The 56748-nt window shown below is 73.2% G+C and carries 51 protein-coding genes (2 of these 51 running past the window's edge); 32 read left to right on the top strand and 19 right to left on the bottom strand.

Annotated elements, in window-relative coordinates:
• The 8 genes from ACIBMZ_RS01615 to ACIBMZ_RS01650 all read left to right on the top strand — a co-directional run.
• Positions 1–484 carry the 3' end of a hypothetical protein gene (locus tag ACIBMZ_RS01615; protein WP_396690080.1) on the top strand. The gene continues 896 nt to the left of window position 1, outside the view, so 484 of the gene's 1380 nt are visible here — the last part of the coding sequence; its start codon lies off the left edge, out of view; the stop codon is at positions 482–484.
• A 49-nt stretch (positions 485–533) separates the two neighbouring features.
• Positions 534–1919, top strand: a complete 1386-nt coding sequence (locus tag ACIBMZ_RS01620; protein ID WP_396690082.1) for an efflux RND transporter periplasmic adaptor subunit — start codon at positions 534–536, stop codon at positions 1917–1919.
• Entirely contained in the window at positions 1916–2680 is a 765-nt protein-coding gene (locus ACIBMZ_RS01625) for an ABC transporter ATP-binding protein (protein WP_396690084.1), read from the top strand. The genes ACIBMZ_RS01620 and ACIBMZ_RS01625 overlap by 4 nt, the downstream gene beginning before the upstream one ends.
• The gene (locus tag ACIBMZ_RS01630) at positions 2677–3861 is read left to right on the top strand and encodes an ABC transporter permease (RefSeq protein ID WP_396690086.1); all 1185 of its coding nucleotides are present in this window, start codon (positions 2677–2679) and stop codon (positions 3859–3861) included. Before ACIBMZ_RS01625 ends, ACIBMZ_RS01630 begins: the two co-directional genes overlap by 4 nt.
• Positions 3862–4084: 223 nt before the next feature.
• Positions 4085–4294: a helix-turn-helix domain-containing protein gene (locus tag ACIBMZ_RS01635; RefSeq protein WP_091079691.1), complete on the top strand. Its 210-nt coding sequence runs from the start codon at positions 4085–4087 to the stop codon at positions 4292–4294.
• A 225-nt stretch (positions 4295–4519) separates the two neighbouring features.
• Positions 4520–4621 carry a 30S ribosomal protein bS22 gene (locus ACIBMZ_RS01640; RefSeq protein ID WP_007465623.1) on the top strand — a complete coding sequence of 34 codons (102 nt, stop codon included), beginning with the start codon at positions 4520–4522 and terminating at the stop codon, positions 4619–4621.
• Between the two features lie 118 nt (positions 4622–4739).
• Entirely contained in the window at positions 4740–5813 is a 1074-nt protein-coding gene (locus ACIBMZ_RS01645) for an NAD-dependent epimerase/dehydratase family protein (protein ID WP_396690088.1), read from the top strand.
• A 119-nt stretch (positions 5814–5932) separates the two neighbouring features.
• Complete coding sequence (locus ACIBMZ_RS01650) at positions 5933–6790, top strand: lysophospholipid acyltransferase family protein (protein WP_396690958.1); 858 nt, start codon at positions 5933–5935, stop codon at positions 6788–6790.
• 28 nt (positions 6791–6818) lie between these two features.
• Here the strand turns inward: ACIBMZ_RS01650 and ACIBMZ_RS01655 are convergent, their stop codons facing one another.
• From ACIBMZ_RS01655 to ACIBMZ_RS01670, 4 genes are all read right to left on the bottom strand, one after another.
• A complete protein-coding gene (locus ACIBMZ_RS01655) occupies positions 6819–7727 on the bottom strand; it encodes an HAD family hydrolase (protein WP_396690090.1) in 909 nt (302 codons plus the stop codon).
• Between the two features lie 104 nt (positions 7728–7831).
• Complete coding sequence (locus ACIBMZ_RS01660) at positions 7832–8689, bottom strand: DUF5667 domain-containing protein (RefSeq protein WP_396690091.1); 858 nt, start codon at positions 8687–8689, stop codon at positions 7832–7834.
• A gap of 211 nt (positions 8690–8900) precedes the next feature.
• Positions 8901–9845: an ECF subfamily RNA polymerase sigma factor, BldN family gene (locus tag ACIBMZ_RS01665; RefSeq protein WP_396690093.1), complete on the bottom strand. Its 945-nt coding sequence runs from the start codon at positions 9843–9845 to the stop codon at positions 8901–8903.
• On the bottom strand, positions 9845–9985 hold the full coding sequence (locus tag ACIBMZ_RS01670; protein ID WP_396690095.1) for a hypothetical protein: 141 nt from the start codon (positions 9983–9985) through the stop codon (positions 9845–9847). The genes ACIBMZ_RS01665 and ACIBMZ_RS01670 overlap by 1 nt, the downstream gene beginning before the upstream one ends.
• Positions 9986–10467: 482 nt before the next feature.
• On the opposite strand from ACIBMZ_RS01670, the gene ACIBMZ_RS01675 reads away from it, so the two are divergent.
• The 8 genes from ACIBMZ_RS01675 to hemB all read left to right on the top strand — a co-directional run bounded on the left by ACIBMZ_RS01675 (position 10468) and on the right by hemB (position 19132).
• The gene (locus tag ACIBMZ_RS01675; RefSeq protein ID WP_396690096.1) at positions 10468–12126 is read left to right on the top strand and encodes an AMP-binding protein; all 1659 of its coding nucleotides are present in this window, start codon (positions 10468–10470) and stop codon (positions 12124–12126) included.
• Positions 12119–12370: a glutaredoxin family protein gene (locus tag ACIBMZ_RS01680; RefSeq protein ID WP_131051867.1), complete on the top strand. Its 252-nt coding sequence runs from the start codon at positions 12119–12121 to the stop codon at positions 12368–12370. Before ACIBMZ_RS01675 ends, ACIBMZ_RS01680 begins: the two co-directional genes overlap by 8 nt.
• Positions 12371–12391: 21 nt before the next feature.
• Complete coding sequence (locus ACIBMZ_RS01685; RefSeq protein WP_396690098.1) at positions 12392–13069, top strand: HAD family hydrolase; 678 nt, start codon at positions 12392–12394, stop codon at positions 13067–13069.
• A gap of 332 nt (positions 13070–13401) precedes the next feature.
• The gene (locus ACIBMZ_RS01690) at positions 13402–14172 is read left to right on the top strand and encodes a redox-sensing transcriptional repressor Rex (protein ID WP_396690100.1); all 771 of its coding nucleotides are present in this window, start codon (positions 13402–13404) and stop codon (positions 14170–14172) included.
• On the top strand, positions 14169–15494 hold the full coding sequence (locus ACIBMZ_RS01695) for a glutamyl-tRNA reductase (protein ID WP_396690101.1): 1326 nt from the start codon (positions 14169–14171) through the stop codon (positions 15492–15494). The genes ACIBMZ_RS01690 and ACIBMZ_RS01695 overlap by 4 nt, the downstream gene beginning before the upstream one ends.
• A 76-nt stretch (positions 15495–15570) precedes the next feature.
• The gene (gene hemC, locus ACIBMZ_RS01700) at positions 15571–16554 is read left to right on the top strand and encodes a hydroxymethylbilane synthase (RefSeq protein WP_396690102.1); all 984 of its coding nucleotides are present in this window, start codon (positions 15571–15573) and stop codon (positions 16552–16554) included.
• Positions 16551–18131, top strand: a complete 1581-nt coding sequence (locus tag ACIBMZ_RS01705; protein ID WP_396690104.1) for a uroporphyrinogen-III synthase — start codon at positions 16551–16553, stop codon at positions 18129–18131. The genes hemC and ACIBMZ_RS01705 overlap by 4 nt, the downstream gene beginning before the upstream one ends.
• A 17-nt stretch (positions 18132–18148) precedes the next feature.
• On the top strand, positions 18149–19132 hold the full coding sequence (gene hemB, locus ACIBMZ_RS01710) for a porphobilinogen synthase (protein WP_396690106.1): 984 nt from the start codon (positions 18149–18151) through the stop codon (positions 19130–19132).
• 49 nt (positions 19133–19181) lie between these two features.
• On the opposite strand, the gene ACIBMZ_RS01715 is transcribed toward hemB, so the two are convergent.
• Positions 19182–20198 carry a GNAT family N-acetyltransferase gene (locus tag ACIBMZ_RS01715; protein ID WP_396690959.1) on the bottom strand — a complete coding sequence of 339 codons (1017 nt, stop codon included), beginning with the start codon at positions 20196–20198 and terminating at the stop codon, positions 19182–19184.
• A 72-nt stretch (positions 20199–20270) separates the two neighbouring features.
• Positions 20271–21776, bottom strand: a complete 1506-nt coding sequence (locus tag ACIBMZ_RS01720; RefSeq protein ID WP_396690108.1) for a lytic murein transglycosylase — start codon at positions 21774–21776, stop codon at positions 20271–20273.
• Positions 21777–21814: 38 nt separating this feature from the next.
• On the opposite strand from ACIBMZ_RS01720, the gene ACIBMZ_RS01725 reads away from it, so the two are divergent.
• Together ACIBMZ_RS01725 and ACIBMZ_RS01730 are read left to right on the top strand one after the other, a co-directional pair.
• Positions 21815–22033 carry a zinc ribbon domain-containing protein gene (locus ACIBMZ_RS01725; protein WP_396690110.1) on the top strand — a complete coding sequence of 73 codons (219 nt, stop codon included), beginning with the start codon at positions 21815–21817 and terminating at the stop codon, positions 22031–22033.
• A gap of 202 nt (positions 22034–22235) precedes the next feature.
• Complete coding sequence (locus tag ACIBMZ_RS01730; protein ID WP_396690112.1) at positions 22236–25067, top strand: ATP-binding protein; 2832 nt, start codon at positions 22236–22238, stop codon at positions 25065–25067.
• A gap of 41 nt (positions 25068–25108) precedes the next feature.
• Here the strand turns inward: ACIBMZ_RS01730 and ACIBMZ_RS01735 are convergent, their stop codons facing one another.
• From ACIBMZ_RS01735 to ACIBMZ_RS01750, 4 genes are all read right to left on the bottom strand, one after another.
• Positions 25109–25645 carry a phospholipase gene (locus ACIBMZ_RS01735; protein WP_396690114.1) on the bottom strand — a complete coding sequence of 179 codons (537 nt, stop codon included), beginning with the start codon at positions 25643–25645 and terminating at the stop codon, positions 25109–25111.
• Positions 25646–25867: 222 nt separating this feature from the next.
• Positions 25868–26593 carry a methyltransferase domain-containing protein gene (locus ACIBMZ_RS01740; RefSeq protein ID WP_396690116.1) on the bottom strand — a complete coding sequence of 242 codons (726 nt, stop codon included), beginning with the start codon at positions 26591–26593 and terminating at the stop codon, positions 25868–25870.
• A 110-nt stretch (positions 26594–26703) separates the two neighbouring features.
• Positions 26704–27015, bottom strand: coding sequence for a hypothetical protein (locus tag ACIBMZ_RS01745; protein WP_350692997.1), 312 nt, complete (start codon positions 27013–27015; stop codon positions 26704–26706).
• 38 nt (positions 27016–27053) lie between these two features.
• Entirely contained in the window at positions 27054–28691 is a 1638-nt protein-coding gene (locus ACIBMZ_RS01750; protein WP_396690118.1) for an ABC-F family ATP-binding cassette domain-containing protein, read from the bottom strand.
• A gap of 79 nt (positions 28692–28770) precedes the next feature.
• Between ACIBMZ_RS01750 and ACIBMZ_RS01755 the strand changes: the two genes are divergently transcribed.
• The 3 genes from ACIBMZ_RS01755 (at position 28771) to ACIBMZ_RS01765 (ending at position 30575) form a co-directional block, all read left to right on the top strand.
• Positions 28771–29523 carry an ROK family protein gene (locus ACIBMZ_RS01755; protein WP_396690120.1) on the top strand — a complete coding sequence of 251 codons (753 nt, stop codon included), beginning with the start codon at positions 28771–28773 and terminating at the stop codon, positions 29521–29523.
• A 306-nt stretch (positions 29524–29829) separates the two neighbouring features.
• Positions 29830–30198, top strand: a complete 369-nt coding sequence (locus ACIBMZ_RS01760; protein ID WP_396690122.1) for a tetratricopeptide repeat protein — start codon at positions 29830–29832, stop codon at positions 30196–30198.
• A gap of 122 nt (positions 30199–30320) precedes the next feature.
• The gene (locus ACIBMZ_RS01765) at positions 30321–30575 is read left to right on the top strand and encodes a Smr/MutS family protein (protein ID WP_013736060.1); all 255 of its coding nucleotides are present in this window, start codon (positions 30321–30323) and stop codon (positions 30573–30575) included.
• Between the two features lie 49 nt (positions 30576–30624).
• Here the strand turns inward: ACIBMZ_RS01765 and ACIBMZ_RS01770 are convergent, their stop codons facing one another.
• Positions 30625–33003 carry a M28 family peptidase gene (locus ACIBMZ_RS01770; RefSeq protein WP_396690123.1) on the bottom strand — a complete coding sequence of 793 codons (2379 nt, stop codon included), beginning with the start codon at positions 33001–33003 and terminating at the stop codon, positions 30625–30627.
• 157 nt (positions 33004–33160) lie between these two features.
• On the opposite strand from ACIBMZ_RS01770, the gene ACIBMZ_RS01775 reads away from it, so the two are divergent.
• The 7 genes from ACIBMZ_RS01775 (at position 33161) to ACIBMZ_RS01805 (ending at position 42144) form a co-directional block, all read left to right on the top strand.
• Positions 33161–34411, top strand: a complete 1251-nt coding sequence (locus tag ACIBMZ_RS01775) for a PP2C family protein-serine/threonine phosphatase (RefSeq protein WP_396690125.1) — start codon at positions 33161–33163, stop codon at positions 34409–34411.
• On the top strand, positions 34408–36291 hold the full coding sequence (locus tag ACIBMZ_RS01780; RefSeq protein ID WP_396690127.1) for a CHASE3 domain-containing protein: 1884 nt from the start codon (positions 34408–34410) through the stop codon (positions 36289–36291). The genes ACIBMZ_RS01775 and ACIBMZ_RS01780 overlap by 4 nt, the downstream gene beginning before the upstream one ends.
• Positions 36288–36740: a response regulator gene (locus tag ACIBMZ_RS01785; protein WP_396690128.1), complete on the top strand. Its 453-nt coding sequence runs from the start codon at positions 36288–36290 to the stop codon at positions 36738–36740. The genes ACIBMZ_RS01780 and ACIBMZ_RS01785 overlap by 4 nt, the downstream gene beginning before the upstream one ends.
• The gene (locus tag ACIBMZ_RS01790; protein ID WP_396690130.1) at positions 36733–37542 is read left to right on the top strand and encodes an inositol monophosphatase family protein; all 810 of its coding nucleotides are present in this window, start codon (positions 36733–36735) and stop codon (positions 37540–37542) included. The genes ACIBMZ_RS01785 and ACIBMZ_RS01790 overlap by 8 nt, the downstream gene beginning before the upstream one ends.
• A gap of 251 nt (positions 37543–37793) precedes the next feature.
• Positions 37794–38810: a coiled-coil domain-containing protein gene (locus tag ACIBMZ_RS01795; protein ID WP_396690132.1), complete on the top strand. Its 1017-nt coding sequence runs from the start codon at positions 37794–37796 to the stop codon at positions 38808–38810.
• A 36-nt stretch (positions 38811–38846) separates the two neighbouring features.
• Positions 38847–40400: a fused MFS/spermidine synthase gene (locus tag ACIBMZ_RS01800; RefSeq protein ID WP_396690134.1), complete on the top strand. Its 1554-nt coding sequence runs from the start codon at positions 38847–38849 to the stop codon at positions 40398–40400.
• 70 nt (positions 40401–40470) lie between these two features.
• The gene (locus ACIBMZ_RS01805) at positions 40471–42144 is read left to right on the top strand and encodes a protein kinase (RefSeq protein WP_396690135.1); all 1674 of its coding nucleotides are present in this window, start codon (positions 40471–40473) and stop codon (positions 42142–42144) included.
• A gap of 2 nt (positions 42145–42146) precedes the next feature.
• Here ACIBMZ_RS01805 and ACIBMZ_RS01810 read toward each other — a convergent pair whose 3' ends face one another.
• The 3 genes from ACIBMZ_RS01810 to ACIBMZ_RS01820 all read right to left on the bottom strand — a co-directional run bounded on the left by ACIBMZ_RS01810 (position 42147) and on the right by ACIBMZ_RS01820 (position 45011).
• A complete protein-coding gene (locus tag ACIBMZ_RS01810) occupies positions 42147–42818 on the bottom strand; it encodes a potassium channel family protein (RefSeq protein WP_396690137.1) in 672 nt (223 codons plus the stop codon).
• Complete coding sequence (locus ACIBMZ_RS01815) at positions 42808–44142, bottom strand: TrkH family potassium uptake protein (RefSeq protein WP_396690139.1); 1335 nt, start codon at positions 44140–44142, stop codon at positions 42808–42810. The genes ACIBMZ_RS01810 and ACIBMZ_RS01815 overlap by 11 nt, the downstream gene beginning before the upstream one ends.
• A gap of 80 nt (positions 44143–44222) precedes the next feature.
• Positions 44223–45011, bottom strand: coding sequence for a hypothetical protein (locus tag ACIBMZ_RS01820; protein ID WP_396690141.1), 789 nt, complete (start codon positions 45009–45011; stop codon positions 44223–44225).
• Positions 45012–45220: 209 nt separating this feature from the next.
• Between ACIBMZ_RS01820 and ACIBMZ_RS01825 the strand changes: the two genes are divergently transcribed.
• Both ACIBMZ_RS01825 and ACIBMZ_RS01830 read left to right on the top strand, forming a co-directional pair.
• Positions 45221–47380 (top strand): DEAD/DEAH box helicase, encoded by a 2160-nt coding sequence (locus ACIBMZ_RS01825; protein WP_396690142.1) that lies wholly within the window; start codon positions 45221–45223, stop codon positions 47378–47380.
• Between the two features lie 132 nt (positions 47381–47512).
• Complete coding sequence (locus tag ACIBMZ_RS01830) at positions 47513–48514, top strand: hypothetical protein (protein WP_396690144.1); 1002 nt, start codon at positions 47513–47515, stop codon at positions 48512–48514.
• Between the two features lies 1 nt (position 48515).
• Here ACIBMZ_RS01830 and ACIBMZ_RS01835 read toward each other — a convergent pair whose 3' ends face one another.
• The 3 genes from ACIBMZ_RS01835 to ACIBMZ_RS01845 all read right to left on the bottom strand — a co-directional run bounded on the left by ACIBMZ_RS01835 (position 48516) and on the right by ACIBMZ_RS01845 (position 52180).
• Entirely contained in the window at positions 48516–48932 is a 417-nt protein-coding gene (locus ACIBMZ_RS01835; protein ID WP_396690146.1) for a helix-turn-helix domain-containing protein, read from the bottom strand.
• Between the two features lie 118 nt (positions 48933–49050).
• On the bottom strand, positions 49051–50205 hold the full coding sequence (locus ACIBMZ_RS01840) for a class I SAM-dependent methyltransferase (RefSeq protein ID WP_396690148.1): 1155 nt from the start codon (positions 50203–50205) through the stop codon (positions 49051–49053).
• A gap of 250 nt (positions 50206–50455) precedes the next feature.
• Entirely contained in the window at positions 50456–52180 is a 1725-nt protein-coding gene (locus tag ACIBMZ_RS01845) for a DEAD/DEAH box helicase (RefSeq protein ID WP_396690150.1), read from the bottom strand.
• A 357-nt stretch (positions 52181–52537) separates the two neighbouring features.
• On the opposite strand from ACIBMZ_RS01845, the gene ACIBMZ_RS01850 reads away from it, so the two are divergent.
• Entirely contained in the window at positions 52538–53191 is a 654-nt protein-coding gene (locus ACIBMZ_RS01850) for a ferritin-like fold-containing protein (protein WP_396690152.1), read from the top strand.
• 3 nt (positions 53192–53194) lie between these two features.
• Here ACIBMZ_RS01850 and ACIBMZ_RS01855 read toward each other — a convergent pair whose 3' ends face one another.
• Together ACIBMZ_RS01855 and ACIBMZ_RS01860 are read right to left on the bottom strand one after the other, a co-directional pair.
• Positions 53195–53425: a DUF3107 domain-containing protein gene (locus ACIBMZ_RS01855; protein ID WP_131056703.1), complete on the bottom strand. Its 231-nt coding sequence runs from the start codon at positions 53423–53425 to the stop codon at positions 53195–53197.
• A gap of 63 nt (positions 53426–53488) precedes the next feature.
• Positions 53489–54127, bottom strand: a complete 639-nt coding sequence (locus ACIBMZ_RS01860) for a TetR/AcrR family transcriptional regulator (protein WP_350692955.1) — start codon at positions 54125–54127, stop codon at positions 53489–53491.
• 145 nt (positions 54128–54272) lie between these two features.
• Between ACIBMZ_RS01860 and ACIBMZ_RS01865 the strand changes: the two genes are divergently transcribed.
• Positions 54273–56748, top strand: the 5' portion of a protein-coding gene (locus tag ACIBMZ_RS01865; RefSeq protein WP_396690154.1) for a hypothetical protein. It continues 401 nt past the right edge of the window; 2476 of the gene's 2877 nt are visible here — the first part of the coding sequence; its start codon is at positions 54273–54275; the stop codon falls past the right edge of the window.

Genomic DNA, 56748 nt, shown 5'->3' on the forward strand with positions numbered 1-56748 from the left:
TGGCCACTACGAGATCGTGCTCGGCCCGGAGAGCTTCGAGTACGGCCCCTACCTGGACGAACTGCTACGGCACGAGCTGGCCCACGCCGCCTCGCTGCCGGAGAAGGACTACGCGGACGAGTCGACGTGGTGGCTGAGCGAGGGGTTGGCCGAGCAGGCGGGCGTCGACGGTCAGCCGGTCGGCCGGTACGAGGGGCTGGACTCGGTCCGTCGGCTGGTCGAGGGCGACTGGGACGGGAAGCTGGAGAGCCTGATCCCCGACGCCGACACCCCGCAGGAACAGGTGAACGGCAGCTACGGTGCCGCCTTCCTGGCGGTCCGCTACTTCGTCGACCGGTTCGGCGAGGAGCGGGTGCGCGCCTTCGTCAAGGCCGTGCTGCACGACCTGCGCGTGCCGGCGCAGGTGAGCGAGGAGATCTTCGAGGAGGAGTGGAGCACCCTGCACAAGGAGTGCGTCGCGTACATCCGCGCCACGGTGCGCTGACCAGGCGGCGTTCCGCAGCAGCGTCGGGGGCGGCTCGTAGCATGGGCGGGTGCGCCGCACCGACTCGCCGCGGCTGCCCGCAGTCACGCGGCCCCGCCTGCTCACCGCCCTGACCGCCGTCGTCGTCCTGACCCTCACCGGTGCCGCCTCCTGCGGCGGCGACCCGCCGTCGATCTCGCTCGCCGCCGCCACGCTCGCCCCGGTGGCCGAGGAGATCGACGCCCCGGCGACCGTCACCGCCCGGGCGGCGGCCACCCTCACCGCCCCCGCCGACGGCACCCTCGCCAGCCTCCGCGTGGAGCCGGGCGAACGCGTCCGGCGTGGCCAGGTGCTCGCCGTGGTCGAGTCGCCGACGGCCCGGGAGCGGCTCCGGCAGGCGCGTACCGCGCTCAACGCCGCCAAGCGGGCCGGTGCCGGTGGTGGCGGCGGCGACCTCGCCGGCAGCCTGCGCGGCACCGACCGCGCGGCCGACGAGGCACACGAGGCGGCCCGCACCGCCGCCCGCAAGATCAGTGACCCGGAGCTGCGCAAGGCCCTGTTGGCCCAGGTCAAGGCCGCACAGAAGCGCTACGACGCCGCCGCCCGCACTGCCGAGGCGGCGGTACGCGAGGTGCAGCGCGGCGTCCGCAACCTGAACTCCGCCGTCGGCGCGCTCGCCACCGCCCAGCGCCTCCAGGCCCAGCAGGCGTACGACCTGGCCAAGGCGACCGTCGACGCGTTGACCTTGCGCGCGCCGATCGCCGGGGTCGTGCAGCCGGGCGGCGTCGGTGCCGGTGCCGACCCGTCGGGTGCGCTGGCCGGTCTGCTCGGATCGGGCGGGCTGCCGCCCGGGCTGGACCCGGCCGCACTCGGTGCCGCCCCGGCGGGACCGCCGCCCGGCGTGGACTCCGCCGTTCCGGAGGGCGGCCGGGTCACCGCCGGCACTCCGGTGCTGACCGTGGTCGACACCGGCGAGCTGGGCCTGCTGGCCGAGGTCGACGAGACCGACGTGCTGCTGGTCCGGACCGGGCTCACCGGCACGGTGGAACTGGACGCGGTGACCGGCGCGGTGTACGAGGCCACCGTGAAGTCGATCGACGTGCTGCCCAGCACCTCGGCCCGGGGCGGGGTCAGCTACCGCGTCCGGCTCGCGCTCGGGCCGGGCCGGTTCGGTGAGGCGGAACCGGCACCGGCGCCCCGCCCCGGCATGAACGCGGTGCTGCGGCTGCGGGTCCGGGAGGCGGCCGACGCGGTGACCGTACCCGCCTCGGCGGTCTTCTCGGTCGACGGTCGGGACACGGTCTGGCTGATCCGCGACGGTCGGGCCGGGCAGGCGGCGGTCACCGTCGGCGTGCAGGGCCAGGACCTGGTGCAGATCGTCGACGGGGTGCAGGCCGGGGACCGGATCGTGGTGCGCGGCACCGACCAGGTCCGCAACGGCCAGGAGGTCGGGTGAGCCGGGCTCCGGCGATCGAGGCGGTCGACGTCTCCCGGACGTACCAGCTCGACGGGATCTCGGTACCCGCCCTGCGCGGGGTCACGCTGACCGTGGCGGCCGGTGACTACGTGGCGCTGATCGGGCCGTCCGGCTCGGGCAAGTCCACGCTGATGCACCTGCTCGGCGGCCTGGACCGGCCGACCGGCGGTCGGCTGGCGATCGGCGGACGGCAGGTCGGCACGCTCTCCGCACCCGAGTTGGCCCGGCTGCGCAACGAGACCATCGGTTTCGTCTTCCAGGCGTTCCACCTGCTGGCGCGTACCTCGGCAGTGGACAACGTGGCGTTGCCCCTGGTCTATCGCGGGGTGGGCGCGCGCGAACGCCGGACCCGGGCCGCCGCGATGCTCGGCCGGGTCGGTCTCGGGCACCGCCTGGACCACCGGCCCAACCAGCTCTCCGGGGGTGAACAGCAGCGGGTGGCGATCGCCCGGGCGCTGGTCACCGATCCGACGGTGCTGCTCGCCGACGAGCCGACCGGAAACCTGGACAGCAGCACCGGAGCGGCCGTCCTGGAGCTGCTGGAACAGCTCAACGCGGAGTCCGGCGTGGCGCTGGTGATGGTCACCCACGACGCGGAGGTCGCGGCCCGGGCCCGCCGTCGGATCACCATGCGCGACGGGGTGATGGTCGCGGACAGTGCGGCCGGTACGCCGGACCAGGTCGGCGGTGGCCCATCCGGTGGCCCGGCCGACCGGGGCGGCGACGGGGGACAGGCGTGAGGCTCGCGGAGGCGTGGCGGGTGGCCTGGGACGCGCTGCGCGCGAACCGGATGCGCAGCGCGCTGACCATGCTCGGGGTGATCATCGGAGTCGCCTCTGTGGTGCTGCTGGTGGCCATCGGCACCGGCACCAAACAGACGGTGGAACAGCAGGTCGAGGGGCTCGGCTCCAACCTGCTGCTGGTCGTGCCGGGGCGGCTCGACGTCGGGTCCGCCCCGGCGGTCTCCCCGCTGACCCTCAAGGACGTGGACGCGGTCGGTCGGGTGGTCGGGGACCCCAGCCGGGTGGCCGTGACGGTCGCCTCCGGCGCCACCGTCCGCGCCGGCACCCGGCAGGACTTCACCACCGTGCAGGGGGTGTTGGAGACCACCCCGGAGGTCTTCGCCCGGGATCTGGGCCGGGGCCGCTATCTGACCCGTTCCGACGTGGACACCGGCCGCCGGGTCGCGGTGCTCGGCGACTCGGTCGCCCGGGCGCTGTTCCCCGACCGGGAGGCGGTCGGTCAGCAGGTCAACGTGGCCGGCGTCCGGTTCCGGGTGATCGGGGTCTTCACGCCGCTGGGGCAGAGCCTCGGCGTGGACCGGGACGACGAGGTGCACATCCCGGTGACTGCGGCCCAACGGTTGTACGGCACCCAGCGGGTCGACGCCATCGCGGTCAAGGCACCGGACCGGGAGCGCATCGACGAACTGGGCGCGCGGATCGTGGCCGAGTTGAACGGCCGGCATCCGGGCACCGAGTTCAGCGCGGTCACCCAGGAGCAGATCCTCGGCGTACTGGGCGACATCCTCGGCATCCTGACCGGCGTACTCGCCGCCATCGCCGGGATCTCGCTGCTGGTCGGCGGCGTCGGCGTCTCCAACATCATGCTCGTCTCGGTGCGCGAGCGCACCCGGGAGATCGGGTTGCGCAAGGCGGTGGGGGCGCGTCCGCGCGACATCGGCGTGCAGTTCCTGCTGGAGGCGGTGCTGCTGACCTCGGTCGGCGGGGTCACCGGGATGGCCCTCGGGGTGGGCGGCGCGTTGCTGGTGGCCGCCCTGTCGCCGATCCCGGCGGCGGTGACCTGGTGGTCGCTGGCGCTGGCCTTCGGCGTCTCGGCGGCGGTCGGGATCGTCTTCGGGGTGCTGCCCGCGCAGCGGGCCGGTCGACTCGACCCGGTGGTGGCGCTGCGCGCCGAGTGACGGTTTCCGCCAGGTGGCCGAGGATGATCGGTTGCCGAATCCGCCAGCATCCACCCGACCAGGGGTTTTTCGCCCCGGTGTGCCGGTCGAATCATGATCAGTTGCAGGAAGGGATCGCGCCGGTCACAGCCGTCCCGCTACCGTACTGATAACACGCGCGTCGCCGGCCGCGCGGGAGGACCCGTGTGGCGGCCGCGCCGGGCATGGGATGGGTCGGTGAGCCATGGCCGGGTCGCAATCCGACGGTCGACTGTCGGATGTCAAGTTCCTGACCGTCGCCGAGGTGGCAACGGTCATGCGGGTCTCCAAGATGACGGTCTACCGTCTCGTGCACAGCGGTGAGCTGACCGCGGTACGGGTGGGCAGGTCGTTCCGGGTGCCCGAGCACGCGGTGCACGAATATCTCCGTGGCGCCTTCCAGGAGACCGCCTGACCCGCGAGCCTGACCCGGTCGCGGCGGGCCCGGTGAACGGGCATCGACCGGGGGCGCGTTGGTCCTGCTGACGCATCCCCGCTACGCTGGACTGGCGATCGTGACCGCTGGTGCGCTCTGCCGCCCACTCCGCCGGTCCGGTCCGTTGTCCGCAAGCGGTCGCCGACGCCACGGATCCGTGGTGTCTTACCGGTCGCGCCGCACGTTGCATCGAAAGGCTTTTTTATGGGCTCGGTGGTCAAGAAGCGCCGCAAGCGCATGGCTAAGAAGAAGCACCGCAAGCTGCTGCGCAAGACCCGCGTCCAGCGTCGCCGTCTCGGCAAGTGACCGTGTGCCGGGCCGTGGCCCGGCATTCGTCGCTTGCCAACTGTCGACCCTCGGAGGCTCAGGTGATCAGGCCGTGGCTGTCCCGGCTCGGTCCCTCCGGCCGGGGTAGGTGCGAGACATGACCCCCGGTGGCTCATCGAGCCTTCCGGGGGTTGTCGTCGTGACCGGGGTCAGCCGTTACCTCGGCGCACACGTCGCCGCCCGCCTTGCCGCCGATCCCCGGATCGCCCGCGTCATCGGCGTCGACCTGCCCGAGCCCGGCCCCGAGGTGGCCGAGCTGTTGGCGCAGGTGGAACGGGTCCGGGTGGACGCCGGGTCGATCGGTGGCCTGCTCGCCGACCTCGACGTCGACACCGTGGTGCACCTGGCCCTGGTCAGCGCCCCGGATTCGCAGCACGGCGGCCGTGCGGCGATGAAGGAACAGAACGTCATCGGCACCATGCAACTCCTCGCCGCCTGTCAGCGGGCGCCGCAGTTGCGCAAGATCGTGGTCCGGTCCTCCACCGCGGCGTACGGCGCCTCGTTCCGGGACCCGGCCGTCTTCACCGAGGAGACCGAACCCCGTGAGGTGCCGCGCGGCGGTTTCGGCCGCGACATCCTCGACATCGAGGGGTACGTCCGTGGTTTCCGTCGCCGACGCTCCGACGTCACCGCCACGGTGCTGCGCTTCGCCCCGTTCATCGGCTCGACGGCCGACACCACGCTGACCAGGTACTTCTCCCAGCCGGTGGTGCCGACCATCTTCGGCCGCGACGCCCGGTTGCAGTTCCTGCACTTCGACGACGCCCTTGAGGTGGTGCACCGGTCGGTCGTCGAGGACCATCCGGGCACCTACAACGTCGCCGGCCGCGGTGTGCTGTCGCTGTCGCAGGCGATCCGGCGGGCCGGTCGGATCTCGGTGCCGGTGCTGGAGCCCGGTGTCGCCGGTGCCATCGCGCTGGCCCGGACGATGGGCTTCGGGCGGTACGGGCTCGACCAGGTCGACCTCTTCGTGCACGGCCGGGTGGTGGACACCTCCCGCCTGGAGCGCGAGTACGGGTTCACCCCCCGCTCGACCGCCGCCGCCTTCGACGACTTCATCAACGCCCACCACGGCCGGGCCGTGGTGACCCGGGAGCAGTTGGCCGCCGCCGAGCAGATGGTGCTCGACAGCATCCGCCAGGCCCGGGCCGCCGTACGGGAGCGCTCGTGACCGGGCCGGAGGAACAGCGCGACGAGGCGTACCTGGACGACCGGTACGCCGTACCGCCTCCGGTGTCGGAGGACCTCGACCCCGTCCGGCGCAACGGACACCGTCCCGCCGAGGCGGCGGTGCCGGACCGGACCGGTGACGTCTGGGACCGGCGGGTCGCCGGTGGGCTCGCGTTCCTGCGTCGGCGGCTGTCCGGCGACTACGAGGTGGACGAGTTCGGCTTCGATCCGGAGCTGACCGAGGCGGTCTTCCACCCGCTGCTGCGCCGCCTCTACCGCGACTGGTTCCGGACCGAGGTCACCGGGTTGGCGAACGTACCCGCCGACGGGGCGGGGCTGGTGGTGGGCAACCACTCCGGCACCGTGGCGCTGGACGCGCTGATCCTCTCCACGGCGCTGCACCACGAGCACCCGGCCAACCGGTATCTTCGCCTGCTCGGCGCCGACCTGGTCTTCCGGATGCCGGTGGTCTCCGAGATCGCCCGCAAGACCGGTGGCACGGTGGCCTGCAACCCGGACGCCGAACGGCTGCTGCGCGGCGGCGAACTGGTCGGTGTCTTCCCGGAGGGCTTCAAGGGCATCGGCAAGCTGTACGCGGACCGCTACAAGCTGCAACGCTTCGGGCGGGGTGGCTTCGTGTCGGCGGCACTGCGCACCGGCACCCCGATCATCCCGGTCGCCATCGTCGGTGGCGAGGAGATCTATCCGATGCTCGCCGACCTCAAGCCCCTCGCCCGACTGCTCAAGCTTCCGTATTTCCCGGTGACGCCGACCTTCCCCTGGCTCGGGCCGCTGGGCATGGTGCCGCTGCCGAGCAAGTGGCTGATCGAGTTCTGCCCGCCGATCCCGACGGCGCATCTGGTCGACTCGGCGGACGATCCGCTGGTCGTGTTCAACCTCGCCGACCAGGTCCGGGAGACCATCCAGCAGACCGTGCACCAGCTTCTCGAACGCCGCCCGGACCCGTTCGGCCCGTAGTCGTCTCCGGTGTGGACGGGGGCGGGTCCTACGGTCCGGCGTTGCGTCGGGTGCGTCCGGAGGCGGCGTCGGCCGCGCGGCGGCGGCGCTGCAAGGCGACTCCGGCGGTGACCGCTCCGGCCACCAGTCCCGCCGCGGCGGTGGACGGGAGAGCGATCTTGACCGCCCGTCGTCCGGTGCGGAAGTCGCGTACCTCCCAGCCGCGCTGCCGGGCCTGACGCAGCAGTGTGCCGTCCGGGTTGACCGCCACCGCGCGTCCCACCAGCGACAGCATCGGCAGGTCGTTGGCGGAGTCGCTGTAGGCGGCGCACCGGCTCAGGTCGAGACCCTCCACTGTGGCGAGTTGGGTGACCGCCTCCGCCTTGAGCGGGCCGTGCATCAGGTCCCCGACCAGCCGACCGGTGTACGCCCCGTCCACGATCTCGGCGACCGTACCGATCGCGCCGGTCAACCCGAGCCGGGTGGCGATCACCCGGCCGATCTCCACCGGGGCGGCGCTGACCAGCCACACCCGCTCACCGGCGTCCAGGTGCCCCTGCGCCAGCCGCCGGGTCCCGGCCCAGATCCTCGGGGCCATCAACTCGTCGAAGATCTCCTCGGCCAGCAGCTCGACGTCCTGGACCCGCCAACCCTCGACGAAGGCGAGCGCGGCCTCCTTGGCCTGGGACATGTCCCCGGCGTGCTCGCGGGCGAGCAGCCGGAACCGCAACTGCTGCCAGGCGAACCGGGCCAGGTCCCCGGTGGTGAAGTAGTTGCGGGCGGCGAGCCCACGGGCGAACCAGTAGATCGAGGCACCCTGCATCATCGTGTTGTCCACGTCGAAGAAGGCGGCGGCGCGGGGGTCGGGCGTGGCCGGGGGAGCGGGCTCGGTCTGCGCCCAACCGGCGGTGTGCCCGTGCACGTCGGTGCTGACGGTCACCTTGCGGCTGCGCGCCACCTGCGCCCCCTCACTGTCGCTCGCCCTGCCCCGCTGCCCTCAGCGAGGGTATCCGGAGCAGCGGAAACCGCTGCCGGACGCGGGAACGACGGACGCCGGTCGGGTCAGGAGCAGACGCCGGGGGTGGGGCCGAGGTCGTCGCTGACGGTGCCGGCCGACTGGCCGCAGGCGATGGCGGTGCGCAGGGCCTCGGTGCGTTCGGTGACCAGGTCCAGCAGCTTCAGCGACCTGGCGGTCCGCTCCTGGTCGGCGCGGGAGCCCCGGTCGGCCAGCGCGTCGAGCGTGCGGCGCTGCCCGGTGACGAAGGCGTCGACCGTGTTCAGTGCCGCCGGGTCCGCACGCCGCACGGCGGCACCGTTGAGCTGGCGTACGCCCTGACGGATGTCCGCGTCCATGTCGTCGAGCACGGCGCGGTAACCGGCCCGGTTGCCGCTGAGCGAGGACGCCTCGGCCAGCCGGGTCCGGGCGAAGTCGAGGAAGAGCTGGCCACGGCTGATCTCGGAGCTGGCGAGCGCCAACTGGGCCCGCTCGGTGCTGCGCTTCATGCCGTACAGCGCGTCACCGGGCACCGCGTTCTCGCTCGCGGCGGAGATGCCGGAGACGGCGATGGCGCCGGCCGCGATGCCGACCAGGATCGCGCCCCGGGCGCGGGCCCGGCGGGCGGTGACGGCCGGTAGCAGCGATCCGCGACCGGTGGTGGCCTTCTCGGCCGGGGCGGCGACGGTGGACCCGATGCCCTCCCGGTCGGCGGTGGCCAGCAGCATCGCCCGCAGGCCGGTCCGGAACTCCGGGTCGACCTCGGGACTCGGCGGATTGACGCCGAGTTGTCGGCCGAGCGCGACGAGCGGTGCGAGCCGGTCGTCGGCGCTGGACCGGACGTGATGACGTAGGCCACCGTTGGCTTCGTCGAGAAGCTGCGCGAAGCGCTCGGTGCGCCGACGGGAGAAGAGGGCGTTGTCCACCGCGGCACCTCCTCTCGCTGGTCGCGGCCGGTCGGCCGCGTTCACCACCAGCGACCGACCACCGCATGACACCGGGACGGAAGCCCTCGTCGGCACCGCCGCCGGTCCACCTCGGAGGTTTCCGGCCGGTCATCGGTCGCACCCGGAGAAACGCGCCGTGCCGGGGCCGGGTTACGGGCCGACCGGCGGCGAAATCACGCAAAGTGATCGGCTACGGCTGGAAGCCGTCCGGGAGGAGGCGAGCCAGCGCCCGCACCGCGCGGTACTGCAACGCCTTGATCGCACCCTCGTTCTTGCCCATCGCGCGGGCGGTCTCGGCAACCGAGAAGCCCTGGAGGAACCGCAGCACGATGCACTCCTGCTGCTCCGGGTTGAGCCGCTTGACGGCTGTCAACAAGGCGACGTTCGTGATGTGCTCCACCACCGCCGCCTCCGGGCTGCCCTCGGGGCCGCGGTCCTCGCGGTCGGCGTCGAGGACGTCGCCGGTGGTGACCTCCAGCCGGTACCGACCGGACTTGAAGTGGTCGGCGACCAGGTTGCGGGCGATCGTCACCAGCCAGGCACCGAGGTCGCGGCCCTGCCAGGTGAAGCTGCCGATCCGTTTGAGGGCCCGCAGGAAGGTGTCCGAGGTGAGGTCCTCGGCGAGTTGCCGGTTGCCGACCCGGAAGTAGACGAAGCGGAAGACGGTGTCCACGTAGCGGTCGTAGATCAGTCCGAACGCCTCGGACTCACCGGCCTGGGCGCGTTCGACCAGGCCCCAGACCTCGGTGGCCGGGTCGGAGGGGTCGGGTCGGCTCGGGAACCCGGTGGAGGTACCGGCCGAGGAGACCGCGGGCAACACCGCCGTCTCCGAGGTGGACACCTCGGTGACCGGGGTGTCCCCACTGCGGCGGGCCTGGGCCGGCATGGTCGGTCGGCTCGGCGAGGCGACCCGGCCACCGGAGGGTTTCGCGTTTGCGCCGGGCGTCGATGGTCGGTGCGGCGGATCGTTCTGATGTGGTCTGCTGCCCACCCGGTTGGCGGCGCCCTCGCCGCGTGCGGGCACGTTGCCCGTGTTGTCCTGCTGGCCGTGCGCGTTGCCGCGCTCGTTGACCGGTGTACGTGCCTGCGGGCCGGGCAGGCCGACCGGGCGGGATACGAAGCCGAAGGCGGTCATCAGGCCACCTCCGTCGCACCGGTCGCCGTGCCGACGGTGCCCGGTCGATCGATCGGGCCTCCGGCGGGCAGGGCGACTCCGGGGTGTGCCGACGGGCGGCAGTTCCCCTTGAGGTGCTGGTCCAATGCGCTCACGGGCACGGGGGCCTCCTCGGGCTGAGGGGTGTCGACTCACGGCAAAATGGGGTGAGCCGACCCGAGTGATGATAGGGCCAACGTCACCCGCGCGTGGCAAGTCCGTTACACAGGGCCAAAGTATTTCTCGGCGGGTCGCACCCCTGGCGGACCGGTTGTCCGTCGGGGGTCGTTGACAACTGGCCGGCGGGCTGTTCCGGCACGTATTGCCAGTTCAGGGTCGTGGCAGGACGGTGCGTACGGCGGCTTGCGCGACCCGTGCGGCACCGCACGTGGCCGGCTGCGGCGGCGATTCGCCGGGGCTGTCGCACACCGACGGTGACCTTGCTTGAGTTCCGTGCACGGGACCGGGCGGGTCCTCGGTGGCCGGTGCGGTGTGCCCCGGACGGGAGCGCACCGGGATCGACGTACCGGTATCTCCGGATCGGTGTCGGTCATCGCCCGTCGGGCATGGCCGGGCGGCCCCGGCTGTGCCAGACTCAGCCACCGTGCAGGACCGAGACGCAGCCGTCGGGCCGGGGGCGCACCCCGCCGCCGACGCGGACGCAGGCACTGCCGGTCGGCCGCAGGCGGCCGACGGCGCCGGGCCGAATCTCGCCGAACGGCTGACCTGGGCGGCCCGGAGCAGTCCGGGCAAGCCGGCGCTGTACCACTCCGGCCGGACGATCACCTGGTCCGCACTGGACGAGGTGGTGACCGGAGTCGCCCGGGCGCTGGCCCGGACGGCCCCGGACGCGGCGGGCGGACCGGCCCGGGTCGCGGTGGCCCTGCCCAACTCACCGGATTTCGTGGTCGGGCTGCTCGGTGCGCTGCGGGCCGGACTGACGGCGGTACCGGTCAACCCCGCGCTGACGGCCCGCGAGCTGTGCCAGGTGCTGGCCGACTCGGCCGCGTCGGTGCTGATCGGCACCGAACACGTCCGTGACCTGGTGGCCGACGTCGAGTTGCCCGCACTGCGGGCCGTGCACACCAGACCTCCGGTCGTGGACGGCGCAACGCCGACCTTCCCGGCGCGGGCCGCCGACGACCTGGCGGTGCTGCTCTACACCTCGGGCACCGAGGGCCGGCCGAAGGGCGCGATGCTCTCGCACGGTGCGCTGGCCGCCAACCACGAGCAGGTCGGCCGGATCGCACCGCCGGTGGTCGGGTCGGACGACGTGGTGCTGCTGGCGTTGCCGCTGTTCCACGCGTACGGGCTGAACGCCGGACTGGGCGCGGTGCTGCACCACGCGGCGACCGGCGTACTCGTCGACGACCCGGGTGCCGACGCGGCGCTGACCGAGATCGCCCGGCACCGGGCCACCGTGCTGATCGGCGTGCCGTCGATGGTGCAGTCCTGGTCGCGGGCGGATCCCGACGTGCTGGCCGAGGCGATGACCGCGGTACGCGTCGTGGTCTGCGGCGCGGCGCCACTCGATCCGGCGGACGCGGCGCGCTTCACCGAGGCCACCGGTCGGCCGGTGCAGATCGGCTACGGCCTGACCGAGACCGCGCCGGTGCTCACCTCGACGCTGGTCGGCGGGGAGCCGAAGCCGGGCTCGATCGGCCGCCCGCTGCCCGGCGTCGAGCTGCGGCTGGTCGGGGCGGACGGGACCGAACTGTGGCGCGACGGCCTGGCCGCGCCCGACGACGACGCCGAGGAATGGGACCTGTCCGACCCGATGGCGGGCACCGATCCCGGTCAGATCGTGGTGCGCGGGGCGAACCTCTTCGCCGGGTACTGGCCGGACGGTGCGGGTGGGCCCGACCCGGACGGCTGGTGGGCCACCGGCGACGTCGCGTACGCGGACGCCGACGGTGATCTCTTCCTGGTCGACCGGCTCGGGGAGCTGATCCTGGTCAACGGCTTCAACGTGTACCCGCACGAGGTCGAGTCGGTGCTCTCGGCCCATCCGGCGGTGGCGGAGTCGGCGGTAGTGGGCGTGCCGCACCCCCGGACCGGGGAGACTGTCCGGGCGTACGTGGTGCCGAGGGTGGGGCATCGGGCGACCGGTGCCGAGCTGATCGCGCACTGCGCGCGTAATCTGGCCAGATTCAAGTGCCCCACCGACGTCGAGTTCGTCGACCTGCTGCCGCGCTCGGTGATCGGGAAGGTACGCAAGACCCTGCTCCGACCCACCGGCACCACGGAGGAGACCGATGCGTGAGCCCCGCCTGACCCTGATCACCCGACCCGGCTGCCACCTCTGTGAGGACGCCAAGGCGGCCCTCGACCGGGTCGTCGCGGTCACCGGCGACCGGTGGATCGAGCAGGACGTGAGCGGCGACGCCGAGATGGAACGCGAGTACGGCGACCGGCTGCCGGTGGTGCTGCTCGACGGCAAGGAGCACGGCTACTGGCGGGTCGAGGAGCAGCGGCTGCTCAAGGATCTGACCACCCCGCAGCTCTGAGGCCGCCGGTAGGGTGCGGTGATGACCCCTGCGCGCACCCATCTGGTGTGGGACTGGAACGGCACCCTGCTCAACGATCTCGATCTGGTGGTGGCCTGCACGAACGCCGCCTTCAGCAGTGCGGGCGGGCCGTCGGTGACGGTGGCGGAGCACCGGGTGCGGTTCCGTCGGCCGATCGCCGACTACTACGCGGACGTACTCGGTCGGGCCGTGGACGCGCAGGACTTCGGCCGCCTCGACAAGATCTTCCACGACGCGTACCGGCTGGGGTTGACCGGCTGTGAGCTGGCCCACGACGCGGTCGACGCGATGGCGGCCTGGCCGGGCAGCCAGTCGCTGTTGTCCATGTGGTTCCACGACGAGTTGGTGCCGGCGGTCCGGACGTACGGGCTGACCGGCCGGTTCGTCCGGGTCGACGGATGGCGGGACCGGGTCGGCGGTGATCGCAAGGCGGAGTCGCTGGCCCGCCACCTGGCCGAGATCGGCGTGGACGGCCGGTCGGTGGTGGTGATCGGTGACTCGATCGACGACGCCGACGCGGCGTACGCCGTCGGCGGGCGGGCCGTCCTCTACAGCGGCGGCTTCACCGACCGGGCCCGGCTGGAGGGCTCCGGTCACCCGGTTGCCGACAGTCTGGTGGAGGCCGTGACTCTCGCCACCGCGCTGGCCGACGTCCCGACGGTGGAATCGCCCACCTGAGCGGAAACGGGTGTCACCGTGCGTGGTCGCGGTCTCCCGATCGCTGTATTCGATCAATGATTGGCGTGTGTGATTGGTCAGAGAAGTCGGGATTGAGCAATAATCGCGCCGGTAGTCGTGGTGGAGGGGTCTCCGGTCGATCTTGCGGGACGGAGGGGCTGGTGGAGGCGCGGCACGTGCCGACAAGATCGCGATTTGTGCACGTCTTCACAAGCGCCTACTCTGTAATTCCGACGCGCCCTGCTAGCACAGCCGGCAATTTCGGTCGCCAGCGGGAGTCCCGAAACGACCGGCCGGTGGAGTTGGTCGAGGATCGCACCGCACGGAGTCTCATGAGTCAGCACCGTCACCCAGGCGCGCCCGGCCGCGCCGGTGCCGTACCGGCGCTCCCGGACCTGCCCGAGGCAACGGTCGCCCGGCTCCCCGAGTACCTCCGTGCCCTGCACAACCTCGCCGAAACCGGTCACGAGACGATTTCCAGCGAGGGCCTGGCCAACGCCGCCGGGGTGAACTCGGCGAAGCTCCGCAAGGACCTGTCCCACCTCGGCTCGTACGGCACCCGGGGCGTCGGCTACGACGTGGCCCTGCTGGTCGAGCAGATCGAGTACGTCCTCGGGCTCACCCAACGTCGGGCGGTCGCCCTGGTGGGCGTCGGAAACCTCGGTCACGCGCTGGCCGGTTACGACGGGTTCGCCGGGCGCGGATTCCGGATCGCCGCCCTCTTCGACGCCGACCCCCGCCGTGTCGGCGAGGAGATCAACGGGCTCGTCGTGCGGCACATCGACGAGTTGCCCGAGGTCGCCGCCGCGGAGGCCGTCGCGATCGGCGTCATCGCCACCCCGGCCGCCGCCGCGCAGCGGGTCGCCGACCAGTTGGTCGCCGTCGGCGTGACGAGCATCCTGAACTTCGCACCGTGCGTACTCTCGGTTCCGGAGGGGGTCGACGTGCGCAAGGTCGACCTCGCCATCGAACTGCAGATCCTGTCGTTCCACGAGCACCGCAAGGCAGCACTGACCGCGCTCCCCGCCGCCGGTGGGTCCGCTCTCACCGCCCTGCCGGGCGGTTTCGCGGTCACCGAGAGCCAGGAGGCGATCGGCACGTGAAACTCATCGTCGTCGGCGCCTCCTACCGCACCGCGCCGGTCGCCACCCTGGAACGGCTCGCGGTGCCGCCGGCCGAACTGGGCGCCACCCTGGACCGGCTGTTGGCGCAGCCGTACGTCAGCGAGGTCGTCCTGGTCTCCACCTGCAACCGGGTGGAGGTCTACGCGGCCGTCTCCGGCTTCCACGGCGGTCTCGGTGACATCTGCGCCGTCCTCGCCGAGCAGGCCGGCTGCCCGCCCACCGCGCTGGCCAACAACCTCTACGTGCACTTCGACTCCGCCGCGGTCGAGCACGTCTTCCGGGTCGCCGCCGGGCTGGACTCCATGGTCATCGGCGAGGCGCAGATCCTCGGGCAGCTCCGGGACGCCTACCACTGGGCCGGTGAGACCGACGCCGCCGGCCGGCTGCTGCACGAGCTGATGCAGCAGGCGCTGCGGGTCGGCAAGCGGGCCCACTCCGAGACCGGCATCGACCGGGCCGGGCAGAGCGTGGTCACCGCCGCGCTGGGGCTGGCCGCCGGTCATCTCGGCAACGACCTCGTCGGCCGTCCCGCGCTGGTGGTCGGTGCCGGGGCGATGGGCTCGCTGGGCGTGGCGACGCTGTCCCGGCTCGGTGCCGGGCCGCTGACCGTGACCAACCGCAGCACCGACCGCGCGGTCCGACTGGCCGAGTCGTACGGTGCCGCCGCGCGGGAGATGACCGAGCTGGCCGACACGCTGTCCACGGTGGACATCGTAGTGGCCGCCACCGCGTCCACCGAGCCGGTCCTCACCCGTCCGGTCGTCGCCGAGGCGGTGGCCGCCCGCGAGCCGGAGCGCGGCCCGTTGGTCCTGCTCGACCTGGCCGTACCCCGCGACGTCGGGCCCGGTGTGGCCGAGCTGCCCGGCGTCGAGGTGATCGACATCGACCGGATGGCGGCGCTGCTCGCCGACGGGCCGGTCGCCGCCGACGCCGCCGCCGTCGAGCGGATCGTGGCCGCCGAGGTCGAGTCCTTCCTCACCTGGCTGCGTGGTGCCGACGTGGCGCCGACCGTGGCCGCCCTGCGCGGCCGGGCCGACGACGTGGTCACCGCCGAGCTGCGCAGACTCGCGCAGCGCCGCCCCGACCTCACCGACGACCAACGCGCCGAGGTGGCCCGCACCGTGCACCGGGTGGTCCAGCGGCTGCTGCACCAGCCGACCGTACGGGTCCGGCAGCTCGCCGCCGAACCCGGCGGCGACCAGTACGCCGCCCTGCTGCGCGAGCTGTTCGACCTCCAGGTCCCGCAGACCTCGCCGGTGGACACCGTCCCCGACATCACCCCACCCGGAGGTGAGCAATGAGCGAGCGTCAGCGAGCGAATCGTCGGCTCAGTGCGAAGGTGCCTCATGGCGGCACGCAGCGGAGCGGAGGGCCGGCATGAGCGAGCGCAGTACCGCCGCGCCACTGCGTCTCGGTACCCGGGGCAGCACGTTGGCGATGGCCCAGTCCGGGCAGGTCGCCGACGCCCTGACCGCCCGCACCGGACGCCCCGTCGAACTGGTCGAGGTGGTCACCGCCGGTGACCGCTCCAGCGCGCCGGTGCACCGGCTCGGGGTCGGCGTGTTCGTCTCCGCGCTGCGGGACGCGCTGGTCGCCGGCACCATCGACTTCGCCGTCCACTCGTACAAGGACCTGCCCACCGCCACCGCGGCCGGGCTGCACATCGCCGCGGTGCCGCCGCGGCAGGACCCGCGCGACGCGCTCGTCGCCCGCGACGGGAAGACGTTGGCCGAGCTCGCCCCCGGAGCGAACATCGGCACCGGCGCGCTGCGCCGGATCGCCCAGCTACACGCGCTGGGTCTGCAACTGTCGGTCACCCCCATCCGGGGCAACATCGACACCCGGCTGAACCGGGTGCTCGGTCCGGAGGCCGACCTGGACGCCGTCGTCCTGGCGCGAGCGGGCCTGGCCCGCATCGACCGGGTCGACGTCGTCACCGAGACGCTCGACCCGATGCTGATGCTGCCCGCCCCCGCGCAGGGAGCGCTGGCGGTGGAGTGCCGGGTCGACGACCCGGACCTGGTCGAACTGCTCGCCACGCTCGACGACGCACCGTCGCGCGCCGCGGTCGTCGCGGAGCGGGCGGTGCTGGCCACCCTGGAGGCCGGATGCTCCGCTCCGGTCGCCGCCTACGCCGAACTCGCCGAGGGCGAGACCGGTGAGGAGATCTACCTGCGCGGGGCGGTGATCAGCCCGGACGGCACCCGTGACATCCGGCTGTCCCGCACCGGTACGCCCGCCGAGGCGGCGGAGATCGGCAAGGCACTCGCCGCCGAACTCCTCGATCTCGGCGCCGACTCGATCCTCGGCCCGCAAGGACACGACGGCCCGGGGACCCAGCAATTTGGGAGCACAGAATGACCCGCACCCGTAAGCCCGTAGGCCGGATCGCATTCGTCGGGGCCGGTCCCGGCGACCCGGGCCTGCTGACCCGCCGGGCGCACGACGCCCTGGTCGACGCCGACCAGGTGGTGTACGACCGGGGAGTCCCCGAGTCGTTGCTCGACGTCGTCCGGGCCGAGGCCAGGGAAGACGCCCAGTTCACTCCGGCCGAGGGCGCGCCGGGCGACGTGGCGAAGGTACTGATCTCGGCTGCCCGCTCCGGGCAGAACGCGGTGCACCTGGTGGCCGGCGACCCGTTCGGTCACGACTCGGTCGTCAAGGAGGTGCAGGCGGTGGCACGTACCGCTGCGCACTTCGAGGTGGTGCCCGGCGTCGGCCAGGCCGAGGGCGTGGCCGCGTACGCGGGGGTGCCGCTGCCCGGCGTACGCACCGCCGCCGACGTGGAGGACGTCGGCACGCTCGACTTCGAGGCGCTGGCCGGAGCGGTGCAGCGTGGCTCGCTGGCGCTCGCGGTGGACGCCGGTGACCTGGCCGCGATCCGTGACGGGCTGCTCGCCGCCGGGGTCGACGGCACCACCGACGTCGGGGTGACCGGTGACGGCACCGGCGAGACGCAGTACACCACCACGTCGACCGTGGACTCCTTCGTCGCGGCGGCACTCGGCTTCACCGGCCGGGTCGTGCTGACCGTCGGCGAGGGCGTCGGCCAGCGCGACAAGCTGAGCTGGTGGGAGAACCGCCCGCTGTACGGCTGGAAGGTGCTGGTGCCCCGCACCAAGGAGCAGGCCGGCGCGATGAGTGCCCGACTGCGGGCGTACGGGGCCATCCCGTGCGAGGTGCCGACGATCGCGGTGGAGCCGCCGCGTACCCCGGCGCAGATGGAGCGTGCGGTCAAGGGCCTGGTCGACGGCCGGTACGCCTGGGTCATCTTCACCTCGGTCAACGCGGTGCGCGCGGTCTGGGAGAAGTTCGCCGAGCACGGCCTGGACGCCCGGCACTTCGGTGGCGTCAAGATCGCCTGCATCGGTGAGGCCACCGCCGACGCGGTCCGCGCCTTCGGCATCCAGCCGGAGCTGGTCCCCTCCGGGGAGCAGTCGTCCGAGGGGCTGCTGGCCGAGTTCTCCCCGCACGACGAGGTGCTCGACCCGGTCGGCCGGGTGTTGCTGCCGCGCGCCGACATCGCCACCGAGACGCTCGCCGCCGGGCTCACCGAGCGCGGCTGGGAGGTCGACGACGTGACCGCGTACCGGACGGTCCGGGCGGCCCCGCCGCCCGCCGAGATCCGTGACGCGATCAAGTCGGGTGGGTTCGACGCGGTGCTGTTCACCTCGTCGTCCACGGTCCGGAACCTGGTCGGCATCGCCGGCAAGCCGCATGCGCGTACCGTGGTAGCCGTCATCGGGCCCAAGACCGCGGAGACCGCGACGGAGTTCGGCCTGCGGGTCGACGTCCAGCCGCCGCACGCCTCGGTGCCGGACCTGGTGGAGGCGCTCGCCGGCTACGCCGTCGAGCTGCGGGAGAAGCTCGCCGCGATGCCGGCGAAGCAGCGCCGTGGCTCGAAGGTCCAGGGGCCGACCGCGCTCAGGTTCCGGTAGTCGTCAGGGAGGGCACCGTGCCGTACCCCGAGAACCGCCCCCGCCGGCTGCGGCGTACCGCAGCCGTGCGGCGGCTGGTCTCCGAGACCCGTCTCGACCCGGCCGAGCTGATCGTGCCGATGTTCGTCAAGGAGGGGCTGACCGAGCCCCGGGCCATCGGCTCGCTGCCCGGGGTGCTCCAGCACTCCCGCGACTCGCTGCGCAAGGCGGCCGTCGAGGCGGTACGCGCCGGGGTCGGCGGGATCATGCTGTTCGGGGTGCCGACGTCGCGCGACGAGCGTGGCTCCGGCGGCCTCGACCCGAACGGGATCCTCAACGTCGCCATCCGGGACGTGGTCTCCGAGGTGGGTGACGCCACCGTCGTGATGAGCGACCTCTGCCTGGACGAGTTCACCTCGCACGGGCACTGCGGCCTGCTCCGGCCGGACGGTTCGGTGGACAACGACGCCACCCTGGCGGCGTACGCCGAGATGGCGGTGGCACAGGCCGACGCCGGAGTCGGCATGGTCGGCCCGTCCGGGATGATGGACGGCCAGGTCGCAGTGGTACGCCGGGCGCTCGACGCGGCCGGTCACACCGACGTCGCCGTGCTGGCCTACACCGCCAAGTACGCGTCGGCGTTCTACGGTCCGTTCCGCGACGCGGTCGAGTCGGCGCTCGACGGCGACCGCCGGACCTACCAGCAGGACCCGGCGAACCTGCGCGAGTCCCTGCGCGAGGTCGAGCTGGACGTGGCCGAGGGCGCCGACATCGTGATGGTCAAGCCGGCCCTGCCCTACCTCGACGTGGTCGCCGCGGTCCGGGCCGCGGTCGACGTGCCGGTCGCCGCCTACCAGGTCTCCGGCGAGTACGCCATGGTCGAGGCCGCCGCCGCCAACGGCTGGATCGACCGCGAGCGGGTGATGCTGGAGACGCTCACCTCGATCCGCCGCGCCGGAGCGCAGATCATCCTCACCTACTGGGCTGTGGAGGCCGCCGGCCTGCTCCGCGACCGCTACTGATCTCCACCCCGGTCCTGACCGACCACGACCCGGCGGCGCGACCCGAGCCCTAGCGGGCGGCGTCGAGGCGGTGCACCAACTCGGCCACGTCGACGCTGTATTCGCACCACTCCCGGTCGGGCCGGTAGCCCAGCTCCGCGTTGACCTTGAGCATGGCCTCGTTGGCCTGGGCGTTCCACGTCTGGACCTCGGTGAGCTGCGGCTCGGCCGAGCGCAACTCCAACAACATGCGGGCCTTGATCGCGCGGTCGATCCCGTAGCCACGGTGATCCTGCACCACGATCGTGTCGTACTGGTCCGCGCGGGTCGGGTGCTGCGCCGGCACGACCACCTCGGTCAGGCCGGCCACCTCGCCCGTCTGCTCGTGCAGGGCGAGCACGATGTACGGCTTCATCCCCCGACGGTGCAGGCAGTCGAGACTGTCGCGCAGCCGTTGCGGGTCGTACGAGCTGGGCCGTAGCTCGCCGTCCTCGACGTCCCGGATCTCGGCCTTGGCCCGGGCGTACGCCTCGATCAGCTCGTCCGGCGGCCCGCCGGGGTGGAACTGCACGTGGTAGCCGGCGCCGACACCGGTCGACATCTCGGCCAGCTCGGTCCAGTCGACACCGGCGAGGTCGAGCACGCTGCGGGTCTCGACGTACTCCCGGCTGAAGCCCAGCGACTCGTAGAAGCCGACGGCCGGGGTGTCACCCACCACCTCGACGCCGATCGACTCGAATCCCTCCTGGTAGACCCGGCGGGAGGCACGCAGGACGAGGTCACGGCCGAGGCCCCGGCGTCGGTGGTCGGGATGCACCAGCACCTCCAGCACACCGATGCTGCCGAGCAGCAGCACGTGCACCTGACCCAGGATCGGGCCGGGTGTCCCGTCGGCGGCCGGCTCGGCCTGGGCCACCCAGGCGATCCGTCGTTCGCCGGGCATCACCTCGGTGAGGTACTCCCGCACGGAACTCTCCCGCCACGGCGGATCCTGCGGAAGATCGACCGCCAGGACCGCGTTCAGCGTGTCCAACAGCGACGCGATCTCGGCGGACGACGCGGTCCTGGGGTCCCACTCGCGCACCATCACGCGTCTAGCTTGCCGTTAACCGCTGCCGGGGGGAAGTGTCCAGTCCTCCAATGTGCGCGGACGATCACTTCAGGTGCGACTGGCCTGTCCGTACCGGTTGGCCGTTTCGAAGACGGCCTGGGCGTACCGGCCGACGTTGTTGTACGACAGGATGGCGTTCCACCAGTCACCCGGAACGGTGAGGTTGCGGCCCCCCTTGCACAGGTACATTCCGGCGGCCAGCGCGGCGTCGTGGATGTTGTGCGGGTCCTTGACCCCGTCGCCGTCCGCGTCGGCGCCGTTCTCCTGCCAGGTGGTCGGGATGAACTGCATCGGTCCGACCGCCCGGTCGTAGGTGGTGTCCCGGTCCAGCTCGCCCCGGTCGGTGTCGGCGATCCGCATCCGGCCGCCCTGCCCGTCCAGCGGCAGTCCGATGATCTCCGGAGTGGCCCGGCCGTCCGGTCCGAGCCGCGCGTTGTTGGCCTGCCCGTGCCGGGACTCGACGAAGCCGATCGCGGCCAGCGTGGTCCAGCTCAGGCCGCAGGCCCGGTTGGTCTCGGCGAGCACCAGCTCGGCGTAGCCGTACGCCTGCACCGCGATCGGGTCGATGCCGGTCTTGGCGCCGACCTCGCGGGCCCAGCCGGCGAGCGCGTCGGAGGGGCGGGCGCCCACCGGCGCCGTACCACCCGTCGCGCCCGGGAACGGCGTGGTCCCCGGTGGCAGCGTCCCGGTGGTCGGCGGGACGGCCCCGACCGGCGGAGCCTCGGTCAGCGGCGCGGTGCCGTCGGTCGCCTCCGGCCCGCCGGTCGCCCCGGCCGCCACCGGACGCGGCGCACCGACGGTCGCCGGCACCAGCGTCGCGCCGGCCGTCGCGGTCGCGATGACCAGCGCGAGCAGGAACACCCCGGGCAGGGTGAGTCGTCCCCCGGGCCGCCGCGACCAGTCGCGGGTCGCGCGGGCGGCGGCCCGAGGACCCGGCATGCGTACGGCGTGCGCGAAGCGCACCCGGCGTCGCCGGGCCCGCCGGGGCCGGGTCGCCGTCCCACCCGCCGCCTCGCCGTCGGTCTTGGTGGCGGCGTCGGCCTCTTCGCTCTCCTCGACCTTGCCGGGGTCGTCGGCCTTCGTGGTGTCGTCCGACGTTGTCGCGCTGTCGGGCGCGGTGCGGGCGTCGGGCGTCGCGCTGAGGCCGGTCCTTGTCACGGCGTCGGGCTCGGCGGCGGCGTCGGGCTTGGTGGCGGCGTCGGGCGGGGGCGCCGTCTCGCGGTCCGTCCCGCCGGGCTGCTCACCGTCGTTCCGGGCGGGTGCGCCGCTGGTCGCGGCGGGCTTCCCGTCGATCGGGGGAGCGGCGGGCTCGGTGGGCGGTTCGGGCTCGGGCGTGGCGGCCCGGATCGTCGGCGTACCGGCAGCCGGCTCGGCCCCGGCGGTGGGCGACCCGCCGGCCGGTTCGCCGGATCTCAACCAAGGTCGGCGCGGCCGGGGTATCGCGCTGACCGGTCTGTCCGTAGTGGCACCGGTTTGGGCGCCCGGCGTGGCCGGTCGCAGGGGCCGAAGGGTCGTCCGCTCTTCGCCGTCTGCCACCCGTCGAGTATCACCCATGTCGCCGCGAGCGTCAGGTCCGGCCGTACCCTGATGTCATGCCCCGGTACGAGTTCCGCTGCCGCGCCTGTGGTGACACCTTCGAGGTCAACCGGCCGATGGCCCAGGCGGGCGAGCCCGCGTCCTGCCCGAAGGGGCACTCCGACACGGTGAAGTTGCTGTCGACGGTCGCGGTCACCGGACGGGGTGGCGGTGCCTCCGCCGGTCCGCCCGCGCCCTCCGGTGGCGGCTGCTGCGGTGGCGGTTGCGGCTGTTGAACGCCGCCGTCGACGGTGGCCGGTCGGAGGCGGCCGGACCGACCGGCGGACCGTCGTACGTGGTGGGACGGTTCATGTCGGTCTTGCCTGGACGCCCGGTGCGATGGCACCTTGGGGCGGAGTCTCGGCCGACCGTTCTCACGATGCGTGATGATCTGGTTTCGGGAAGTATGAAGCCGAGGCCAGGGGGGAGGTTCCACGCATGCCGCCACGGATCCACCTCCCCAGTGGCTGGGTGACGTTCGTCTTCACCGACATCGAGGGCTCCACGCGGCTGGCGCAGATGCTCGGCTCCGGATACCGCCCGGTGTTGCGGGAACACCGCCGTCTGCTGCGTCGGACGATCGCCGCGACCGAGGGTGCCGAGCTGCTGACCGAGGGGGACTCGTTCTTCCTGGCCTTCGGGGACGCCGGTGCCGCGCTGACCGCCTGCCTGACCGCGCAGCGGGCGCTCGGCGAGCACGAGTGGCCGACCCCGGAGGCGGCGCCCCGGGTGCGGATGGGCCTGCACACCGGCTGGGCGGAGCCGCGTGACGGCGAGTACGCCAGCCCGGAGGTGCACCGGGCCGCCCGGGTGGCCGCCGCCGCGCACGGCGGGCAGGTGCTCTGTTCCGCCGCGACCGCGCGGCACGCCGATCCGCTGCCGACCGGGGCGTCCCTGATCGACCTCGGGCTGCACCGGTTGCGTGGTTTCGACGACCGGGAACGCCTCTTCCAACTCGTCGCGCCGGGCCTGGAACGGCAGTTCCCGCGTCCGCGTACGGCCGACGCGGTGGCGCACAACCTGCCGATCCCGGTCACCTCGTTCGTCGGTCGGCACGCCGAACGGGCCGAGTTGCGCGGGTTGGTGGCCGGGCACCGGTTGGTCACCGTGCTCGGTGCCGGTGGCGGCGGCAAGACCCGGTTGGCCGTGGAACTCTCCATCGACCTGGTGGACGAGTACCCCGACGGGGTCTGGTTCGTCGACATCGCCTCGGTGACCGATCCGGGGCTGGTGGCGTTCGCGATCGCCGCGGTGCTCGGGCTGCGTCCCGAACCGGGTCGGCCCATGGTGGACACCCTGGTCGAGTACGCGGCCGGTCGCCGGATGCTGATCGTCCTCGACACCTGCGACGTGCAGCCGACGGCCTGCGCCGAGGCGGTGTCCCGGCTGCTCTCCGGAGGCAGCGGGGTGAAGGTGCTGGCGACCACCCGGGAACCTCTGGCGTTGCCGGGCGAGGTGGTGTGGCGTATCCCGCCGCTCTCGGTCGACCCGTCACCGGACGGCACCGAGAGCGACGCGGTCGCGTTGCTGCTGGACCGGACCGCCGCCGCTCGGGGCGGGCGACGTCCGGACGCGGCCGAGTCGGCGGACCTGCGCCGGGTGGTACGTCGGCTGGACGGACTGCCGCTGGCGATCGAGCTGGCTGCGGCCCGGCTGCGAGTGCTCTCCGTCGGGCAGCTCGCCGAACGCCTCGACGACGTGCTGGGCACGCTGGACGCCGGCCGGGACGACCCCGAGCCGCTACCGACCGATCACGGCAACACCGGTAACCAGCGGGACACCGTCGACCTGGCGGCGGCGGCGACCGGGGCGAGTCCGCAGTCCCCGGAGACGCGGGCGGTGGCACGGTCGGCGATCGAACGTCACCTGACGATGCAGGCGACGGTCACCTGGTCGTACCGCACGCTCGGTCCCCGGGCCGCGCGGCTGCTGCGCTGGCTGGCGGTGTTCGCCGGTCCGGTCGATCTGCCGACCGTGGAGTGGCTGCTCGACGACGATCCGCTCGACCCGCTCTCGGTGCTGGTGGACAAGTCGATGGTGCTGGCCGAGCCGCAGGCCGGTGGCTTCACGTACCGGATGCTCGATCCGATAAGGGCGTACGCGGCCCGTCGGCTCGCCGAGGCCGGTGAGGAACGGGACGCGCGGAACCGGCACGTGGGCTGGTCGGCGCACGCCTTGGAACGGGCGCACCTGGGTCCGGACGGCCAGCCGGTGACGCTGTCGCTGTACGCGCTCGACCCGCTCGCCGGGGAGCTGCGCGCCGCCCTGCGCTGGTGCGCCACCGGTGGTAGTGCCCGGGCGGGCCTGCGGCTCGCCAGCGGCCTGGACCAGTGGTGGCGTGAGCGCGGGCTGGCCCGGGAGGGGCGGCTGTGGTTGTTCCGGCTCTACAGCCGGATCGCCGAGACCGGGGAGACGATCCCCGAGGCCGAGCTGGCAGCGGCCTACCACATGCATTCGCTGCACGCCGGTGGCGACGGCGAGTACGCCGAGGAGCTGCGCTACTCGCAGCGGGCCGAGGCGGCGGCGCGGCAGGCGGGCGACGCCGGGCTGCTGGCCCGGGTGCTCGCCGGGCGGGCGGCGCCGCTGGTGGACATGGGGCAGTTCGCCGAGGCCGAACGGGTCTGCCGGGAGGTCATCGACTGGGCCCGTGAGCAGGGGGTGGAGTCCGAAGCCCTGTTCGCGGTGTTCCGGTTGGCCGAGCTGCTCTGGCGGCGGGGTGCCCTGGACGAGGCGGCCGACCTGCTCGCGGCGGCGCGCCCGGTGGAGGCGGCCCGCCCGATCGACCGGGGCCGGCGTTCGGTGGACATGCTGCTCGGCGTGGTGGCGTTGGCCCGGGGCGATCTGGTGGCCGCGCACGAACACCTGCTGGCGGCGTTGCGGTCCCGGATGAACCACGGTTTCCACGGTCGGGCCTGCGACACGCTCAACGCGATCGCGGTGCGCTGCCTGGCCGGGGACGAGCCGCTGACCGCGGCCCGGCTGTTCGGCGCGGCGCAGGCGACCCGGGCGGGGCTGCGGTCGCCCACCGGCATCTACGACGGCTACTGGAACGAACGGCAGGTGGCGCTGCGGCGGACGCTCGGCGACGTCGCCTTCGACGAGGCGTACGGGGAGGGCGCCGAGTTGGGTCTGGACGAGGCGGTGGCGTTGGCGCTCGGCGTCGAGCATCCCGACCTGGCCGCCGACTCGGCCCGGTTCGCGGCGCGGGCAGCCCGGGCGACGCCCCGCCAGTCGACCGCTGCCGCCGACCGGCACACCGAGCACGCCTGACCGAGGGGTCCGCGTCGGACGTGGACCCCTCGGTCGGGAGATCAGGCGCGGGCCAGCCGTTCCGCGTCGGCCTTCATCCGGGCGGCCCGGTCGATGTCGGACTGCTGGACGGCGGCGGCCGAGCCGAAGATGCTCACCGCCTGGTAGTAGGTCCAGGCCAGGCTGAGGCAGGCCGGCCGGACGACCGAGTTGTACGTCGCGCAGACCCGCTTGAGGTCCTCGTAGAAGGCGCTGTCCAGGCGGGACTTGTTGGCGCTGAACTGGCCGACCGCCTTGTAGTTGCGGTAGCCGAAGTCGTGGCGGTGGCAGGAGAGGGAGAACCGGAACCCGAGCGGGTTGTCCGGGCTGGAGGAGCAGAAGTCGGTGGACCAGTCGAAGTTGTAGCCGGCCCACGGCGTGCGGTTCTGCCGGGCCGAGTTCCAGGCGTTGTAGCTGCTGGCGCTGGTCTGGGTCCAGCTCGACAGCACGGACAGCTTCTGGGCGGGCGTGACGGCCGCAGCCGCCGGGGACGCCACGGCGAGCGTGGCGGCCAGCGCGACCGCGCCGGAGGCCAGGACGGTGGTGAGACGTTTGAGCACGGGGGATACCTCCGCGGGGGTGTGCGGTGGGCAGTGGTTACCGGTGAGTACCCGGAGTTCGACCAGTCTCGATCAAGGTCGCGACATTCGGGTGTAACCATTGAGAAATATTGGTGACCAGTGCTGAAACAGACGAATGCCCCGGACGCCGAGGGCGTCCGGGGTGTTCCGCAGGCCGGTCAGCCTGATTCGCAGCTCAGTGCCGGGCGGGCCGGTGGGTGGTCAGTCGAAGAAGCGGGCCATGTGGGCGGGGGAGGGCCCCTCGTCGTCCACGCCCAGCGGGGTGAGGTCGGCGAAGATCGACGCACCGTCGGTGCCGGCGTGCAGCGGGTGCCAGCGCGGTGTGCCCGGCGGGCGCATCGCGCAGACCCCCTTGATGGTCTGGACGTCGAGCAGTCGGACGTGGGTCGGGTCGGCGACCGCGTTCACATGCCCCCACCAGGGGCTCATCACGTGCAGGACGCCGCCGGGACGCAGCACCCGGTGGCACTCGTCGAGCAGCGGCAGGAAGTCGATCAGGTGCTCCAGGATGTGCACCGCGAAGAACACGTCCACCGAGTCGTCGGCGAGGGGGAGTGAGCCGGAGAGGTCGGCCACCGCGTCCACCCCGGGTGCCGGATAGATGTCCAGCCCGAGGTTGCCCGACCACTGCTTGGTGCCGCCGCAGCCGAGGTCCACCACCACCGGGTCGCGTCCGCCGACGCGTACCCGGCACCAGACGCCGAAGACCCCGGCGAGTCGGCCGACCTGCTCGCGGACCAGGCGGAGCTGGGCCGGCTCGTCGACCTCGCCGGTCAGGTGGGCGACGCCCCGGTCGAAGCGGACCTCGACGGCCAGCGACCGGAGCCGGTCGTCGTGGCGGGCCTGGTCCGCCCAGGACTCCGCGAGGAACCCGTCGACCGCCCGCAGCCGTTCGGCCGAGGGCGGGGTGTGTGCCAACGCGACCATTCGCCCACCTCCGGCCGGCGCGATACCCCGATCGCTGCCCGTTATGCGCAACTTAGCCCAGAAGGCGGCACTCGGGTGGGCGCTCGGCCGGACTGCCGCCGGAGGATCGATCAGCCCGGAGCGGTGCGCCGGGGACGGCCGGCCGCGCCGATCCGCTGTCGGGGTGCGGGCACCTTGGGGCGCTTGAGGTGGTACCGGTGCAACTCGGCGTGGCCTGCCAGGGACGGGTCCTCGCTCATCGAGACCAGTTCCCAGCCCTGGTCGCCGGCCCGGTTGAGATGGGCCAGCGCGGTGTCGCCGTACGGCGTGACGTCGATCATGGAACCGTCCGGGCCGTACCAGATGAAGACGATCTCCCAGCCGGCGTCGGTGCTCGCCGCCTGGCGGCGCCGCACCAACAGCGCGTACTCCCACCTGAGCATGCAGTGATTGTCGCTCCGGTGGGGGCTGCCGGCCGGGATCAGGACTCGGCGATCCGCCCGGCGTCCACCCGCAGACGGCGGTCCACGCGGACCGCGTCCAACATCCGCCGGTCGTGCGTCACCAGCAGCAACGTCCCCGGGTAGCCGGCCAGCGCCGACTCCAACTGCTCGATCGCCGGCAGGTCCAGGTGGTTGGTCGGCTCGTCGAGCACCAGCAGGTTGACCCCGCGCCCCTGCAACAACGCCAGCGCGGCCCGGGTCCGCTCGCCCGGGGAGAGCGTCGCGGCCGGGCGCAGCACGTGCTGGGCGCGCAGGCCGAACTTGGCCAGCAGCGTCCGCGCGTCGGCCGGCGACAGGTCCGGTACGGCGACCCGGAAGGCGTCCAGCAGCGGCGCGTCCCCGAGGAACGCCCCGCGCGCCTGGTCCACCTCGCCGACCACCACACCGGGGCCCAACGCGGCCTGCCCGGCGTCCAGCGGCAGCCGGCCCAGCAGGGCGGCCAGCAACGTCGACTTGCCGGACCCGTTCGCCCCGGTGATCGCCACCCGGTCTGCCCAGTCGATCTGGAGGTTCACCGGGCCGAGGGTGAAGTCGCCCCGACGTACCACCGCGTCGCGCAGGGTGGCCACCACGGCCCCGGCGCGGGGCGCGGCGGCGATCTCCATCCGCAGCTCCCACTCCTTGCGCGGCTCCTCGACCACGTCCAGCCGCTCGATCAGCCGCTCGGTCTGCCGGGCCTTCGCCGCCTGCTTCTCGCTGGCCTCGGAGCGGAACCTCCGGCCGATCTTGTCGTTGTCGGTGGCCTTGCGGCGGGCGTTGCGGACACCCTTCTCCATCCAGGACCGCTGCGTGCGCGCCCGCGCCTCCAGTGCCGCCCGGGTGTCGGCGTACTCCTCGAACTCGGCGCGTGCCTGGCGGCGGGCCACCTCCCGCTCCTCCAGGTACGCCGCGTAACCGCCACCGAAGTGGTTGACCTGCTGCTGGTGCAGGTCCAGTTCCAGCACCCGGGTCACCGTCCGGGTCAGGAACTCCCGGTCGTGGCTGACCAGCACCGTGCCGGCCCGCAACCCGGTGACGAACTGCTCCAGGCGCTCCAGCCCGGCCAGGTCCAGGTCGTTGGTGGGCTCGTCGAGCAGGAAGACGTCGTACCGGCTGAGCAGCAGCGACGCGAGCCCGGCGCGGGCCGCCTGGCCGCCGGAGAGCCCGGTCATCTCGTGGTCGAGACCGACGCCGAGCCCCAGCTCCGCGGCGACCTCCTCGGCCCGCTCGTCCAGGTCGGCCCCGCCCAGGCCGAGCCAGCTCTCCAACGCCGAGGCGTACGCGTCGTCCGCGCCCGGCGCCCCGGCGGTCAGCGCCTCGGTGGCCGCGTCGAGGGCGGCCTGCGCCCAGGTCACCCCGGTCCGCCGGGCCAGGAACGCCCGGACCGTCTCGCCGGGACGCCGGTCCGGCTCCTGCGGCAGGTGCCCGACGCTCGCGCCGGGCGGACTCACCGCGACACTGCCCGCCTCCACCGGAAGCAGCCCGGCGAGGGTGCGCAGCAGCGTCGACTTGCCCGCCCCGTTCGGCCCGACCAGGCCGATCACGTCCCCGGGCGCGACCACCAGGTCCAGCCCGGTGAACAGCGTCCGCTCCCCGTGCCCGGCGGCCAGGTCCTCGGCGATCAGCGTGGCGCTCACAAGCAGCCGAGCCTACCCGCCGGCGTGGTTGGCGTGGCCCGCCATGCCCGGGCGCGACACACGAGGCAGACTCACGGTCGTGCAGACCACTCTGGCGATCGACTGCGGCGGTGGCGGGATCAAGGCGTCCGTGCTGGACGCGGCCGGCACCATGCGGGCCCAACCGATGCGGGTGCCGACGCCGTACCCGCTGCCACCGGAGCTGTTCGTCCGGACCCTGCGGGAACTCGGCGACCGGCTGCCCGCCGCCGACCGGGTGACGGTCGGCATGCCGGGCATGATCCGGCACGGCGTGGTGGTCGCCACTCCGCACTACGTGACCCGCTCCGGCCCCCGCAGCCGGGTCGACCCGGCCCTGCACGACCAGTGGTCCGGGTACGACGCCCGCAGCGCCCTCGCCGCCGCGTTCGGGCTGCCCACCCTGGTGCTCAACGACGCCGAGGTGCACGGTGCCGGAGTGGTCGCGGGCACCGGCTGCGAACTGGTGCTGACCCTCGGCACCGGGCTGGGCAGCGCCCTCTTCGACGGCGGCGTGCTCGCCCCACACCTGGAGCTGTCGCACGCCCCGGTGCGCTGGGGCACCACCTACGACACGTACGTGGGCGAGCCGGAACGCCGCCGGTTGGGCGACGCGTTCTGGTCCCGGCGGATCCGGCAGGTGGTGGAGGGGCTGCGCCCCGTGTTCCGCTGGGACCGGCTCTATCTGGGCGGCGGCAACTCCCGGCTGATCCGCCCCGAACAGCTCGCCCGGATGGGCGACGACGTGGTGGTGGTGCCCAACAGCGCCGGCATCGTCGGCGGCGTCCGCGCCTGGGAGCTGGCGGCCGTGTGAGTGCGCGGCCGGGTTGGTGCGCGGCCGGGTGGGTGCGCGGCCGGGTGGGTGCGCGGCCGGGTGGGTGCAAGGAAGGGCACCCTGCTAACGCCTGCGGTATAGCAGGGGTCCCCTGCTAACGTCCGGCACCGTCCGGCACCGTCCGGCACCGTCCGGCACCGTCCGGCACCGTCCGGCACCGTCCGGCACCGTCCGGCACCGCCGACGCGACGCCCGCCCCCGCCCGCAAGCGCCCGGGAACACTCGCGCACCGGACGGTGTTGTGCCAGCGTCAGGGCAGTGGTGCGAACTAGGGGGTGGGCCGAGATGGATCTTCTGGCTGAGTACCGGCGAGCGACCCTGTTCTTCGAGTCGGGCGACCCGAGCGGAGCGGCCCGGCTGCTCGAACCGATCGTCGAGGCCGAGCCCGACAACTCCGCCGTCCGCCAGTTGCTGGCCCGGGCGTACTTCCAGTCGGCCCAGCTCCGGCGGGCCGAGGAGCAGTTGCAGGAGTTGATCGACCGCAACCCCAGCGACCACTACGCCCACCACGTGCTGGGCCGGACGCTGGAGCGGCTGAACCGGTACACCGACGCGCTGCGGCACCTGCGCATCGCGGCGGCCATGCACTCCGCCAACGACGACTACACGACCGCGCTGCGGCGGGTCGAGACCCGGGTCGGCAGCCGCCGCTGAGGCGGCGTACCCGACACCACGACGAGAGGGCGGCCCCCGGGCCGCCCTCTCGTCGTCTCCGGGCCCCGCCGCAGACGTGCCTACGATGGCCCTATGGGAGCCGACCGGACGGTGGACGGGGCATGAAGCTGAAGCTCGACCTGCACGACATCTTCAACAAGGGCCACGACATCGACCGGGCGCTGCGCGGGATCATGGACGAGGCGGTGGCCAAGAAGGCCACCCTCGTGGAGATCATCCCGGGCAAGGGCTCCGGTCAGCTCAAGAAGAGGGTGCTGCGCTTCCTCGACCAGAAGGACGTCAAGCAGCTCTACCACCGGGTGGAGAAGGACTCCAAGAACTTCGGTCGCCTCTTCGTGCACTTCCGCTGGAAGTAGGACCCGGCGCGGCCCAGGCCGGGCGCCCGGCACAGGGCCGGGCACCCGCTCACAGCGGGTAGGTGCGGGCCACGGCGAGCATCTCGGAGCTGTGCGAGCCGGCGACACCGACGTCCGGCGGGCGGGGACGGAAGCCGGGTACCGCGTCGAGACCGTCGCTGGCGTCCATCGCGCGGAACGCGACCTGCGGGGCCTTCGGCGCGACGGTGAGCGTGATCTCGATGCCCTCCGGCGGCGGGGCGTGGAAGACCACCCCGAAACCCCACCGGCCGTCGCGCACCTCGACCGGCACCGGCCGCCCCGCGACCGCAGCGCTGCGGACCGTCGCGGTGGAGGTGTCGACGTGCAGGGTGGTCAGGCGTACCGGGCGCTGCGGGGTGAGCCGTAGCCGCAGCGTGCGCTCGTCGGCCGTGCCGGTGTCGGCGAGCACCTCCAGTCGGGGCGCGGGCAGGTCCGTCACCTCCGCCGGGCCGCCGAGCAGTTCCTCGGCGCCGATGCCGGGGAACTCGTCGGCGATCCGGACCGGCCCGTCCACGTACTCGCCGGTCCAGGGTTGCGGGGTCGACTCGTGACTGAGCCAGCGGGCCGTCGCGGTGTCGGTGTCCAGGGCGTACATCAGGTGGGTGGGTACCGGGTGTGCGGCGTCGAACCGGTCGACGGCGAAACCGGTCGCGGCGAGGACCACGGTGGCCAGCGCGGCGGCGCCGGCCGGCAGCGCGCCGTGTCGGCGGGCCCGCAGCGCCACCATGCCGCGCTGTCCACCGGCCTCCGGGTGCAGCAGGTCGACGACCGACAGCGCGGCCAGGCCGAGCAGTACGGCGAAGAGGGCGGCCACGCCGCCCATGCCCATGCCGAGTGCGGGGAACAGCAGCACCACGGTGGGCAGCAGCACGATCACCGCCACCGCCGCGCCGAGGGTGACCGCGACCACCGGCACCGGGCCGTCCCGGCGGGCGGCGAGCGCGACCAGGCCGGCGAGCGCCCCGGCCAGCGCGGGCAGCGTCGCCAGGTACGCCCCGCCGGGCACCAGCACGGCGAGGAGAACGCCGAGCAGCGCCAGCCAGGCGAGGCCGCCGACGGCCAGCGCGGCGGGGCCGACCCGACGACGGGTCAGCGCGTACCAGGTGAACAGGACGGTGGCGGCGAGCGCCAGGACGGCCAGCCGGTAGAGGGTCGGCCGGTACGGGTCGAGCAACTCGGCGTACCCGGGGCGCAGGGCGCTGATCGCCGCCCAGAGCAGTTGTGCGCCGACCGGAGCGACCACGATCGGCACCAGCCCCAGGGCGAAGCCGGCGGCCAGCCGACCGGTGGTGACCCGGCCGCGGCGGCGGGCCAGCCAGCCGAGGACGACGACGGCCGCCAACGCCAGCAGTGCCAGCGGCAGCACCAGGGTGCCGGGATACCGGACCAGCCCGCCCGGCACCGGGAAGTAGGTGGCGTCGTGACCGGCGCGCAGGTCGCCGAGGTCGATCGTGCCGAACTCGCGGGCCAGCCCCAGGGTGTTGTCGCCGTGGTGTTGGAGGCTGGCCCGGTCCATCGACTCCGGGGTGTCCAGCGGGGTGTGGTAGATCGCCCCGCCGTCGAGGTACGCCGAGTTCAGTCCGACGAACTCGGCGTCGAGGAAGGCGGTGAAGTCGGTGTCGTTGGGCAGCGCCCGGTAGACCTCCACGGCGAACGAGGTGCCCACCGGATGCGGCGCGGCCCGACCGAAGACGTCGACCAGCGCGGCGTTCCGGGGCGACGTCTCGAACATGATCACCGGCCCGGTGCGCCCGCGCGCCTCCAGGTTGAGCACCACTCCCTTACCGGCCGCCAGCGGGTGCTCGGTGGCGAAGGCCGACGCCCCGCACAGGCACGCCTCCTCGGCGTCGGTGAGCACGAACACGATGTCGTTGCGTGGGGCGGGGCCGTCGGTCAGGGCCCGGGCCACCTCCAGGATGGTGCCGACCCCCGCGCCGTCGTCGTTGCCGCCCGGGCCGGTCTGCACCGCGTCGTAGTGGGCGACGAGGAACACCGTGCCGGTGGAGGCGGTGCCGGGCAGCCGGGCCACCACGTTGCGTACCCGGGCCAGGGTGGCCCCGCCCGCCGCCCCGCTGAGCTGACCGGCCTCCTCGGCGACCGTGTCCTGCACCTCGGTCTCCAGGCCGAGACCGCGCAGCACCGTCTCCAGGTGGGCGCGGACCTCGTCGTTCGCCGGGCTGCCCGCCACGTGCGGCCGACTCGCCACCTGCTGCACGTGCGCGTACGCCCGCCCGGCGCTGAACGCGTCCGTCGCCGCGTCCGTTCCACGGGGTGCCGGCGGCCGGATGTCGAGCAGCGCGGTGGTGCCGACGGCGACCAGTGCGACGAGCGCGGCCAGCGCGGCCAGGGGTCGCCGGGACGGTCGGCAGAGGGCACGGTCGGCGGCGGGGCTGGGGGGTGCGCCCACGGGTGGCTCCTCGGGGGGTGGGACCAGGGGTGGACATCATCCTCCATGCTGGGCCGGGCCGCCCCCTCGTGTTGTGTGCGAACGTTGTCTAATACAGGATCAGCAGGGCACTCGGAAGGAGCCCGACATCGCCAACGACCTCCCGCCCGCGGCGGCGGTGACCCGGCCGCACCGGGGGACCGGTATGACCGGTCCCTCCGTCGTGTCGTGGCCGTATCCGCAGGGCGGTCTCGGGAGCAATCCCAACCTGCCGCCCGGCGAGCGACTGCGGGTGCTGCTGGTCGAGGACGACGAGGCGGACGCGTTCCTGGTCGGCGAGCTGCTCGCCGAGACGAACTCGGGGGTCGACCTGCTGGTCGCGACGAGCCTGCGCGAGGCGCGCAGGAGCGTGGCCGGGGTCGACTGCGTCCTGCTCGACCTCGGGTTGCCCGACGCGCAGGGGCTGGACGGGCTGCGGCAGGTGCTGGAGATGTCCGGCAGTGCGGCGGTGTGCGTACTCACCGGGCGCTCGGACGAGCACCTGGGCATCGTCGCGGTCGCCGAGGGAGCACAGGACTACCTGGTCAAGGGCCAGGTCGACGGGGTGCTGCTGACCCGGGCGCTGCGATACGCGGTGGAGCGCAAGCGGGCCGACGAGAACGCCCGCCGGCTGCGCGAGGTGGAGCTGCGCCAGGCCGAGTCGGCGCGTCTGGAACGCGGCCTGCTGCCCCAGCCGCTGATGTCGACCGACCAGATCGCGGTGCACACGTTCTACCGCCCCGGCCGGCACGCCGCCCTGATCGGCGGGGACTTCTACGACGTGGTGCAGACCCGGCCGGACCGGGTCGACCTGATCGTCGGGGACGTCTGCGGGCACGGGGTGGACGAGGCGGCGCTCGGCGTCGAACTGCGGGTCGCCTGGCGGGCGTTGGTGCTCGCCGGGGTGCCCGACGACGAGGTGCTGCCCGCGTTGGAGCAGGTGCTGATGAGCGAGCGCCGTCTCCAGGAGATCTTCGCCACGGTCGCGGCGGTCCGCCTCGACCTGGCGGCCAACCGGGCGACGGTACGACTGGCGGGGCATCCGCCGCCGGTGCTGCTCGCCGGTGGGCGGGTGGTACCCGTACCGGCACCGGGTGGTCTGTTGCTCGGCGTACGGCCGCGCCGTCCGGTCGCCTTCGATCTGGAGTTCGACACCGATGACTGGTCCCTGTTGATGTACACCGACGGTCTGATCGAGGGCCGGGTGGGTGATGGTGACGAACGCCTCGACGTGCCCGGCCTCACCCGCCTGCTCGCCGAGCCGGACAGCCGCAGGCTCCCGCTCGCCGAGGTGCCGGCCTGGTTGGTCGGCCGGGCCGAGCAGCTCAACGGTGGCCCGTTCGCCGACGACGTGGCGATGCTGCTGGTGTCCCGGGGTGGTGGTCGATGAACCTGGCGGCGAGTACGTGGACGCTGCGTCGCCGGGTGCTGGTGATGCTCGGCGTGGTCGGCGCGATGCTGCTCAGCGTGGCGGGGGCCGAGGCGGTCGTGGCCACCAAGAACCGCGAGTACACCGACGTGCTGCTGATGCAGGTCGGGCCGCTGCGGGTGCAGGGCCAGGAGATGCTCAACGCGCTGCTCGACCAGGAGACCGGGGTACGCGGGTACGCGGTGACCGGTGACCCGGCGGACCTGGCCCCGTACGAGCAGGGGTTGGCGCGGGAGCGGGCGACGGCCCGGGAGATCCGGGAGTTGTCCGTCAAGTACCCGGCCATCGTGGAAGACCTCGTGGTGGTCGAGCAGCAGGCGGACGAGTGGCGGCGCAGCGTCGCCCAGCCGGTGATCGACACGACGAACAGCAGCGGTACGGCGGCCGGACAGGCCCTGCTGACCGACGAGAGCCGCCAGCGGTTCGATCAGTTGCGTGCCTCGGTCGCCGCGTTGCAGGAGGAGATCTTCATCGCCCGGGAGGCGACCGCCCGGGACGTCGAGCGGACCGGAAACCTGCTCGTCGTCCTGCTCATCATCGCCGCGCTGGTGGTCGCGCTGGCCGGTATCGCGCTGCTGCTCTCGCTGGACCGGATGGTGCTGCGACCGCTGACCACGCTGGCCGGGCAGGTCCGCCAGGTGGCGACCGGCGACTACTCGCACCGGATCTCCGGTGCGGGCCCGCCGGAGTTCCAGCGCCTCGGCGAGGACGTGGACGCGATGCGCCAGAAGATCGCCGCGGACCTGGCCGAGGTACGCGAGGCGCGGGAACGGATCGAGTGGGTCAACACCCAGTTGCAGAAGCAGGCGGAGGAGCTGACCCGGTCCAACCGTGACCTGGAGCAGTTCGCCTACGTCGCCTCGCACGACCTCCAGGAGCCGCTGCGCAAGGTGGCCAGCTTCTGCCAACTGCTCCAGCGTCGGTATGCCGGGCGGCTCGACGAACGCGCCGACCAGTACATCGCCTTCGCGGTGGACGGCGCGCAGCGGATGCAGCGGCTGATCAACGATCTGCTGGCGTTCTCCCGGATCGGCCGGATCACCGCCGGGTTCACCGAGGTCGACCTGAGCCGCCTGATGGGTGAGGTGGCCGCGCAGACCGAACCGGCCCGCCAGTACGCCGACGCGGAGCTGACCTGGGGCGACCTGCCGGTGATCCGGGGCGAGGAACCGCTGCTCACGAACCTGCTGGTGAACCTGGTCAGCAACTCGGTGAAGTTCCGCCGCCCGGACGTCGCGCCGAAGGTGCACGTGTCGGCCCGGCTGGTCGACGACGAGTGGGAGATCACCTGCCAGGACAACGGCATCGGGATCGAGCCGGAGTTCGCCGAGAAGATCTTCGTGATCTTCCAGCGGCTGCACGCCAAGGACGCGTACCCGGGCACCGGCATCGGGCTGGCGATCGTGAAGAAGATCGTCGAGTACCACGGCGGCCGGGTCTGGGTGGACACCGACGTGCCCGAGGGCACCGCCATCCGCTTCACCCTGCCGGCGCTGCCCGCCGACGTCGAGCGCGCCCGGCAGGCCGCTGGGGCGGACGGGTCGACCGCCGAGGCGTCGGACGTCGATCGGAGCGGATCGGACGCGGCGCAGCGGTCCGGTGACGAGGCGTCGACGACCGCTGCCACCGATGTCGACGCGGTGTCGTCGCGCGGTGACGCAGCCGGATCGGGTGCGGAAACCCCAGGTGACGGCGGTACGGTCGGCGAAGAGGTGGGCGCGGGACGGCCCTCGTCCGGCGTCACGCAGCGCACCGGCGGGTCGACCGACGACAGCGGACCGCAGGCCCCGGACGGGGCGTCGGGCAACGGAACTGGTGGCATGAAGGAGGCGGTGAGATGACCGCGCCGGCTGACGGCAACAGCCCGATCGAGGTGCTGCTGGTCGAGGACGACCCGGGCGACGTGCTGATGACCCGGGAGGCGTTCGAGGAGCACAAGCTGCGCAACCGGCTGAACGTGGTCTCCGACGGCGCCGAGGCGCTGGCCTACCTGCGCCGCGAGGGCGAGTACGCGGACGTGCAGACGCCGGACCTGATCCTGCTCGACCTGAACCTGCCGCGTCGGGACGGCCGGGAGGTGCTTGAGGAGATCAAGAAGGACGAGCAGCTCTGCCGCATCCCGGTCGTGGTGCTCACCACCTCGCAGGCCGACGAGGACATACTGCGCAGCTACCAACTGCACGCCAACGCGTACGTCACCAAGCCGGTGGACTTCGAACGGTTCATCGCGGTGGTCCGGCAGATCGACGAGTTCTTCGTCAGCGTGGTGAAGCTGCCGCCGCGTGGCTGACACCCTGGTCGACGACGTCGCCGGGCTGCTGCGGGAGACCGCGGACCGGGTGGTGCTGCCGCTGTTCCGGCACCTCGACGCCGCCGACGTGACCGAGAAGGCCCCGGGCGAGCTGGTCACCGTGGCCGACCGCCGCGCCGAGGACATGATCAGTGCCGGGCTGCGCCGGCTGCGCCCCGGCTCGGTGGTGGTCGGTGAGGAGGCGGTGGCCGACGACCCGGACCTGCTGCGTCACCTGGGTTCCACGGGCGAGGTGTGGCTGGTCGACCCGATCGACGGCACCGCCAACTTCGCGGCCGGCAAGTCCCCGTTCGCGTTGATGGTCGCCCTGCTCACCGACGGTCGGCCGAGCGCGGCCTGGATCCTCGACCCGATCGCCGGGACGCTGGCCACGACGCAGGACGGCGCGGGCGCGTACCTGGACGGGGTGCCGTTGCGCCTGCCCGCCGACGCGCCGCCGGTCGGCGAGTTGCGGGGGGCCGCGATGACCAAGTTCCTGCCGGTGTCGTCGCAGCGTACGGTCGTGGCCGGTGGGTCCCGGATCGGCGAGTTGCTGCCGGGCCAGCACTGCGCCGGACGCGAGTACCTCGACGTGCTCACCGGGCGGCAGCAGTTCGTACTGTTCTGGCGCACCCTGCCCTGGGACCACGCTCCGGGCACGCTGCTGGTCCGGGCCGCCGGTGGGGTGGCCCGTCGCCTCGACGGCACCGACTACCACCCGGCGGACACCGAGCCGGGTCTGCTGGTGGCCGCCAGCGACAAGGTCTGGACCGAGGTGCACAACACGCTGCTGGCCCCCTGACCGCCACCGCACCGGGAGGTCCGCAAGCCCGTGCACGTCGAGACCGACGTGAATGCGAGTGCGGTGCGTGAGGGCCTGGTGTCGGTGTGTCGACGGTGTGGCGCGTACCGGGTTCGGGGGCGTGGTTCCGCCGGCCAGGTCCGGTATCCTGACCGGCGGTCTCCGCCAGCAGGCCGCCGACCGACGTCGGCGGCGGCCGCCGCCGCGCAGCGCCTCATCGGAGGCCCGGCGGCCGACGAGAGGATGCTTCCGTGCGCAGGTCCATGCCCATCGGTCGGCGGGTAACACGGCCGCTGATCGCACTGCTCGCCGCTGTGGCACTGCTGTTCGGCCTCGGTGCGGTGCCGGCGTACGCCGAGCCCAACGAGGGGGGCACCAAGAAGCTGCGGGACGCCCTGGAGTCGACCGCCAAGGCGCACATCGAGGCCAAGCGGAAGCTCGAAGGCTCGGAGAAGCGGCAGAAGGAGATGGCCAAGCAGTTGGCCGACGTGGAGGGCCGGCTGGGCGAGCTGACCGATCTGGTCGGCGAGGTGGCCGCGCAGTCCTACCGGGTGGGTCGGCTGAGCGCGGCGGCCGCGCTGCTGGACAGCGGCACCCCGGAGGCGTTCGTGCAGCGCGCCGCCAGCCTCGACATGATGGCCCAGCGTGACGGTCGTCGGGTACGTGAGCTGAGCGCGGCCCGCGAGGAGGCCCGGCAGGCCAAGCTCGCGATCAACGCCGAGGTGCGCGAGCAGCGCAAGCAGCTCGCCGTGATGGCGAAGAAGAAGAAGGAGGCCGAGACGGCCCTGGCCGCGGTCAGCTCGGGCGGCAGCGGCGGCTTCAGCGGCGGCAACTCCAGCTCGGCCAGCCCGGCACCGCGCAACTCAGACGGATCCTGGCCCGGCGAGTCGTGCTCGGTGAACGACCCGACCACCTCCGGCTGCATCACCGCGCGCACGCTGCACATGCTCAACCAGACGAAGGCCGCCGGCTACAAGCGGCACGTCTCCTGCTACCGCAGCGGCGGCTCGGGCGAGCATCCGAAGGGCCGGGCCTGCGATTTCTCGGCGGCCACGAACGGCTTCGAGGACCGTACGGCCACCGGCGGCGACAAATCGTACGGGGACAGCCTGGCCGCCTGGCACGTCCGCAACGCGGACCGGCTGGGCATCCTCTACGTCATCTGGTACCGCCAGATCTGGCACCCCGGCACCGGCTGGCGGGCGTACGGCGGCAGCGGCAGTCCGGCTGCGGATCACACGAACCATGTTCACACCTCGATGTACTGACCCGGCACCCGTCTCCTGCTGCGTACCATCGCCACGATGAACTCTCCATCGCCTGAGGTGGCGGTGCCTGCGGTGCCCTCCGAACCGGAGGCACCCCGGGCCCTGCCCAACGGGCTCGCCGCGTTCCTGGTCTTCTACTCCAGCGGAGCCGTCCTGGTCCTGGAGACCGCCGCGCTGCGCCTGGTCGGGCCGTATGTGGGGGTCACTCTCCAGGTGACCAGCTCGGTCATCGGCATCGCGTTGGCCGCGATCGCGTACGGGGCGTGGGCGGGCGGCTGGCTGGCCGACCGGCGCAACCCGCGTACGCTGCTGGCGCCCGCGCTGGTGCTCTCCGGCATCGCCACCGCGATCACCCTGCCGGCGGTGCGGTACGCCGGTGAGGTGCTGCGTGGCGGTGCGGAGAGCGCGATCCTGCTGCTGGTGGTGGTCGCCGTCTTCGCGCCCGCGATGCTGCTCTCCTCGGTCAGCCCGCTGGTGATCAAGCTCCAGCTCGCCGACCTGCGCCGGACCGGTCAGGTGGTCGGCCGGCTCTCCGGCATCGGCACGCTGGGCGCGGTGACGGCCACCCTGGTCACCGGCTTCGTGTTGGTCGCCGCGCTGCCCAGCACGGTCATCCTGTTCGGGCTGGCCGCCTCGCTGGGCATCACCGGCATCGCGCTCGGGGTGTACCTGCACCGGCAGGACCGGGCGAGCCTGCCCGGACCGGCCCGGGCCAAGGCCGCGTTGGCGGTGCTGGGCCTGGTCGGCGTGGGGCTGACCGTGGTGGCACCGGATCCGTGCGACGTGGAGACGGCGTACCACTGCGCCCGGGTGGAGGCCGATCCCGGCCGGTCCACCGGGCGGACGCTGCTGCTGAACTCGGCCCAGCACTCGTACGTCGACCTGGCCGACCCGACCCACCTGGAGTACGCGTACACCCGCTGGATCGGGGCGGTGGCGGACGTGTTGGCACCGCCGGGGCAGCGGCTCGATGCGTTGCACCTGGGCGGCGGTGGGTTCACCGTGCCGCGCTACCTGACCGCCACCCGGCCGGGCACCGACAACCTGGTCTTCGAGATCGACGGCGGGCTGGTCGAGTTGGGCGAGCGCCACCTCGGCGTACGCCAGGGGCCGGACCTGCGGGCCGAGGTGGGTGACGCCCGGATGCTGGTGGCCGCGGAGGGCACCGACACGCGGGACTTCGTGGTCGGCGACGCGTTCGGGCACCTGGTGGTGCCGTGGCACCTGGCGACCCGGGAGATGGCCGCCGAGGTGCGGCGGGTCACCCGGCCCGGCGGGGTGTACGTGCAGAACGTGATCGACTATCCGCCGCTGCGCTTCATCCGTAGCGAGGTCGCCACCGTCGCCGCCGAGTTCCGGCACGTGGCGCTGATCGCCCCGCCGGAGGCACTGGCCGGGGAGCGGGGTGCGAACTTCCTCATCGTCGCCTCGGACGCCCCGCTGCCGCTGGCCGCCGTCCGGGCCCGTCTGGACGACCGCAACGAGGCGGTCAGCCTGCTCTCCGGCGGCGACCTGACCGACTTCGTCGGTGACGCACTGGTGTTGACCGATGATTACGCGCCGGTGGACCAACTGCTCGCGACCGCCTGATCGGGTGAGATCCTGACCGAATCTGACCAGAAAGGTGTAGGCGGGTTCGTGTCGGGCAACAACGCCGACCATGGGTGGTGGCCAACGCAGGGGCACGCAACTGCTCGGTGAGCGGTACCGGTTGATCGAGCAGGTCGGCACCGGCGGCATGTCGGTGGTCTGGCGCGGCTACGACGAGGTGCTGGGCCGCCAGGTGGCGGTCAAGGTCCTCGCGTCCCGGCTGGCCAGCGACCGGGCGTTCCGGCACCGGATCCGGATCGAGGCGCAGGCCGCCGCCCGGCTCTGCCACCCCAACATCACCAACGTGTACGACTACGGGGAGTCCGAGCAGGTGGGGCTGACCGTGCCGTACGTGGTGATGGAACTCATCGACGGCGCTCCGTTGACCGCACGGCTGCGCCGGGACGCCCGGCTGCCCTGGCGGGAGGCGGTGACGGTGGCGGCGGAGGTGTCCTCCGCGCTGGCCACCGCGCACGCCCGGGGCGTGGTGCACCGCGACGTCACGCCCGGCAACGTGATGCTCACCCCGACCGGCGTGAAGGTCGTCGACTTCGGCATCTCGGCGCTGGTCGGGGAGAGCGAGAAGGGGCCGGACGGCACGCTGCTCGGCACCCCCGCCTACCTCGCCCCGGAACGGCTCGACAACGGCCAGGTCAGCCCCGCCACCGACGTGTACGCGGTCGGGCTGCTGCTCTACCGGATGCTCACCGGGCGGCTGCCCTGGCAGGCCGACACCACCACCCAGATGCTGCGGGCACATCTGTACCGCGAACCCGAGCCGATGCCGGACGTGCCGGAGCTGCCCGACGGCGTCGCCGAGCTGGTGCGCCGCTGCCTGGCGAAGCGGCCGGAGGACCGGCCGCGCACCGCCGACCTGGCCCGGTGCCTCGCCGAGGCGGTCGGCAAGGTGACCGCGCGGGCCGACGACGGGCGGGCCGCCACGCCGATGCTGCTGGCCAGCGTCGGCACCACGATCCTGCCGTGGTCGGCCGCGACCGACGCGCTGCCCTTCGCCGGCCTGCGTACCCGCCGCGCGGCGACCCGTCGCCGCCGGATCGAGGCGGCGGTGGCCGCCACCGCGCTGATCGGCGTGACGGCGATGGTCTGGACGATGACCTCGCACAACCCGGCCAGTGGCGGCATCGACCAGCCCACCCAGGCCCGGATGGGCATCGAGCAGACGATCCCCTGCCAGGTCAGCTACGCGTTGCGGAAGGACTCGGGCACCGAGTTCACCGCCGAGCTGAGCCTGACCAACACCGGTGATCGGGAACTGCGCGACTGGACGATGAGCTTCACCTTCCCCGGCAAGCAGAAGGTGACCAAGGCGAGCCCGGCCCAGGCACGCCAGCAGGGGCGGTCGGTCGCGGTGCAGCCGGCGTCGGAGAAGCCGGCGCTGGCGCCGGGTGCCACCGAGAAGATGAGCCTGACCGGCCGGTACACCGGGCCGAACCCGCTGCCGCTGGAGTTCCGGGTCGGCGACGCGCGGTGCGGCGTGCAGGTCTCCGGGGTCGCCGGGAGCACGCCGCCCGCCGCGAAACCGGTGAAGGCCGCCACGACGTCCAAGGGCTCGGGTGGCTCCGGTGGTGCCAAGACCAAGAGCGGCGCGGAGAAGAAGCCGGCCGGCACGAAGACCAAGTCGGGCAAGGACAAGTCGGGTAAGGACAAGCAGCCGGGTAAGGAGAAGCAGCCGGGCAAGGACAAGCCGAAGAAGAAGGGCAAGCCCGGCAAGGGAAAGAACTGACCTCAGGTCATCAGGGAGAACCGCTGTACGTGGTCGATGGTCCCCTCGACGATGAGGGTGCTGCCCCGGACCAGCTCCAGCCCGTCGTTGACGTAGCGGAAACGGGTCTCCTCGGGCGGCTTGACGCCGATGACGCGTATGCCGTAGCGGTCCAGGAGGCGTACCTCGCTGACCGCGTGCCCCACAAGTGACTCGGGTACGCGCAGCTTGGCGATGGCGAACGCGTCGTCGAACTCCATGAAGTCGAGCATCCGGCTGACGATCAGGTGGGCCAGCCGCTCGCCGGTCTCCGCCTCGGGAAAGATCACGTGCTGCGCGCCGACCGAGGACAGGATCTTCGCGTGCTGCGCCGAGGTGGCCCGTGCCCAGATCTGCGGTACGCCGAGTTCGACCAGGGCCAGCACGGTCAACACACTGGCCTGCACCGAGGCGCCGATGGCCACCACCACACGTTGCAGGTCGGCGACGCCGAGCTGGCGCAAGGCGTCCTCGTCGGTGGAGTCGGCCTGGGCCACCTCGTCGAGCTGGGCCGACCACTTCTGCACCTGCTGGGCGTTGCGGTCGATGGCCAGCACGTCGTGCCCGAGGGCGCTGAGCGACTCGGCCAGATGGCAGCCGAAGCGGCCCAGCCCGATCACGGCGATGGCCTCGTCGTCGGATCTTTTAGCCGACAATGGGTTGCTCCTCTGGATAGCGGTAGAGCCGGCGGCGGGTGTTCAGGGCGATGGCCGAGCCGAGGGTGAGCGGACCGACCCGGCCGATGTACATCAGGACGGTCAGCAGGAACACACCGCCGTCCTCCAGTGACGACGTCAGCCCGACCGTGAGCCCGGTGGTGCTGAACGCCGAGGTGATCTCGAACAGCGCGTCGCTGAGCGGCACCCCGTCGGTGAGCAGGATCAACACGCTGGTGCCGGCGGCCACCATCGCAACGCTGAGCAGGGTGACGGTCAACGCCTGCCGCTGGCTCGACGTGGCGATCCGGCGGTGCCCGACCGTGACGTCCGGCTCACCCCGGATCTCCGCCCACATGATGAACGCGAGCAGGAAGAACGTGGACACCTTGATGCCACCGGCGGTGCTGGCGCTGCCGCCGCCGATGAACATCAAGGCGGTCAGCAACGGGTAGCTCTCCTCCCGCAACCGGTCGATCGGCATCACCTCGAAGCCGCCGGTACGCGAGAGCGTGATCTGGGTGAACGCGGCGTTCACCTTGCCCGGTACGTCGTACTGGCCGATGGTCCACGGGTTGGACCATTCGCTGGCCAGCAGCATCACGAACCCGACGCCCACCAGCACGACGCTGCCCCAGATTGTGAGCTTGGTGGCCACCGCCCAACGCATCGGCCGCCGCCACTGGCGGACCGCCTCGAACAACGCCGGGAAGCCCAGCCCACCCACGATCGAACCGAGGGCCAACGGCAGGGTCACCCAGGGGTCCCGCGAGAAGGCCAGCAGCCCGTCGGAGTAGAGCGAGAAGCCGGAGTTGTTGAACGCCTGGATCGAGTGGAACAACGCCGACCAGAGCGCCCGCCTCGGGGTGTACTCGTAGCCGAGCCAGAGCCGGGCGGCGACCAGGACCGTCATCACCGCCTCGCAGGCCAGCACCGTCGCAGCGATGCGCACCAGCAACCGGCGTACGTCACCCGGCCCGTACTCCAGGGTCTCGGCCTGCACCAGCATCCGGTTGTGCAGACCGAGGCGGCGGGACACGGTCAGGATCACCAGGGCGGCGAGCGTCAGGATGCCGATGCCGCCGATCTGGGTCAGCACCGTGATCACCACCAGCCCCGTCTCGGACCAGTAGTTCGGCGTGTCGGTGACGGCCAGCCCGGTGACCGAGACCGCCGAGGTGGCGGTGAACAGGGCGACGAGGAAGGGGGCGTCCTGCCGGGTGAGCGTCATCGGGCTCAGCATCAGCAGACCGGTGCTGAGCAGGATCGTCACCAGGAAGCCGACCGGCACCAGCCGGACGGGGTGACGAAGGAACCGGCGCACCAGCCAATCTTCCGATTCCGGCCGGTTGAGGGTGCAGGAATCCAGAGGATGCGGCACGGAGCCGGGCCGCCCCGGGCCGATCAGCCGTTGAGCAGGTCGTACGCCGCCTTGGGTGCCTTCTTCGCCTCGTCCTCGGTGAACGCGACGATCGCGGGGGCGGTGCCGAAGTCGAAGTACTCGACCACGTACTCCGATGCCTTCTGCTCCCCGGCGGCCGGGATATCCAGGGTGAGCGAGGTGAGGTTGCCGTCCGCGCCCACCACGGCGGTGAGCGGGACCTGGGTGGCGGTGTCGCCGAGCTTGGCCACGCCGTCCAGGACGTCTGCCAGGTCCGGCTGGGCGGACAGGTCCACCGTGCCGGTGTACGTCCCACCCTCACCGGCCTGGATGTCGCTGGCCGCCTGGATGATCACCTCGACGTTGCCGGGGTCGGTGCCCTCGTAGGTGGGCAGGGAGTCCGGTCCCTCGATCTTGGCCGGGTCCAGCTCCATCCACGTGGTGGGCAGTTTCATCAACTCCTGGATGTCCTTCGAGCCCTTGAAGTTGACCTTCATCCAGGTGCGCGACTCGATCATGCGGAAGGACATCTCCAGGGTGAAGTCCTTGTCCTTGGTGACCGTGTCGATGTCCATGCCCCGATTCGTCGGGTCGACCACTCCGGACACCCCGCCCGAGGTGGTGAAGCGGAACGCCGGATCCTGCTCACCGGGTACGGCCGCCAGCAGTTCCTGCTTGGGGTCGGGTGGCGGCGGTGCCGCCTCCGGGGTGGCCTTGTCGTCACAGCCGGCCACCAGGGTCGCGGTCAGCAGGGCGATCGCCGCGACCGCGAAGCGCCGGGTCGTGGCGGTGGTGCCGGTTCGCTGAGTCATCTCGTCTCTCTTCCGCGGATCGAACGGAATCGTATGCCAGGCGCCCCGGCACCGCCGTACACCACCACGTCGCCCGCCCAGCCCGCCCCCCACACGGCCAGCGCGCACCGCACCAACCGTCCGGCCATCGCGCCGCCCACTCCCGCCATCGCGCCGCCCACCGGTCACCGCACCGGGCGATCGTCTGACGGTGCTGGTAGAAAGGCCGGATGAGCCAGGAACGGACGGCGATCCGGCAGCGGGCCGAGGCGGTGCTGCGGCGGCTGGCGGGCGAGGACGCCCGGCTCCGGGAGGACCAGTGGCGGGCGATCGAGGCGCTGGTGGTGGACCGGCGACGGGTGCTCTGCGTGCAGCGCACCGGTTGGGGCAAGTCGGCGGTCTACTTCGTGGCCACCGCGCTGCTGCGGCAACAGGTGGACGGCCGGGAACCGGCCGGGCCCACCGTGATCGTGTCGCCGCTGCTGGCGTTGATGCGTAACCAGGTCGAGGCGGCGGCCCGCGCGGGTATCCGGGCGCGCACCATCAACTCGGCCAACCTGGACGAGTGGGACGAGATCACCGGCGAGATCCACGCCGGTGCGGTGGACGTGCTGCTGATCAGCCCGGAGCGGCTCAACAACCCGGACTTCCGGGACGGCGTACTGCCGAGGCTGGCCGCCACCACCGGCCTGCTGGTGGTCGACGAGGCGCACTGCGTGTCGGACTGGGGGCACGACTTCCGGCCGGACTACCGCCGGCTGCGGACCTTCCTCGGCAGCCTGCCCGAGCAGACGCCGGTGCTGGCCACCACCGCCACCGCCAACGAGCGGGTGACGCGGGACGTGGCCGAGCAGCTCGGCACGGAGACGGCCACGCCGGGTCAGCAGCGTCCGGACGTGCTCGTGCTGCGCGGCAGCCTGGACCGGGAGTCGCTGCGGTTGGCCGTACTCGACCTGCCGAGCCCGGCGCACCGGCTCGGCTGGCTCGCCGACCACCTGGACCGGCTGCCCGGCTCCGGCATCGTCTACACGCTGACCGTGGCGTCGGCGACCGAGACCGCCGAGTTCCTGCGGTCGCGGGGCTGGACGGTGGCCGCGTACACCGGGCAGGCCGAGGACGCCGACCGTCGCGCCGCCGAGCAGGACCTGCTCGACAACAAGATCAAGGCGTTGGTCGCCACCAGCGCGCTCGGCATGGGCTTCGACAAACCCGACCTCGGCTTCGTGGTGCACCTGGGCGCGCCGCCGTCGCCGATCGCCTACTACCAGCAGGTCGGGCGTGCCGGCCGAGCGGTCGAGCACGCCGAGGTGCTGCTGCTGCCCGGCACCGAGGACCAGGCCATCTGGCGATACTTCGCGTCGCTCGCCTTCCCGCCCGAGGAGCAGGTCCGCGCGGTGCTGGCCGCCCTGCACACCGACCGGCCGCTCTCCACCCAGGCCCTGGAGCCCCTGGTCGACCTGCGCCGGGCCCGGCTGGAGCTGATGCTCAAGGTGCTCGACGTGGACGGCGCCGTCCGCCGGGTGCGTGGTGGTTGGCTCGCCACCGGCGAACCCTGGGTCTACGACGAGCCCCGGTTGCGGCGCGTCGCCGCCGCCCGCGCCGACGAGCAACAGGCGATGCTCGGGTACGCCACGACGACCGACTGCCGGATGCGATACCTCCGCGACTGCCTGGACGACGCGGAGGCGACCGAGTGTGGACGCTGCGACCGGTGCGCCGAGCCGCTGTTCACGGCGGAGGTGTCACCGGCCGCGCTGACCACCGCGCAGACGTTCCTGGGCCGCCCCGGCGTGCCGCTCGCGCCCAAGAAGCTCTGGCCGACCGGGCTGGAGGCGGTCGGCGTACCGCTGAAGGGCCGGATCGCCCCGACGGAGCAGGCGCTTCCCGGACGGGCCGTGGGTCGGCTCTCCGATCTCGGCTGGGGTTCTCGCCTACGCGGTCTGGTCGGAGCGGGCACGTCGGACGGCCCGCTCCCGGACGACCTGGCCGCCGCCGTCATCGAGGTGCTCAAGGCGTGGGCGCACGGCGACGACCCGTGGCCCCGCCGCCCGGCGGGCGTGGTCGCGGTCGACTCACGGACCCACCCGCTGCTGGTCGGGTCGCTGGCCGAGCGGATCGCCGCCGTCGGGCGGCTGCCGCTGCTGGGCCGGGTCGTCTCGGCGGGTCCGCCGGCCGGGCCGCGTGGCAACAGCGCCCAGCGGGTACGCACCCTGCACGGCACCCTCACCGTGCCCGAGCCGCTCCCCGACGCCCTCGCCGGGCTGGACGGCCCGGTGCTGCTCGTCGACGACCTGGTCGACTCGGGTTGGACGATGACGATGGCGGCCCGGGAACTGCGCCGCGCCGGTGCCCCCGACGTCCTGCCGCTGGCCCTGGCGGTGGCGGGCTGACGCTCTGCACACGGTCGGCGGACACCTCCGCCCACGTGCCGAGCCCGACCGGGACCGGTCTGCGGGTGCGACCGGAGCCACGACCGGGCGGACCCGCCGGGGCACCGGAGCACCCGGCGGTACGGTGGGCGCATGGCTGACCAGGAACCCGACGCTCCCGCGTTCGGGTCGGTGCGGGTCGCCGAGCGACCGACGGCGGGCGGCGACCCGGACGCGGTCTCCGCGACGCCGGACCGGGCCACGCTGCGGCTGGCCCTGGTGGTCGGCGGGCTGGTGCTGGCGGTGCTGCTCGGCTTCGGGCTCGGCCGGCTCAACGGCGGCGGTCCGGCGACGGCCCTCGGCGGCGCGGGGGACAGCGCGCTGGCCGACCACAGCCACGCACCCGGCGTCGGCGCGCACTCGCACGGCGCCGACCAGGACGCCGCCGCCGAGGCCGGCGGGCTGGCGATCAGCCGGGACGGCTACACGCTCGCCCCGCTGTCCGCCGAGTTCACCGCCGGGCGCCAAGGTGAGCTGCGGTTCCGGATCGAGGACGGGCAACGGCGTACGGTCACCCGGTTCGCGGTCGTGCACGACAAGCCGATGCACGTCATCGTGGTGCGCCGCGACCTGAGCGGCTTCCAGCACCTGCACCCGACCATGACGCCGGACGGCACCTGGTCGGTGCCGCTCACCCTGGCGCAGCCCGGCCTCTGGCGGGCGTACGCCGACTTCACCGCGCTCGCCGACGACGGGCGGCAGACCGCCACCACGCTCGGTGTGGACCTGGTCGCCCCGGGCACGTACCAGCCCCGGGACCTGCCCGCCCCGGCCACCACCGACACGGTCGACGGGTGGACCGTCGGGTACCAGGGCGACCCCGAACCCGGGCTGACGGTGCCACTGAGTTTCCGGGTCGGCGGTGCGGACGGCACCGCCCCGGAGCTGGAGCGGTACCTCGGCGCGTACGGGCACCTCGTCGCGTTGCGCGAGGGCGACCTCGGGTACCTGCACGTGCACCCCGAGACGGAGCTGGTCGACGGCACGATCCGGTTCTGGCTGACCACGCCGGGTCCGGGGCGCTACCGCCTCTATCTGGACTTCGCGACCGGCGGGGAGGTCCGCACCGCCGAGTTCACGGTGACGGTGGGCTAGCTCAGCCGGCCCGGCGGATCGGTCGGCGGGCGAGGTAGCGCAGCAGGTCACGGATGTGGTGTTTCTCCTCGGCCGGGACGCTCGGATCGGCCAGCCGTTGCAGGATCACCCGGACGTCGGCCTCGACCGGACCCTCGTCGCCGCGCCGCCACGGCCCGGGGCCGGCGTCGGGCAGGCCGAGCGCCCGGAAGGCCGCCGCCACCGGCAGGTCCAGCGCGGCGCAGAAGCCGCGTACCTTCGCCAACTCGGGGTAGTCCTGCCAGTCACCGGCCAGCCAGCGGAAGACGGTGGACCGACCGACGCCGGTGTGCCCGGCCAGGTCGGTGACCGTCCAGCCGCGTTCCTCCCGGGCGTCGTCGATGGCACGGCGCACGAAGCGCGCGAACGCCATCTGCGGCGAGACCTCTGCCGAACCCATCCGGTGGGTATGCCCTCCCGACCGGCACCCGACGGTGCGTTCTTCGAGACTAGTACGCGAAGGTGCGGAAACAACTGACTGATCGACCAGACGACAGAGACGGCGGAGACGAGTCGGGTCAACGCTTCTCGGGCGGCGGCGCGAGCAGCGTCTCCAGTCGTGGTGAGACCCGCCACTGCGCCACCAGCTCCTGGTACTCCGCGCGCTGGGCGTCGGTCGGCCCGGCATCGGTGCGTCGTGCCCGGATCAGCAGGTTGCGCGGGGTGTGCGCCGAGTCGACGAACTCGACCACCTCGGCCCGGTAGCCGTGCAGCCGCAACAGCCCGGCCCGCAGCGCGTCGGTGAGGACGTCCGCGAGGCGTTCCCGGAGGATCCCCTGCCGGGTCAGCAGCTCGTAGGGCGTGGGTGCCGGGCGGGTGCGGAGCTGTGCGGCGATGTCGTGGTGGCAGCAGGGCGCGGCCAGTACCCACCGGGCTCCCCAGCGCACCGCGCGGGCCAGCGCCTCGTCGGTGGCGGTGTCGCAGGCGTGCAGGGCGAGGACCAGGTCCGGTGCCGGCTCGACGACCGCGTCGGCGATGGTGCCGGCCACGAAGCGGACCCGTTCGGCCCAGCCGAGCCGCTGCGCCAGCGCGGTGTTGCGCTGGCGCTGGTCGTCGCGGACGTCGACGCCGATCAGGTCGACGTCCCACCCGAGCCCGGACAGATAGCGGTACGCGGCGAAGCTCAGGTACGCGTTGCCGCAGCCCAGGTCCACCACGCGCAGCGGACCCGGCGTGTCGGGCAGCGTCGCCGCCAGCGCCCGCAGGAACGCGTCCACCTGACGACGCTTGGCCGCCGAGCCGCCGATCTCGGCGAAGAGCGGGTCACCCGGGTCGAGCAGGTACTCCTTGGCCCGGTCGTGCCCGGTCGGCGCGGCGGCCGGGCGGGTGCCGGCACTGCGGTGCACCTGCGCCTCACCCGACTTGGTGACCCGCAGTTGCAGCGTGGCCCCGGTGGTCTCCACGTGCCAGTTGCCGAACGGCTCGGCCAGCAGCGCCTCGACCGCCGCGTCCGCCTCCGGCCCGGAGGCCACGTTGCGGGTGTACGGCCGCTCGCCGTCGGAGGTGGAGATCTGCAACCTCGGGCCGGCCTTGAGCGCGACCGGCCGCAGCTCGGCCCGGACCACGGAGGGCCGCTGGCCGCGTCGGCGACCGGCGGCCACCGCCCGGGTCAGCGCGGGATCCAGCAGCATCGAGCGGACCTCGGCCAGGGCGGAGTCCAACGGTTCGGGCATCGCTCCATCTTCCATGCCGTGCAGGGGTACGCCGACAGCGGCGGGCCGTCGGTGACGCCGGGCACCCGGCAGCGGGTGCAGGGGACCGGGGCGACGGCGACCGGACGGGCGATGCTGGGCGTTCCGGGCGGGCGGTGGCGCTGTGCGTGCGGGGCGGCGGGTGCTGACGCAGCGCGCCGACGACCGGGCAGGTCGTCGGCGCGATGTCGTTGCGTGTCTCGCTGTGCTCCGCCCGACGGGCGGAACGGGATCAGTCGGTGCTCGCCTCGGCCGGTCCACCGCTGGCGGAGGCGGTGGCCCGGCGGCGGCGTCGGCGGCGCGGGCGGGACGCCTCGGCGCTGCCCTCGGTGCCGGTGGCGGCCTCGGCGGGGGTGCCCGTCTCGGCCGGGTTGGTCGAGTCGACACCGGCGATGACCTCGCCGGCCCGACGGCGCCGACGGCGGCGCGGCGTGCGGGTGCCTGCGCCGGCCTCGTCGGACAGCTCCGCGCTGGACTCGGCGGACTCCGGTCCGGCGTCGTCGCCCTGCCCACGACCGCTCTCGGCGCGGCCACGGCCCTCGCCGCGACCTCGGCCCTCACCGCGTCCACCGCCTTCGCCGCGACCGCGACCCTGGCGCCGTCCGGCGCCGCGCGGCTCGCCGCCCCGGCGGGAGCGACCGCCACCCAGGTCCTCCTCGACCTCGGCGGCCAACCCGGCGCGGGTCCGCTCGGCGGTCGGCAGGGTGCCGGTCACCTCGGTCGAGATGTGCAGGTCGGTGTAGAGGTGCGGGGAGGTGTGGTACGTCTCCTGCGGCTCGGGCATGTCCAGCCCGAGCGTCTTGTCGATGATCCGCCAGCGGGGCATGTCGTCCCAGTCGACGAACGTGACCGCCACACCGGTCGCTCCGGCCCGGCCGGTCCGGCCGATGCGGTGCGTGTAGGTGTCCTGGTCCTCGGGGCAGTCGTAGTTGATCACGTGCGTCACGCCGCTGACGTCGATGCCCCGGGCCGCGACGTCGGTGGCGACCAGAGTGTCGATCTTGCCGGCGCGGAACGCCCGCAGGGCCCGCTCACGGGCGCCCTGCCCGAGGTCGCCGTGCACGGCCGCGACCGCGAAGCCACGGAAGTCCAGGTCCTCGGCGACCCGGTCGGCGGCCCGCTTCGTCCGCGTGAAGATCATCGTGAGGCCACGGCTCTCGGCCTGGAGGATCCGGGCGACGATCTCGATCTTGTTCATCGAGTGGGTGCGGTAGACCAACTGCTCGGTCTGCGGGGACGGACCGGTCTCGGCGGTGTGCCCGGCGTGGATCGTGATCGGGTGCCGCAGGAACCGGCGGGACAGCGTCACGATCGGGTCCGGCATGGTGGCGGAGAACAGCATGGTCTGCCGGTCCTCCGGGAGCATCGCCAGGATCCGCTCGACGTCGTCGAGGAAGCCCAGGTCGAGCATCCGGTCGGCCTCGTCCAGCACCAGCGCGCGTACGCCGTGCAGGCGCAGGTGCTTCTGCTTGGCCAGGTCGAGCAGGCGGCCGGGCGTGCCGACGAGGATCTCCACGCCCTTGCGCAGCGCGTCGACCTGCGGCTCGTACGCGACGCCGCCGTAGATCGGAAGCACCCGGACGCCCCGGGTGCGGCCGGCGGCGGCGATGTCCTTGGCTACCTGGATGCCCAGTTCACGGGTGGGTACGACGACGAGTGCCTGCGGCACGCCGTCGCTGCCCTCGTTCGGTGCGAAGACCCGCTCCAGCAGCGGGACGCCGAAGCCGAGGGTCTTGCCGGTGCCGGTCGGGGCCTGCCCGATCAGGTCGGCGCCGCGCAGCGCGATCGGCAGCGCGTACTCCTGGATGGCGAAGGCGCGGGTGATGCCGGCCGCGGCCAGCGCGTCCACCGTCTCGGCGCGTGCGCCCAGTTCGGCGAAGGTCGGTGCCTCCGGTCGGACCGGGGCGGTCGGGGCCAGTTCCTGGCCGTCTGTGAGGTCTTGAATCGGCTCACTCATGTGGATTTGGGGGTGCCCTCTCGTGGGTGCGCCCCGTCATGTCCTCAGGGCGCGTTCGGTTTTGGCGCGGGCCACACGGTCGGCGGCAGAAGTGCCGAGCGGACCGGGCCGCACGCGCGCCGTGGGTCGGACTTCGACCGGGTTGGATCTGAATCCGGTCGGGATCGGCGCCTACGGCAACTAGTCCATGTTACCTGAACGGCGGTGAAGCCGTCCCGATTCCAATCCGGCAAGAGCCACCGGGAGAGCCGATGTGTGAGCCGTATCACACGCGTGGGGTGGATATGGGTGGTCGACGCGCGCCACGGTGCCTCGTCGGGCACTCCGGGGCGGAACGGTGAGCGGTAGCCTGCGCGGGTGTCCGCCCCCGCCGCGCCCGACCACGCCGTCGCCGATCTGCTCGGTCTGGTGGCCCTCGGTGAACTGCTCGCCTTCGAACGTCTGGCGGCCGATGCCCGTTTCGCCCCGGATCTGCGCCGTCGTGCCGCGTTGGGCGAGATGGCCGCCGCCGAGATCACCAACTACCGGCGGCTGGCCGACCGGCTGGCGGTGCTCGGCGTACCGGTCGAGGAGGCGATGGCGGCCTACGTCGAACCGTTGCAGGGATACCACGACTCCACCGAGCCCCGGGACTGGGCCGAGGCGGTCACCAAGGCGTACGTGGGGGACGGGATCACCGACGACTTCCTCCGCGAGATCGCCGAGGCGCTGCGGGAGCCGGACCGGCAACTGGTCCTGGACGTGCTGCACGAGTCGCGGTACGCGGAGTTCGCCGCCGCCGAGATCCGGCACGCCCTCGCGGCGGATCCGAAGGTCGCGGGACGGCTGTCGATGTGGGCCCGGCGGCTGGTCGGTGAGGCGTTGTCCCAGGCGGGCCGGGTGGTCGCCGCCGACCAGGGGGCGTTCACCGCCCTGATCGTCGCGGACGGGCGGACGGACGTGCCCGGATTGTTCCGGCGGCTGACCGCCGCGCACACCGCGCGGATGGCCGCCGCCGGCCTCAACAACTGATCGTCAGCGGACGGTGAAGCCCACCGCCCGAGGGGACGCCTCGGCGATCTCGACGTAAGCGACCTTGCTGACCGGCACGATGACCCGCCGGCCCTTCTCGTCGGTCAGGGAGAGCGTGCCGCCCTCGTTCCTGGCCATCGCGTCGGTCACGATCTGCTCGATCTCGGCCGGCGACTGCGCGCTCTCCAGGACCAGCTCGCGCGGTGCGTACTGCACCCCGATCTTGACCTCCACTGTGCCTCCTCCGTCGGGCGAAATGGTCGCCGTGCGAAGGCTATCCGATCACAAGGTGCGAGTTCAGGCTGACTCACCTTGCAGCGGGAAGCTGGCGATGCCCCGCCAGGACAGCGCGGCGACCAACGCCTCCGCCTCGGCCTTGGGCACCTGCCGCCCGCGGGCCAGCCAGAACTGTGCTGCGGTCTCGGCGGCCCCGACCAGGCCGGAGGCGAGCAGTTCCGCGTGCGCCCGACTGACCCCGGTGTCCGAGATGATGGTGTCGGTGATCGCCGCGATGCAGCCCTGCTCGACCCGCTCCACGCGCTGGCGCACGGCCGGGTCGTTGCGCAGGTCCGACTCGAAGACCAGGCGGAACGCCTCGCTCTCGTGGTCCACGAAGTCGAAGTACGCCCGTACCGACGCGCTGACCCGCTCCTTGTTGTCGGCGGTGCTCGCCATCGCGTCGTGCACCTTGGCGACGATTGCGTCACAGTGCGTGTCGAGCAGGGCGAGGTACAGCTCCATCTTGCCGGGGAAGTGCTGGTACAACACGGGCTTGGAGACCCCGGCCCGCTCGGCGATGTCGTCCATGGCCGCGGCGTGGTAGCCCTGCGCGACGAATACCTCCTGAGCAGCGGCGAGTAGCTGCTTGCGGCGTGCCGAACGGGGCAGGCGGGTCGGCCTGCCGGTGGTCTGGGCGCCGTTCCCCACAGCGGTCATGGGAACCTCCGAGTCTGTAGACGGGCCGCATTTCGCCCGAACCGCCCAAGGCCGCCATGGCCCCGTGCGGAATTGGCCCGCCGCTGTAACTTATCGCCACTGTCGCCACACGGTAGCCTCAGCGGGGGCGACCAAGGAGCGCGCGGTGAGTGAAGCAGGGCAACCCGGTGCCGCCACCCCGGGAGAGCACGGCGACGGGACGGGTCAGCGGGATGACCTGGCCCGTTCCGGCAACGGGTGGGCACCGTCGGCGGCCGACTGGTCGTGGGGGGCGGAAGGTCCCCGCGACCTCGACGCGACCCGCCGTCGCCCCGAGCCGCCCTCCGGTTGGGCGACCGCCTCACCACGCTACGCCGACCTGCCGGCTCCCGCCGGTGACCAGCCCGAGCCGGAACGCGCGACGCGCACGAACGGACACCACGTCAACGGCGTGCACCCCGAGGACGAGTCGCCGGCCGGTCGGTACACCCCGGTCAGCGCCCCACCCGGCCTACGTGAGAGCGGCCGTGACGTCGGCCACGACCGGCTGGTGGTGCCGGCACCGCGTCCCACCCCCGCCGGTGAGCAACCGGTGACCTCGACCTCCGGCCTGCCCACCTCGGCGCCGCCGGCCGTCCAGGTGCCGCCCGTCGGCACCGCCGCCTCCGGTTTCGAGATGCCGCCCGGCCTGCACGCGCCCGCCGCCGAGCGGGCCGGGGACGACCCGTCCGCCGGGGGCCGGTCGCACGGCTGGGACGAGCCGTATCCGACCGAGTCGGCCGGTCCGTCCCACCCCACCGACGCCCCCGGGCCGTCCGGCGGCCACGGATACGACGACGACCAGGTCGGTTGGCCACCGCCGGGCACCGGCCGGCGCGGCGGCTGGGCGGCGGACGCCGATCCGGCCGATGACGAGCGTCCGAGCTGGGCCCGGTCCGGCCCGCCGAGCGACTGGGCGCCGTCCTGGGCACGCGGCGAGGACGAGAGCGACCGACGCGGGCGGGAGACCTCGGGGCAGAGCTGGTCCAGCGAACCGAGTCGGCCGTACGAGCCGGTCCGGGTCGAGCCGACCCGCCCCTACCAGCCGGTACCGGTCGAGCGCCCCCGGCCGTACGAGCCGACCCGGCCGGAGGCCAGCGGGCCGCGTACCCCGGCCGAACCGCCGGAGTCCACCGGTCGGCCCTCGTGGGCCGCCGCGCCGACCAGCGCGCCACCGGTCGACGAGCGACCGGCCCGGGAACCCGGCCCGACTGCCGTACCGCCGACGCGGGACCGGCCCTCGTGGGCGGCCGACGAGCGGCCTGCCTGGTCGACGTCACCGGTCAGCGGTGCGCCCGCCGACGAGCGGCCTGCCTGGTCGGCCTCGCCGGTCAGCGGTGTGCCCGCCGACGAGCACGCCTCCCGGCGAGCCCGTCCGGTGAGCGCCGCACCGGCCGACGAGAGCCTGCCGTGGGGTGCGCGCACCGAGGAGGGCCTGCCCTGGGGGGCGCGTACCGACGAGGGCCTGCCGTGGGGGGCGCGTGTCGGCGGGCCGCCGCCCGCCGACGACCGACTGCCCTGGGCGCTCGGCCCGGCCAGCGCGCCACCGGCCGCCACACCGGCCGGACCTCGCGAGACGACTCCGCCCGAGCCGCCGAAGCCGCCGGCCACCGAGGCCACGAGCGCCTCCGGCGGCGGCCCGGCCTACCGGCCGTTCCGGCTCCGACCGGTGCCCAGCGATCCGGGGCCGACCGCTCCGTCGCCCGCCTCGCCCTGTCCGCCCGCCACCCCGGCCCCGACCGAGCCGACGACCGGCGCGCGGGCGTCGGACGTGCCCACGCACCGTGAACGCACCCCGTCCGCGCCCGTCCCGACGAGCGCTGCCCCCTACGCGGCCCGCCGATCCGCGGCCGAGCCCGAAACACCCGGCGACCGGTCGCCGGAGCGCACCTCGGCGGTGTTGCCGCAGCGCGTCCCCGCCGAGCCGGACGTGCCCGTCGTGCCGGAGCCGCCAGCCGTGGACCCACCCGCCGAAACCCCGGAACTCGCCAGGATCGCCACCCATCTGCGTCGCGACGACGAACCGGCACCACTGCGCGAGCGGCCCGAGGGCTTCGACGTCAACGCGATCCTCGACGCGGTGCGGGGCGTGGAGGGAGTACGCGACGCGGCCCTGCGACGTACCCCGGCCGGTGCCCACAGCCTGCGTCTGGACCTGTCCGACGGTGCCGACCCGGCGGAGGTGAGCCGGCACGTCGCCCGCCTGCTCCAGGAACGGATGGGGCTGGCCGCCGCGCCGAGCGGGGCGCCGGCTCCACCGACCGCGCCGGTGCGCCGTCGGTCCACCGAGCCCCGCGACGGCGGCGAGTCGCGTCCGTCCGCCGAGCCCCGACGCCCGGTGGTCCGTCCGGCCGGAGCCCGGACGGAGGCCCCACCGGCCCGCCCGGCGACAGCCCGGACGGAGACGCCACCGGCCCGCGTCGAGCCGGAGCCCGCCCGCCGTCGACGCCCGACGCCCGCCCCGCCGAGGGGACGGGCCGTCGTCGAGGAGCCCGGCCCGACCGGTAGCCCGGCGACGCTCGGTGCCTCCTACTCGGGCGGGCAGCTCACCACCACCGAGTCCGCGCCGTCCCGACCGCTGGACACCGGTGGGGTACCCGGTC

Origin of the sequence: Micromonospora sp. NPDC049900 (assembly GCF_044461025.1) — a bacterium.
In the GTDB taxonomy this organism is placed as follows: domain Bacteria; phylum Actinomycetota; class Actinomycetes; order Mycobacteriales; family Micromonosporaceae; genus Micromonospora.

What these genes read in the sequence shown, in the direction of transcription:
- ACIBMZ_RS01680 (WP_131051867.1), top strand. Translation starts at nt 12,119, where the DNA reads ATGCGTGAGCCCCGCCTGACCCTGATCACCCGACCCGGCTGCCACCTC.
- ACIBMZ_RS01800 (WP_396690134.1), top strand. Translation starts at nt 38,847, where the DNA reads ATGAACTCTCCATCGCCTGAGGTGGCGGTGCCTGCGGTGCCCTCCGAA.
- ACIBMZ_RS01765 (WP_013736060.1), top strand. Translation starts at nt 30,321, where the DNA reads ATGAAGCTGAAGCTCGACCTGCACGACATCTTCAACAAGGGCCACGAC.
- ACIBMZ_RS01640 (WP_007465623.1), top strand. Translation starts at nt 4,520, where the DNA reads ATGGGCTCGGTGGTCAAGAAGCGCCGCAAGCGCATGGCTAAGAAGAAG.
- ACIBMZ_RS01745 (WP_350692997.1), bottom strand. Translation starts at nt 27,015, where the DNA reads ATGCTCAGGTGGGAGTACGCGCTGTTGGTGCGGCGCCGCCAGGCGGCG.
- ACIBMZ_RS01645 (WP_396690088.1), top strand. Translation starts at nt 4,740, where the DNA reads ATGACCCCCGGTGGCTCATCGAGCCTTCCGGGGGTTGTCGTCGTGACC.
- ACIBMZ_RS01740 (WP_396690116.1), bottom strand. Translation starts at nt 26,593, where the DNA reads ATGGTCGCGTTGGCACACACCCCGCCCTCGGCCGAACGGCTGCGGGCG.
- ACIBMZ_RS01730 (WP_396690112.1), top strand. Translation starts at nt 22,236, where the DNA reads ATGCCGCCACGGATCCACCTCCCCAGTGGCTGGGTGACGTTCGTCTTC.
- ACIBMZ_RS01780 (WP_396690127.1), top strand. Translation starts at nt 34,408, where the DNA reads ATGAACCTGGCGGCGAGTACGTGGACGCTGCGTCGCCGGGTGCTGGTG.
- ACIBMZ_RS01805 (WP_396690135.1), top strand. Translation starts at nt 40,471, where the DNA reads ATGGGTGGTGGCCAACGCAGGGGCACGCAACTGCTCGGTGAGCGGTAC.
- ACIBMZ_RS01825 (WP_396690142.1), top strand. Translation starts at nt 45,221, where the DNA reads ATGAGCCAGGAACGGACGGCGATCCGGCAGCGGGCCGAGGCGGTGCTG.
- ACIBMZ_RS01690 (WP_396690100.1), top strand. Translation starts at nt 13,402, where the DNA reads ATGAGTCAGCACCGTCACCCAGGCGCGCCCGGCCGCGCCGGTGCCGTA.
- ACIBMZ_RS01835 (WP_396690146.1), bottom strand. Translation starts at nt 48,932, where the DNA reads ATGGGTTCGGCAGAGGTCTCGCCGCAGATGGCGTTCGCGCGCTTCGTG.
- ACIBMZ_RS01830 (WP_396690144.1), top strand. Translation starts at nt 47,513, where the DNA reads ATGGCTGACCAGGAACCCGACGCTCCCGCGTTCGGGTCGGTGCGGGTC.
- ACIBMZ_RS01785 (WP_396690128.1), top strand. Translation starts at nt 36,288, where the DNA reads ATGACCGCGCCGGCTGACGGCAACAGCCCGATCGAGGTGCTGCTGGTC.
- ACIBMZ_RS01845 (WP_396690150.1), bottom strand. Translation starts at nt 52,180, where the DNA reads ATGAGTGAGCCGATTCAAGACCTCACAGACGGCCAGGAACTGGCCCCG.
- hemC (WP_396690102.1), top strand. Translation starts at nt 15,571, where the DNA reads ATGAGCGAGCGCAGTACCGCCGCGCCACTGCGTCTCGGTACCCGGGGC.
- ACIBMZ_RS01685 (WP_396690098.1), top strand. Translation starts at nt 12,392, where the DNA reads ATGACCCCTGCGCGCACCCATCTGGTGTGGGACTGGAACGGCACCCTG.
- ACIBMZ_RS01820 (WP_396690141.1), bottom strand. Translation starts at nt 45,011, where the DNA reads ATGACTCAGCGAACCGGCACCACCGCCACGACCCGGCGCTTCGCGGTC.
- ACIBMZ_RS01715 (WP_396690959.1), bottom strand. Translation starts at nt 20,198, where the DNA reads ATGGTGCGCGAGTGGGACCCCAGGACCGCGTCGTCCGCCGAGATCGCG.
- ACIBMZ_RS01720 (WP_396690108.1), bottom strand. Translation starts at nt 21,776, where the DNA reads ATGGGTGATACTCGACGGGTGGCAGACGGCGAAGAGCGGACGACCCTT.
- ACIBMZ_RS01725 (WP_396690110.1), top strand. Translation starts at nt 21,815, where the DNA reads ATGCCCCGGTACGAGTTCCGCTGCCGCGCCTGTGGTGACACCTTCGAG.
- ACIBMZ_RS01635 (WP_091079691.1), top strand. Translation starts at nt 4,085, where the DNA reads ATGGCCGGGTCGCAATCCGACGGTCGACTGTCGGATGTCAAGTTCCTG.
- ACIBMZ_RS01760 (WP_396690122.1), top strand. Translation starts at nt 29,830, where the DNA reads ATGGATCTTCTGGCTGAGTACCGGCGAGCGACCCTGTTCTTCGAGTCG.
- ACIBMZ_RS01860 (WP_350692955.1), bottom strand. Translation starts at nt 54,127, where the DNA reads ATGACCGCTGTGGGGAACGGCGCCCAGACCACCGGCAGGCCGACCCGC.
- ACIBMZ_RS01665 (WP_396690093.1), bottom strand. Translation starts at nt 9,845, where the DNA reads ATGACCGCCTTCGGCTTCGTATCCCGCCCGGTCGGCCTGCCCGGCCCG.
- ACIBMZ_RS01840 (WP_396690148.1), bottom strand. Translation starts at nt 50,205, where the DNA reads ATGCCCGAACCGTTGGACTCCGCCCTGGCCGAGGTCCGCTCGATGCTG.
- ACIBMZ_RS01705 (WP_396690104.1), top strand. Translation starts at nt 16,551, where the DNA reads ATGACCCGCACCCGTAAGCCCGTAGGCCGGATCGCATTCGTCGGGGCC.